Annotated in this window: 48 protein-coding genes and 2 pseudogenes; 23 read left to right on the top strand and 27 right to left on the bottom strand. The window is 68.8% G+C overall.

Annotation, left to right across the window (positions count from 1 at the left end):
• Nucleotides 1-45: 45 nt before the first annotated feature.
• Complete coding sequence (locus AADR41_RS20470) at nt 46-2,097, bottom strand: leucine-rich repeat domain-containing protein (protein ID WP_342282832.1); 2,052 nt, start codon at nt 2,095-2,097, stop codon at nt 46-48.
• Between the two features lie 434 nt (nt 2,098-2,531).
• Nucleotides 2,532-3,284, bottom strand: coding sequence for an ATP-dependent DNA ligase (locus tag AADR41_RS20475; protein ID WP_342282833.1), 753 nt, complete (start codon nt 3,282-3,284; stop codon nt 2,532-2,534).
• Between the two features lie 157 nt (nt 3,285-3,441).
• Here AADR41_RS20475 and AADR41_RS20480 point away from each other — a divergent pair, with 157 nt between their 5' ends.
• From AADR41_RS20480 to AADR41_RS20495, 4 genes and pseudogenes are all read left to right on the top strand, one after another.
• Complete coding sequence (locus AADR41_RS20480; RefSeq protein ID WP_342282834.1) at nt 3,442-4,770, top strand: MFS transporter; 1,329 nt, start codon at nt 3,442-3,444, stop codon at nt 4,768-4,770.
• 754 nt (nt 4,771-5,524) lie between these two features.
• Entirely contained in the window at nt 5,525-5,908 is a 384-nt protein-coding gene (gcvH, locus tag AADR41_RS20485; RefSeq protein WP_342282835.1) for a glycine cleavage system protein GcvH, read from the top strand.
• Between the two features lie 434 nt (nt 5,909-6,342).
• Nucleotides 6,343-6,597, top strand: a pseudogene (locus AADR41_RS20490) (helicase); the annotation flags it as partial.
• Between the two features lie 463 nt (nt 6,598-7,060).
• On the top strand, nt 7,061-7,990 hold the full coding sequence (locus tag AADR41_RS20495) for a helicase associated domain-containing protein (RefSeq protein WP_342282836.1): 930 nt from the start codon (nt 7,061-7,063) through the stop codon (nt 7,988-7,990).
• 196 nt (nt 7,991-8,186) lie between these two features.
• On the opposite strand, the gene AADR41_RS20500 is transcribed toward AADR41_RS20495, so the two are convergent.
• From AADR41_RS20500 to AADR41_RS20520, 5 genes are all read right to left on the bottom strand, one after another.
• Nucleotides 8,187-9,332, bottom strand: a complete 1,146-nt coding sequence (locus AADR41_RS20500) for a hypothetical protein (protein WP_342282837.1) — start codon at nt 9,330-9,332, stop codon at nt 8,187-8,189.
• A gap of 582 nt (nt 9,333-9,914) precedes the next feature.
• Entirely contained in the window at nt 9,915-10,838 is a 924-nt protein-coding gene (locus AADR41_RS20505; RefSeq protein ID WP_342282838.1) for an aminoglycoside phosphotransferase family protein, read from the bottom strand.
• Between the two features lie 968 nt (nt 10,839-11,806).
• Nucleotides 11,807-13,294, bottom strand: coding sequence for an ankyrin repeat domain-containing protein (locus AADR41_RS20510; RefSeq protein WP_342282839.1), 1,488 nt, complete (start codon nt 13,292-13,294; stop codon nt 11,807-11,809).
• Between the two features lie 632 nt (nt 13,295-13,926).
• A complete protein-coding gene (locus AADR41_RS20515; RefSeq protein ID WP_342282840.1) occupies nt 13,927-14,442 on the bottom strand; it encodes a hypothetical protein in 516 nt (171 codons plus the stop codon).
• Between the two features lie 19 nt (nt 14,443-14,461).
• Nucleotides 14,462-15,127 carry a NucA/NucB deoxyribonuclease domain-containing protein gene (locus AADR41_RS20520; RefSeq protein WP_342282841.1) on the bottom strand — a complete coding sequence of 222 codons (666 nt, stop codon included), beginning with the start codon at nt 15,125-15,127 and terminating at the stop codon, nt 14,462-14,464.
• A gap of 293 nt (nt 15,128-15,420) precedes the next feature.
• Here AADR41_RS20520 and AADR41_RS42930 point away from each other — a divergent pair, with 293 nt between their 5' ends.
• Entirely contained in the window at nt 15,421-15,780 is a 360-nt protein-coding gene (locus tag AADR41_RS42930; protein ID WP_446751077.1) for an IS3 family transposase, read from the top strand.
• Complete coding sequence (locus AADR41_RS42935) at nt 15,780-16,259, top strand: IS3 family transposase (protein WP_446751080.1); 480 nt, start codon at nt 15,780-15,782, stop codon at nt 16,257-16,259. The genes AADR41_RS42930 and AADR41_RS42935 overlap by 1 nt, the downstream gene beginning before the upstream one ends.
• 757 nt (nt 16,260-17,016) lie before the next feature.
• Here AADR41_RS42935 and AADR41_RS20530 read toward each other — a convergent pair.
• Together AADR41_RS20530 and AADR41_RS20535 are read right to left on the bottom strand one after the other, a co-directional pair.
• Entirely contained in the window at nt 17,017-17,694 is a 678-nt protein-coding gene (locus AADR41_RS20530; protein ID WP_342282842.1) for a DUF6461 domain-containing protein, read from the bottom strand.
• A 1,354-nt stretch (nt 17,695-19,048) separates the two neighbouring features.
• Nucleotides 19,049-19,321 carry a DUF6225 family protein gene (locus AADR41_RS20535; protein WP_342282843.1) on the bottom strand — a complete coding sequence of 91 codons (273 nt, stop codon included), beginning with the start codon at nt 19,319-19,321 and terminating at the stop codon, nt 19,049-19,051.
• Between the two features lie 595 nt (nt 19,322-19,916).
• On the opposite strand from AADR41_RS20535, the gene AADR41_RS20540 reads away from it, so the two are divergent.
• Nucleotides 19,917-20,297 (top strand): hypothetical protein, encoded by a 381-nt coding sequence (locus AADR41_RS20540; RefSeq protein ID WP_342282844.1) that lies wholly within the window; start codon nt 19,917-19,919, stop codon nt 20,295-20,297.
• Nucleotides 20,298-20,786: 489 nt separating this feature from the next.
• Here the strand turns inward: AADR41_RS20540 and AADR41_RS20545 are convergent, their stop codons facing one another.
• Together AADR41_RS20545 and AADR41_RS20550 are read right to left on the bottom strand one after the other, a co-directional pair.
• Complete coding sequence (locus AADR41_RS20545) at nt 20,787-21,053, bottom strand: DUF3761 domain-containing protein (RefSeq protein WP_342282845.1); 267 nt, start codon at nt 21,051-21,053, stop codon at nt 20,787-20,789.
• Between the two features lie 164 nt (nt 21,054-21,217).
• Nucleotides 21,218-21,361, bottom strand: coding sequence for a hypothetical protein (locus AADR41_RS20550; protein ID WP_342282846.1), 144 nt, complete (start codon nt 21,359-21,361; stop codon nt 21,218-21,220).
• A 267-nt stretch (nt 21,362-21,628) separates the two neighbouring features.
• Between AADR41_RS20550 and AADR41_RS20555 the strand changes: the two genes are divergently transcribed.
• The 4 genes from AADR41_RS20555 (at nt 21,629) to AADR41_RS20570 (ending at nt 25,675) form a co-directional block, all read left to right on the top strand.
• Entirely contained in the window at nt 21,629-22,033 is a 405-nt protein-coding gene (locus AADR41_RS20555; protein WP_342282847.1) for a hypothetical protein, read from the top strand.
• Nucleotides 22,034-22,200: 167 nt separating this feature from the next.
• Complete coding sequence (locus AADR41_RS20560) at nt 22,201-23,328, top strand: tyrosine-type recombinase/integrase (RefSeq protein ID WP_342282848.1); 1,128 nt, start codon at nt 22,201-22,203, stop codon at nt 23,326-23,328.
• The gene (locus AADR41_RS20565; RefSeq protein ID WP_342282849.1) at nt 23,325-23,663 is read left to right on the top strand and encodes a helix-turn-helix domain-containing protein; all 339 of its coding nucleotides are present in this window, start codon (nt 23,325-23,327) and stop codon (nt 23,661-23,663) included. Before AADR41_RS20560 ends, AADR41_RS20565 begins: the two co-directional genes overlap by 4 nt.
• 623 nt (nt 23,664-24,286) lie before the next feature.
• The gene (locus AADR41_RS20570) at nt 24,287-25,675 is read left to right on the top strand and encodes a hypothetical protein (RefSeq protein WP_342282850.1); all 1,389 of its coding nucleotides are present in this window, start codon (nt 24,287-24,289) and stop codon (nt 25,673-25,675) included.
• Nucleotides 25,676-25,826: 151 nt separating this feature from the next.
• Here AADR41_RS20570 and AADR41_RS20575 read toward each other — a convergent pair whose 3' ends face one another.
• From AADR41_RS20575 to AADR41_RS20590, 4 genes are all read right to left on the bottom strand, one after another.
• Entirely contained in the window at nt 25,827-26,246 is a 420-nt protein-coding gene (locus AADR41_RS20575) for a (R)-mandelonitrile lyase (protein ID WP_342282851.1), read from the bottom strand.
• A gap of 138 nt (nt 26,247-26,384) precedes the next feature.
• Nucleotides 26,385-27,551: a low temperature requirement protein A gene (locus AADR41_RS20580; RefSeq protein WP_342282852.1), complete on the bottom strand. Its 1,167-nt coding sequence runs from the start codon at nt 27,549-27,551 to the stop codon at nt 26,385-26,387.
• A gap of 120 nt (nt 27,552-27,671) precedes the next feature.
• The gene (locus AADR41_RS20585; protein ID WP_342282853.1) at nt 27,672-28,604 is read right to left on the bottom strand and encodes an alpha/beta hydrolase; all 933 of its coding nucleotides are present in this window, start codon (nt 28,602-28,604) and stop codon (nt 27,672-27,674) included.
• 41 nt (nt 28,605-28,645) lie between these two features.
• Nucleotides 28,646-29,416, bottom strand: coding sequence for an SDR family oxidoreductase (locus tag AADR41_RS20590; RefSeq protein ID WP_342282854.1), 771 nt, complete (start codon nt 29,414-29,416; stop codon nt 28,646-28,648).
• A gap of 249 nt (nt 29,417-29,665) precedes the next feature.
• Here AADR41_RS20590 and AADR41_RS20595 point away from each other — a divergent pair, with 249 nt between their 5' ends.
• The 4 genes from AADR41_RS20595 (at nt 29,666) to AADR41_RS20610 (ending at nt 32,978) form a co-directional block, all read left to right on the top strand.
• Complete coding sequence (locus AADR41_RS20595) at nt 29,666-30,556, top strand: helix-turn-helix domain-containing protein (protein ID WP_342282855.1); 891 nt, start codon at nt 29,666-29,668, stop codon at nt 30,554-30,556.
• A gap of 35 nt (nt 30,557-30,591) precedes the next feature.
• The gene (locus AADR41_RS20600; protein WP_342282856.1) at nt 30,592-31,452 is read left to right on the top strand and encodes a helix-turn-helix domain-containing protein; all 861 of its coding nucleotides are present in this window, start codon (nt 30,592-30,594) and stop codon (nt 31,450-31,452) included.
• Between the two features lie 660 nt (nt 31,453-32,112).
• Complete coding sequence (locus AADR41_RS20605; RefSeq protein WP_342282857.1) at nt 32,113-32,271, top strand: hypothetical protein; 159 nt, start codon at nt 32,113-32,115, stop codon at nt 32,269-32,271.
• Between the two features lie 506 nt (nt 32,272-32,777).
• A complete protein-coding gene (locus AADR41_RS20610; protein WP_342282858.1) occupies nt 32,778-32,978 on the top strand; it encodes a hypothetical protein in 201 nt (66 codons plus the stop codon).
• A 246-nt stretch (nt 32,979-33,224) separates the two neighbouring features.
• Here the strand turns inward: AADR41_RS20610 and AADR41_RS20615 are convergent, their stop codons facing one another.
• The 3 genes from AADR41_RS20615 to AADR41_RS20625 all read right to left on the bottom strand — a co-directional run bounded on the left by AADR41_RS20615 (nt 33,225) and on the right by AADR41_RS20625 (nt 35,280).
• A complete protein-coding gene (locus AADR41_RS20615; RefSeq protein WP_342282859.1) occupies nt 33,225-33,521 on the bottom strand; it encodes a hypothetical protein in 297 nt (98 codons plus the stop codon).
• Nucleotides 33,522-33,677: 156 nt separating this feature from the next.
• Entirely contained in the window at nt 33,678-33,965 is a 288-nt protein-coding gene (locus tag AADR41_RS20620) for a hypothetical protein (RefSeq protein WP_342282860.1), read from the bottom strand.
• Nucleotides 33,966-34,218: 253 nt separating this feature from the next.
• Nucleotides 34,219-35,280, bottom strand: coding sequence for a transposase (locus AADR41_RS20625; RefSeq protein WP_446751078.1), 1,062 nt, complete (start codon nt 35,278-35,280; stop codon nt 34,219-34,221).
• A gap of 137 nt (nt 35,281-35,417) precedes the next feature.
• Between AADR41_RS20625 and AADR41_RS20630 the strand changes: the two genes are divergently transcribed.
• Together AADR41_RS20630 and AADR41_RS20635 are read left to right on the top strand one after the other, a co-directional pair.
• Nucleotides 35,418-36,226, top strand: a protein-coding gene (locus tag AADR41_RS20630; protein ID WP_342282862.1) for an IS5 family transposase whose coding sequence is annotated in 2 segments (ribosomal slippage) — nt 35,418-35,757 and nt 35,757-36,226 — 810 coding nt in all. Because the reading frame shifts where the segments join, the coding sequence is not laid out codon by codon here.
• 52 nt (nt 36,227-36,278) lie between these two features.
• Nucleotides 36,279-37,081 (top strand): IS5 family transposase gene (locus AADR41_RS20635; RefSeq protein WP_446751079.1). Its coding sequence is split into 2 segments (ribosomal slippage): nt 36,279-36,636 and nt 36,636-37,081, totalling 804 coding nucleotides; the frame shifts between segments, so codons are not numbered across the junction.
• 13 nt (nt 37,082-37,094) lie between these two features.
• Here AADR41_RS20635 and AADR41_RS20640 read toward each other — a convergent pair.
• The 7 genes and pseudogenes from AADR41_RS20640 to AADR41_RS20670 all read right to left on the bottom strand — a co-directional run bounded on the left by AADR41_RS20640 (nt 37,095) and on the right by AADR41_RS20670 (nt 40,634).
• Entirely contained in the window at nt 37,095-37,505 is a 411-nt protein-coding gene (locus tag AADR41_RS20640; RefSeq protein WP_342280124.1) for an Imm10 family immunity protein, read from the bottom strand.
• Nucleotides 37,506-37,848: 343 nt separating this feature from the next.
• Nucleotides 37,849-38,049 (bottom strand): annotated as a pseudogene (locus AADR41_RS20645) (ISL3 family transposase); the annotation flags it as partial.
• Nucleotides 38,050-38,322: 273 nt separating this feature from the next.
• A complete protein-coding gene (locus tag AADR41_RS20650) occupies nt 38,323-38,709 on the bottom strand; it encodes a DUF6415 family natural product biosynthesis protein (RefSeq protein ID WP_342282864.1) in 387 nt (128 codons plus the stop codon).
• On the bottom strand, nt 38,706-38,894 hold the full coding sequence (locus AADR41_RS20655) for a hypothetical protein (protein WP_342282865.1): 189 nt from the start codon (nt 38,892-38,894) through the stop codon (nt 38,706-38,708). The genes AADR41_RS20650 and AADR41_RS20655 overlap by 4 nt, the downstream gene beginning before the upstream one ends.
• Before the next feature lie 94 nt (nt 38,895-38,988).
• The gene (locus AADR41_RS20660; RefSeq protein ID WP_342282866.1) at nt 38,989-39,837 is read right to left on the bottom strand and encodes a helix-turn-helix domain-containing protein; all 849 of its coding nucleotides are present in this window, start codon (nt 39,835-39,837) and stop codon (nt 38,989-38,991) included.
• A 7-nt stretch (nt 39,838-39,844) separates the two neighbouring features.
• Complete coding sequence (locus tag AADR41_RS20665; protein WP_342282867.1) at nt 39,845-40,399, bottom strand: DUF6879 family protein; 555 nt, start codon at nt 40,397-40,399, stop codon at nt 39,845-39,847.
• Nucleotides 40,356-40,634 (bottom strand): hypothetical protein, encoded by a 279-nt coding sequence (locus AADR41_RS20670; RefSeq protein ID WP_342282868.1) that lies wholly within the window; start codon nt 40,632-40,634, stop codon nt 40,356-40,358. Before AADR41_RS20670 ends, AADR41_RS20665 begins: the two co-directional genes overlap by 44 nt.
• Before the next feature lie 190 nt (nt 40,635-40,824).
• Between AADR41_RS20670 and AADR41_RS20675 the strand changes: the two genes are divergently transcribed.
• Nucleotides 40,825-41,391 (top strand): hypothetical protein, encoded by a 567-nt coding sequence (locus tag AADR41_RS20675; RefSeq protein WP_342282869.1) that lies wholly within the window; start codon nt 40,825-40,827, stop codon nt 41,389-41,391.
• Between the two features lie 95 nt (nt 41,392-41,486).
• Here the strand turns inward: AADR41_RS20675 and AADR41_RS20680 are convergent, their stop codons facing one another.
• Both AADR41_RS20680 and AADR41_RS20685 read right to left on the bottom strand, forming a co-directional pair.
• Entirely contained in the window at nt 41,487-42,014 is a 528-nt protein-coding gene (locus tag AADR41_RS20680; RefSeq protein WP_342282870.1) for a hypothetical protein, read from the bottom strand.
• Complete coding sequence (locus tag AADR41_RS20685; RefSeq protein WP_342282871.1) at nt 41,920-44,349, bottom strand: pRL2-11; 2,430 nt, start codon at nt 44,347-44,349, stop codon at nt 41,920-41,922. The genes AADR41_RS20680 and AADR41_RS20685 overlap by 95 nt, the downstream gene beginning before the upstream one ends.
• A 208-nt stretch (nt 44,350-44,557) precedes the next feature.
• Between AADR41_RS20685 and AADR41_RS20690 the strand changes: the two genes are divergently transcribed.
• The 5 genes from AADR41_RS20690 to AADR41_RS20710 all read left to right on the top strand — a co-directional run.
• Nucleotides 44,558-44,797 carry a hypothetical protein gene (locus tag AADR41_RS20690; protein ID WP_342282872.1) on the top strand — a complete coding sequence of 80 codons (240 nt, stop codon included), beginning with the start codon at nt 44,558-44,560 and terminating at the stop codon, nt 44,795-44,797.
• 39 nt (nt 44,798-44,836) lie between these two features.
• On the top strand, nt 44,837-45,019 hold the full coding sequence (locus AADR41_RS20695) for a hypothetical protein (protein ID WP_342282873.1): 183 nt from the start codon (nt 44,837-44,839) through the stop codon (nt 45,017-45,019).
• A 101-nt stretch (nt 45,020-45,120) separates the two neighbouring features.
• Nucleotides 45,121-46,284 carry a hypothetical protein gene (locus tag AADR41_RS20700; protein WP_342282874.1) on the top strand — a complete coding sequence of 388 codons (1,164 nt, stop codon included), beginning with the start codon at nt 45,121-45,123 and terminating at the stop codon, nt 46,282-46,284.
• Between the two features lie 665 nt (nt 46,285-46,949).
• Complete coding sequence (lysA, locus tag AADR41_RS20705) at nt 46,950-48,305, top strand: diaminopimelate decarboxylase (protein ID WP_342282875.1); 1,356 nt, start codon at nt 46,950-46,952, stop codon at nt 48,303-48,305.
• Nucleotides 48,306-48,314: 9 nt separating this feature from the next.
• On the top strand, nt 48,315-49,243 hold a 929-nt coding region (locus AADR41_RS20710; protein WP_342282876.1), incomplete at its 3' end, for a LysR family transcriptional regulator.

Genomic DNA, 49,243 nt, shown 5'->3' on the forward strand with positions numbered 1-49,243 from the left:
CCGGCCGGGTTGGGCGCCCGACCAACCGGCGCAACTTCGCTCTCGTCACTGTCCCGCTGCTCTGTCCCGCCACGTTCGGTAGTCGGCGGTGCCGACGATGCCGGCGAGGCCGCGGAAGCCGGGGCGCCGGGTGAGGATCCGCTCGGTGAGCCGGTACGCATCGTCGGGGCGGCCCGCCTTGAGGAGCAGCCGGGCCTGGAGGGCGCGGATCCAGTCCCGGGCGGGGTTGTCCGGTTCGCTGCGGGCGAGGGAGGCCAGGCGCTGCCGGGTCGGCGCGTCCAGGGCGCTGAAGTCGACCTGGACGTCCTCGAGTGCGGTGAGCGCGTAGAACGACTCGGGCAGCGTCGTCGGGCGACTGAACTCCAGGTTCAGTACGCGTAGGCGGGGCATACGGGCGAAGGCGTCGTTTGGCAGTGTCAGCGGCGGCCGGAGGGTGTCGTACCGTCCGGTCCGCGGGTCGCGGCAGGTCTCCTCGCCCCAGCAGTCGAGCGCCAGCTCTTCGAGCGTGGTGACCTCCCAGACGCGGTCGAGCAGGTGCGGGGCGGGGGCCCGGTCCGCGTTGCCTGCGTTCCCGTTCATGCGCAGGGTCCGCAGCCGGGGAAGCCGCGACAGCTCGGGCAGACTCTCTACCCGGCCCAGTGCGCCGCCGAGGTCCAGTTCCTCCAGGGCGGTGGCCCGCAGCAGGTCGTCGTGTACTGAATCCAGCACGGCCCCGTACAGGTTGAGGCTGCGCAGCGCAGGCAGCCGGGTCACGATGCGGGGGAACGGTACGAGGTACGGGTCGTTGTCGAGGCGGCCGGCAGGTGCGGGCTGCAGCCACGACAGGTCGAGTTCTTCCAGGGCAGGCAGCCGGGACAGCGTGTGGGGGAGCGGGCAACAGAGGTCGCGGGCGCGCAGTACCCGCAGTCCGGTGAAGCCGCCGAGCTGGTCGGGCAGGGCGCGGAAGGGGTTGCCGGAGATGTCGAGGACCTTCAGCCGGGGCAGACGCGCGATCGCCTCGGGCAGTTCCTCCAGCGCCATGCCGGAGATGTCCAGCTCTTCGAGGTACGCAAGCTCCGCCAGCCGCGGCAGCAGCCGGTCCGGACTGCTCCGGCCCGCGAGCCGGAGCCTGCGCAGGGCGGTGAAGTCCAGTACACCCTCAGGGCTCTGCCACAAAGCACGATGGGCGGCCAGGTCAAGTTCGGTAACCTGCGCGGCCTCCTCCCGCAGTCGCTCCACCTCCCGCGCCGAGGCGGCCAGGAGCGGGCCCGGGGTGTCACGCAGCAGGGGCAGCCCGGCCGCCCACGCCGCCTCTATCCGGTCCGCGAGGTCCCAGGTGTCCTCGGCGTCGCCGAGCAGTTCGGGCCGGATCTCCTCTCGCAGTTCCGTCAGGTCCCGCAGGTCTTCCAGATGTACCTCCGCGCTGCGGGCGACCTCCCGCGGCCCTGTCAGTGTCACGGTGAACCAGTCGGCCGTGACCAGTTCCCCGGCCCTGGTGCGCCCAGCCACGGACAGCGATCCACGGTCGTCCACGCCACGGCACAGGATGGAGCCGTCCACCCCCAGATCCCCGCGCACCGCCATGTCGACGTGCCCGTGCAGCGACACGTACCGGGCGTACACGTTCCGGGCCGTCAGCGTCGTATCGCCGTCCATCGGATCTTCGCCGACGCTCCGGGCGTGGACTCCGCCGGTCACCTCCATATCCCCGCGCACGACGAGGTCGACGCGTTCGCCGAGGTGGACCGAGTGTGCCTTCAGATCCCCGGTCACCAGCAGAAACTTGTGCGGTCCATCCGGATCCTCCCCCTCCCACCATTTGAGGGCACCGTCGATGACCAGGTCGCCGTCCACGACGATGTTGTCCGCGCACTTCCCGTCCCCATCCGGGGCGACCAGGTCGCCCCGGATGTGCAGGCCGGTGCCGTACAGACGGACCGTCGGCGCGTGACCGGGGTCCGGGTCGTCCACGTCGGCGGACAGACCGAAGCGTTCCTCCGCCTCGCGCGCGCCGACGGTCTCGTAACCACGAGGCAGTACGACCCGCCTCACCGCGCCGGTGGCACCCCGCACCCGATCTGGTTCCCGCGGTGCGGTGATGTCTCCAAGCCGGTCCATAACCCGCCCCTCTACGCCGTTCGTTCCACAAGGCACCCACAATCACAGAGACCGGGCCACGGAGACATCCGGGAAACTACGCAATCGGCTACGGGAGTTCACCGGCCGGACCGAGGACGGCACGGCGGTTCCAGGAACGCCTGCAACGCTGTGACCAGTCATGTTCCCGCCGATCTGAGGCAGGCGCCCATCGACGGGCAGGCACTGGGGTGTACATGGCTGTCGGAGGCGGCCTCTAACATCCGGCGGCATGACCACAGTGAGGCATTGTCAGGTTGAGCGAGAGGCTTCCGGCCCTTGGCATGCCGAGGCCGTTCCGGGCCGCTCTGCCCGGTCCGGGGTGTGGTTCAGGCCATCGGGGCGGGGTGTCCGGTGGTGGCAGTGATCTCGTTCCAGATGGTGAAGCGGTCTTTCATGAGATCATCCCAGGCCGGTCAGCCAACGTGACAACGCCCACCAGCGCCCTGATCGCCACCCAGAGGGACAACCCCGGCATCCTCAGCGACGCAGAGCTGACCGGCACCCTCTGGGGGCTCGACGTCCGCGGGTGTCAGGTCGGTACGGACGCGGTGCATCCTGACGGGGTGACGCCACCGTCCCGAGCGGTCGGTCGAGGTATCCACCGCCACCTCCACCACGACGTCCGGCCGCACCAGGACGACATCGAGCAGATCTGTACTGCCCCACCTCCGCGCGAAGGTCCACCCCTCCCACGGATGCGGACCGGCGGCCGGCACCAGCCTGTCCGCCACGCTCCTGGCCACCCGGTCGTTCAGGACGGTGCTCCGCCCGACGTACCGCAGCTGCCCGGCGGTGTCGTACCGGGCCAGCAACAGCGTCTCCGGGGAGAACAACGACTCTGACACCGCGCCCACAATCGCCTCCGTGGTCTCCCGGACCCGGTATTTGCGCCAGGCCCGGCGGCCGGGACGGTACCGCTCGTCCCGCCGCTTGCAGACCAGCCCCTCCACCCCGACCGCGGCCCAGCCCAGCCACTCCCGCACCGCCGCCGGGTCGGTGGTCGACGGGCCCAGCGTGAGCGGATCCGTCAGCCGGTGCTCGGCGAACAACTCCTCCAGAGCGTTCCGGCGGCGCTCGTACGGCCACCCGGTCAGGTCCGTGCCGCCCCTGTGCAGCAGGTCGAAGGCCAGCCCGCCGACCCTGCACCAGGAGCGCCGTGGACGCACTCGCGCATAGGGGCAGAAAAACGGCTTTTGACTGTCCGGCAGGCGCCGTAGCGTGACGGTGTCGGGCCTCTGTCCGTCGCCACAGCCTTTCGTGTACCGATGTGTGGTTCGTCGTCCGACAGGCGGGTCGGGTCCGCGACTGCCAGGTCCAGGTCCATTGCAGTTCACCACCACGAAGGATCTATTCGTGCCCTTCGGTACTTTCTCCCGCACCAGGCCAGTGCAGCACGGCCCGCGTACAGTTCAGCCGTCCGCTGCTCGGGTCGTCGCCATCTGTGCCATCGCTTTCTCTCTCACCGCACCCGGGCAGACCACGGCAGTCTCAGCCTTCGTCGACCCGCTCATCGACGATCTCGGGGTGACCCGTTCAGCCGTCTCCACCGCCTATCTCATCGGCTCCCTCTCGGGCGGCCTGGTCATGCCGTTTCTCGGCAGGCTCATCGACCGCTTCAGCCCACGCGTCCTCATGAGCACCATCGCTCTGTGCTTCGGCGCAGTCCTGACCGCCTCGAGTCTGATCGCGGACGTCCCCAGCCTCACGGCAGCCTTCATCGGCATGCGCGTCGGTGGTCAAGGCGCGCTCAGCCTCGTCGCCACCACGACCGTGGCGGTCTATGTGGAGCGACGCCGGGGACTTGCCATGGGCATCACCTCGGCCATCGGTACAGCAGTCATCTCGCTCGCCCCGTTAGCCCTGGAACGCATCATCCATGACCAGGGGTGGCGCACGGCCCTGCTCCTGGAGGGACTCGCCGTCCTGGTGCTGGTCGTTCCGGCCGCCCTGTTCCTCCCGCCCGGCCCCCGAACCGGCACGAACCCGCTGGCGGACGGCACTGCCCACTCGGAAATGAAAAACGAAGCCGGCAACGCCGGAACCCAGGAGAACGAGCCAGCGGTCGCTGACCTGTCCTTGCGGCAGGCGCTGCGGACAGGCATTTTCTGGGTGGTCACGCTGGGGGTGGGAGTCTGCAGCCTCATCGGCACCGGACTCAACTTTCACCAGCTGTCCCTGCTCGGTGAGCGTGGCCTCAGCACCACCCAGGCCGCGGCCACCTTCCTGCCTCAGATGGTTGCCGGCCTCGCCGCTACCCTGCTACTCGGCTGGCTTGCCGACCAGATCTCCGACCTCATCCTGATCATCTCGGTCATGCTGCTGCTCGCTGCCTTGACCGCGGCTGCGGGGTGGGTGCAACCGGGAATCTCCGTGGTGGGCTACAGCCTCGCGCTCGGGGCCGTCGGCCACGGCGTCCGGACGCTTGAGGCCGTCGTTTTCCCTCGATGCTTCGGCCTGGAACATCTCGGAGCAATTCGCGGAGTCGTCCACGCCGTGATGGTCGGTGCTTCGGCATTCGGTCCCCTGGTACTCGCCTTCGGCAGAGAACATTCCGGTTCCTACCGCCCGGTCCTGCTGGTACTCACCGTCCTTCCCTTCACAGTGGCGCTCGCCGCGGTCTTCGTCCGCACGCCCTGCATGAAGAAGCCCTGACGCCGCTGGCCGGACCAAAGAGGGTTCAGAGAGCATCACTGAAAACCGCGCCCTGGTCGCGAGCGACGAACACTTCCCAGGACGGGTTCTCGATAGTGCGCGGGGCACGGCGGTCGGTTCGCCATCGACAGCCCGGTCGGCCTGGCCGCCCTCGAAGACGATGACCACGGACCGCGGACGCGGGCCCTCGCATCCTAATGGCCGGAGCGCCCGCTGCCTCCTGCTTGCCGGACCGTCAGCCGTGCGGGCAAGCACGGTGGCCACACCTCGGAATCTCAACGCGAGCAAGCGGGTCCAACCGCACTCAGTCTTCGATGCCGTCCCCGTACACGACGGCCCTGCCCCTGCCACCGCACCGCCCAGGAAAGCCACTGACCTGCAAGAAAAACACAAACGGTGCCATTAGAGGCAGAAGCCGCATGCGACAAGCCTCCTCACTCACAACGAAGTTGACACAACCCCAGGCCAGACCCCCACCCAGACCAAAATCACCACAACCCGATCTCACCCGATCCGCGACACCCCAGGCCACTCCACACCACAACTAACCACCCCCAGCGTTACGCGGCCTCACCGACGCGCGCGAGGGACTGGTCGACAGGTGCCCGATCGCGCATCCGGTGACGCGGACCCGTTCGGGTGAACGCAGCGCATTAGTGACGTGGGGTTAAGTCTTTTGCTGATCATGGCAATGGGCTGTCACCACTGTGGTGAACGACCCATGCCGCCAAGCCACTGCAGAGCGAGGGAAGACATGTCAGACGTTCCGGGATTCCTGCGATTCGCGGAGTCCCACGAATGGGCCCGCCTGGAGGCCGACGGCCTCGTGACCGTTGGGCTCAGCGATTACGCCCAGGAGACGCTGGGGGATGTTGTGTTCGTGGAGCCCCCGGAGGTCGGAAGGGTGTGCGGTGCCGGCGACGCGGTGGGTGTGGTCGAGTCGGTCAAGGCCGCATCGGACACTTACACCCCTGTTGCCGGCGAGGTCATCGCGGTCAACGATGAGCTCGCCGCCAGCCCCGAACTGATCAACTCAGAGCCGTACGACGCGTGGATTTACCAACTGCGCCCTTCCGACCGCAGTCAACTCGACAGGCTCCTGGACGCCGATGGCTACAAGGCATTGATCGGCGAATGATGCCTGCTTCGCTGGGCGCGGCCGGCACCAGGCCCGGCCCGCGCGCGGCCCCGCCGACGCGACCCACTGCTTCCTGGGAGCTCTCGCTTCCCTGACCCGGTAATCCTCGCCCAATGACCAGGAAATCCTCACTGCTTGTCCAGCACCAGCGCCGGGCCATCACTGCTCATCACCCCATAGAACACCCCCGATCGGCCCGGCCCACGGCACCCAAGGCCGGACACCAGACTGAGAACAATCCCGGACACGGAAGCGAGAACTCCCACATCCGTGATCCGGAGCTCCACGCCGCGCTCCTGGACGAGGGGCTCGGGTCAAAGGCGGTGCGCGGGGCGCGGATGGCGGCGATCCAGGCCGGGTTGATGCGGGCCGCGGCCGAGGAACGGATCCGGCGCGTGCTGTCGTTCCACTCGCGGGTCGGGGAGGCGGAGGCGATGGCGGCCGGGGTGCCGGCGGTCGCCGCCGCCCTGTCCGAGGACGACCCGGAGGTGTACCCGCCGACGGGCCGGGTGTGGGCGGACTGGCTCTACGGCGAGCACTCCCCCGCCCACCGCCGAAGGGTCCTGGACGAATTCGCGTCCGATTTTCTGGGCGGCGATTCTGATATCCGGGCCGCGCTGCGTGTTCTCAGCTCGGTGAAGGTGCTCGGGGAAGGGGTGGACACGGCGGAGTGCGATGCGGTGCTTTTCGCGGACGCGCGTGGGTCGATGGTTGACATCGTGCAAATGGTCGGACGTGCGCTGCGGACCCGTCCCGGGCGCGGGAAACTCGCCACTTTGATCGTGCCGGTATTCCTCGGGCCGGGCGAAAGCGGCGATGAAATGGTGACATCGGACGCCTACAAGACCCTCTCGAAGGTCCTCGGGGCCCTGCGGGCACACGACACGGACACCATCGAGGCACTCGCCGATCCCCGCGTGCGCAGCGGGCGGGAGGACATCGACGACCAGGACCAGGAGCACGACGGTGAGGACGCCGGCGACGGGGACGTCCTGGAGAACGGGGCCGGGCCGGCGGCGCTCAGCGCGGCAGCGGCCGGGGTGGTGCGGTTCAGCGAGGACCGCGACCCCGCCACCCTGGCCCGGTTCGTGCGGCTGCGGGTCATCGACCCGGAAGGGGCGTACTGGCGGCGTGGGATCGAGGCGGCCGGCGGTGGCTGCGCGAGACCGGGAACACCGTGCTGCGGGTGCCATACACGGCCGTCACGCCGGAGGACTGGGGCGGGGGGGCGGATATCCGCTCGGACAGTGGATCAACGAGCAGCGACGCGCGTATGCGGCCGGGACGCTGGAGGCCGGGCGGGTCGCCGAGCTGGAGAAGCTCGGGATGGTCTGGTCCGAGCAGGACGCGGCCTGGTCGGACGGGATCGCCGTCGCCAAGGAATACGCCGCAGTGCACGGCCACTTCCTCCCACCAACCACCGCAGTCTGGGACGGGCATCCGATCGGGGTGTGGGCGAAGAACGCCCGCGCTGCGGCCCGCCGGGCGCGGGAGAACGAGGAACTACGCGCGGCGGGCCTCCCCGTCCCTTCGGCGGCCGGTGCGATGCCCGAGGCGCGGCGGGACGAGCTGGACGCGATCGACCCGGGGTGGTGCCCGGTCTGGGACACCGGGTGGCAGCGCTGCTACCGCCTCGTCCAGAACCACGTCCAGGCCGGCGGCACCCTCCCGGAGGCCGCGGGCGACGTCGTCGTCCAGGGCGAAGACCTCGGACGGTGGGTCACCGCGCAGCGGCTCGGGTGGGAGCAGCTTCTTCCTGTGCAGCAGTGGATCCTGGAGAACACCCTCGGGCTCCAGCCGGCCGAGGAACATGAGCGGCCGGTGAAACAGACGCAGAACGCGAAATGGGCGGCCAACCTGGCAGCAGCGCGGCAGTTCCACGCCCGTGAAGGACACCTGCGAGTCCCCCGGAAGCACGTCGAGGAGCTGGAGGCGCAGGACGCACTGTCGGTCCGTCAGGGCGACGCTGGCGGGGCCGTGGTGGTCAAGCTCGGCACCTGGCTCGACAACGTCCGCAAACGCGCCGCCAAACTCCCCGAACAACGCCGGACCGATCTCGATCAGCTCGGGATGCGCTGGTAGTCAATGAGTGGGAACGAGCGGCGGGACCGGGCAGGGTGATCCTGTCCCGCCCCGCTGCCGTCGGGTCGGCCGAAGTCGAGCATCTCCTGGGCGAAGTCGGCCGGGGCCGGCCGGTGCTGGGGCGGCGGTGCGCCATCCTGGCGGGCGGCTTTCCATCGCTCGGCCAACTCGTCCTTCCATCCCGGGCACTTTCCTCTCAAATGGTGTACGTGTTGCTGTTCTTCGCCATGAGCCACATGTAATACCACTGGTCGTCGCGTAGCGTCCTCGGACTGTTCTCTGCGGTATTCCGGATGATTTCCCAAACCCCACCGGCCCCGGCCGCGCCGATGAGAGGAAGCGCCGCTGTCATGGCTGGCCCATAGACTGCGACAAGCACGGCTCCTACAGTTCCAATAACTGCGCCAGTAACCGATATTGCGCGCTTTCTGCGGGCAATATTCATTTGTGACTGAACGCGCCTGATCTCGTCTTCCAGCTGATTCCCGATCTTGCGCAGTTCGTGCTCCATGTGGTCACTTTGAACGGCTCCATCGAGATCTGCGATGCTTTGCTGCAAGAATCTTTTGGCCGCACGGTAGGAGCCGAATTGCTCGACCGTGATGCGACTAGCGGTAGCCATCGATACGCCGTCGATGAATGGAAGGTCCATCTGGAGAATAGGGCGCACCACGCGGCTCTGTACCGGTCCATTGCCGGAGCCTTCCACCTCCTCGATGACTCTTCCGTCTCGTACTAAGAAGTCGAGTGCCGTCCGAACGGGGCTGGCTTGACTGTCGGTGCGACTTACATCTCCTGGGCTGGCGTGAATAACGCTACGCTCGCTTTGGATCGAGTATTTGGGTAGATACCAAACGAGTCCAGATCTGAGCAGGGGCTCGGAATTGGTGAGCCACTGCCCTAAAGTGAAAATATTGTCGCACACCAGAGCGAGTCTATCTGGCCATTCGGTTACAGTAATTCCAGTCTGAGGGTCAAAGGAAGTGCTTCTCCTGGGCGCAAAGATGCGTTCGATGGGGTCAATTCTCGGGGGAATTTGAACGAGCTCGTGCACACTCCCTGGTCCATGATGCGCTAACAATAGGGTGTCGGATACGAGCAGGCTTCGTTTGGTGAGGCGTTCAAATCCGCCTTCACTCACTCCCAGGCCAACATAAAATGGGGAGTGAGATAGTTTCTTGTCATCGACCAGTTCCCGGCGCCGCTCATGGAACAAGTGCCGCGCGTATGCCTTCGCCATCAGGCTGGGATCTTTCCTCTCGTGCACCGTCACCCCCTTGAAGAATCTGTTCATGTGCTTCGCGACGATCGGATTTTGAATTGCTTTCCGGTGACTGCGCATAATGGCATGCTACCCGCTGAGGATTTACGGCGTCGCGTGATCTCGTTCTCCTTCCCAGGGCCATTGAGCGTTCTCAGAGCGGCCACCGATCGGGTGACGGCGGGAAGGCCGCAACGCACGAGGCACCCATGCCGTTGAGGGAGATGTTCGACGTCTCAACTCATCAGCGCGACGTCTGCCGCCGTCGCAGACGGTGCTTCCCACCGGGCAAGGGAATCAAGCAGGCCCCGGAGTGTCAGCCCGCTCGGGCGGTCCGTCAGCGCTCGACGGCAAGCAGCCACCAACCGAGTCTGCTTGCCGGAGTCCCCGGGATGTGCACGGGGTTTCGGTGCGGGGGCCGGGATCGTGGTCCAGAGCAGCATGTTGGCCCTGGCCTGCGGTGGTCGGGGCTGGCCCGGCGACGCCGAGGCGCAAGGGACTGGCCGGCTTGTTCCGGGCCAGCGGGATCGCGCCCCTGTGCGGGCTACCTGGTGGGCGGGAGGGGTTCTGTGAGGCGGTCCAGCCGTGTGTAGAGCGCCTGTACGAGCCGGGCGCGGTTCTGGGCGCAGCGGGCGGTTCAGCAGCGCTCGTGAACGCCCCGATTCAGGCTTGCTGCGCGATGTCCTCGGCCAGCTCGGTGAGGGTTCGCTCCGACAGCGACCGCGCCTCGGGCGTGCTGTCGGCCCCGGCGAGGGTGATTGCCGCCTTCCACACCGCCCAACCCTGGGCACGGTGCCAGGTGTCCTGGTCCAGACCGGCCGCGCGGACGAACAGCGGACGCGTCTCGCGGTCGAACATCGTCCACGCGGCCACCAGGTCGCAGGCGGGGTCCCCGACGGCGGAGCAACCGAAGTCGATGACCGACGAGAGCCGCCCCTCGCTCAGCAGCAGGTTTCCGGGCGCGATGTCGCCGTGCAGCCACACCGGTGCCCCGTTCCACGAAGACTCCGTGGCACGGCGGACGCACCGCTCGCCCATCTCCCGCACCTCGGGCGCGAGCCCGGCGAGAGCCAGGACGGCCTCGTCGGCGTAGACGGTGAATTCGGCGCCACGCAAGCAGTTGTGCGCCCCTGGCAGCGGGGCGTCCTGCGTCGGTACGGCACGCAGGGCCATCAGGAACTCACCCAAGCCCACCGCGACAGCGGCCAGATCGGCTTCCCCGGCACCGGCGCGATTCAGCGTCCGCCCGGGGTACCAGGCATACACCGACCACGGACCGTCGAACAGCGGGCTTGGCACGCCCTTGGCGACAGGCTTCGGGATCGGCAGTGGCAGCACCCCGGCGAGCACCGGCAGCCAGCGGTGCTCCTTCTCGACCTGGGCGTCGTAACCCCGCGCGCTGGGAATCCTGACCGCAAGGTCGGAGCCAAGGCGGAACGTCCGGTTGTCCCAGCCCTGCGGCTCGACCGGGCAAAGCGGCAGCTCGGCCCACCGGGGGAACTGCTCGCGCACGAGCCGGCGCGCGAGGTCCAGGTCGGGAACCGGCCGCTCGACGGTGGGCACGGAACTGTCCTGACTGACGCTCATGGCGGAATCTCCTGCGGGGGTGTCGGTCACAGTCGATCACTGATCACGGTCGGTCAGCGGCCTGGGACGGCTCTGGCCGGCCGGGCATAGCGGGCTTCGGCGGACGGGCCCCCGCCTCACCGTAGCGGCTGAAGCCAGGGACGAGCAGCGTAAGGGATCCGGCGAGCAGGAACACCACAGCGCCCAGCCCGGCCACGGCCCCTACCCCGACCTGGCGTCAACTCACCCCGGCCCTCCAACGCCAGCAACCGCCGCACCGCCACCGGCCGCAAAACGCCAGCATCCGTCCCAGCCCCGACCGACCCCACCCAGCGCCCCCGCCATTACCAACGGGGCAGCACCGCCCCAACAGAAAACGATCAAGAAAGACCCTACCCTCTTGGATCTCCCACTCCGCTGACCAGGTATTCCTCACTCAGTGACCAGCCAATCCTCATTGCTTGTCCAGCACCAGCGCCCGGCCACCACTTCTCAACACCCCATAGAAACACCCCGATCGGCCCGCTCCACAGCACCCAAGACCGGACACCGAACTGAGAACCATCCCGGACACGGAAGCGAGAACTCCCACGCGCCCGGAGACGCGGGCGATCGCACAGGCCCTGCTCAGGGGTTCACCTGGGCGGCGGCGCGGGATGCTGCCGTCGGAGGGACGGCCGGGCAAGAGCGGCGCAGGTGGTATGCCTGCCGGGGAGGGATGGGGCGAGTGGCCGTCGAGGACGGCCTCTGTCACCGGGAGAGATCCATGCGCATGCGTACTGCTGTCACCACTGCGGCCTTCGCCGCGGAACCAACCCCGGACGCCCGCCCCGCCACGGAGCGGAGTTCCGCCTCGCCGGCCCCGCCACCCATCCCGCCCCGGTCCAGGAGTCGACCGGCACCCACGACCGCTTCGGCGAGGTCCTCGCCCGCTGCTGGGGCCGGATGCACCCCAAGCCGGACCGCCGCCATTCCTGGGCCAACCTCGCTCAGTGGCCCTCGGGAGCCGCGTCCACGCGGAAGACGGGCAGCCCTTCACTCAGCCGGGTCATGAGCAGCGCCTGGTCGAGCATTTCCTCGTCCTCGTCGGCGGCGAAGACGTCGTCCACGAGGAGTTCGCGCAGCTGCTCCTGTACGCCGTCGCCGTATCCCTGCTGGTAGTCGAACGTGTCGAAGTAGAGGTCCGCTTCCACGGTCGCGATCGTCTCGTGTTCGTCCTCGATAACCAGGCGGGCGCGGATCGTGCCTGCCTGGAGCGTGTGGTCGTTGTAGGAGCCGTAGACGACCTCGGCGTGGATGTCACGGCATTCCATGTCGCCGTCGGTGAACACCCCGCGGGCGGTGACATCGCCGCGGACGGCCATGACCGAATCGGGGCCGCAGTCCGCCAGCACGCCCTCGACGGTCAGTGAGCCGGTCAGCACGAAGGGCGCCACCACCTGGAGATGTCCCTTCACGACCAGGTCACCGTGGTGGAAGAACGGCGTGTCCACGAGCTGGTCACCGAGCAGGGTGCGGGAGGCCCCGGTGTCGCCGAGGGCCTTGGCACACATCTCCGGGACGAAGCCGATCAGGCCGGGGTCGATGCCGCCCCCCAACTGGGCGGCGAACTCCTGGTAGCTGTCGAGGTCCGGCTCCACAACCTGGGCAAGCCAGCCATAGTCGTCGGGGACCCCGGCGGCCTCGCACACTGCGGCCTGCTCGGCACGTATCACCCCGGCCACCTGGCGGACCGCATCCATGTCGATGGGCAGCGGCCCGCCCTCCACCACGGGATACCGCACATGCGCCGGAGCACCCGCAGCCTCCAGCAGAGCCACGATCTCCGACCGTGCCTGCCGCTGATCCATGCTGTACTCCGGCAGCCGCAACGCGAACCCGAGGGGAGTCCGACCCAGGCCATCGACCGCGGCAGTGTCGGCGCCGCGCTCCAGCAGCAGTTTCACCAGCTCCGGCCTCCGCGCACGGACGGCCGCGTGCAGCGGGGTGTCTCCCCGGTCGTCGGCCGCGTCGATCGATACACCGTGGTCGAGCAGGAAGGCGTAAACGGGCTGGGCCACGCCGCTGTGGTGGGCGAGCGATCCGCCGGAGCCGAGCCCGTTGGGGCCGTCCAGCCGGGCACCGTGCTCCACGAGCAGTGCCAGCACCTCCACCGTACGCCGCACCCGTCGTGCCTCCGCCTCCGAACCGCTGCGTGCGACGACCCATCCGGCGGGCGTGACACCCTCGCTGTCCGTGGCGTGCACATCGGCGCCGCACTCCAGCAGCGCCCGTATGACCTCCAGGCACGGCAGCGGGCCGTCGTCGCCTGTCGCCTCCATGGCCTGGTGCAGCGGAGTGGCTCCCCGCTCGTCCCGTGCCGAGACATCCGCCCCGTCGGCGATCAGCGAACGGACCCGTGCGGCACGCTCGGCGGGGTCCGCGCCGGCGACAAGTATGACGGCAGCAAAAAGGGATTCACTCATGGCTTCGCTCATGATGAGGACTCTAGGACGACCCACTGACAACGGGCCCCGGCAGGCCGGACGTCGACCCTCCGCAACGTAAACCAATGACCGGATCATTGGTTCTGAGCAGGCGAGTCGCGGGGGTTTCCGTAGCCGGTTCCGTATTGATGCCCCGCCGACATGTTGTGCCGGCGTGCGCCTCGCAAGAACAGCCGAATCGCAGGAGCCGGTCGACCCGCTCCCGGTATCGAAGTACACCGGGCCCGGCTCCGTGCCATCGGCCGGCAGAACCCCGGGCCGGCCCTCATGCTCGCCGCCGAACTCCTCGGTCTCCCACATACTCCGCCCCTCCCCCACCGGCCAGAACGCCGATGACACGTCAAAGGCAGGCCGGGGCGGCGCCGCAGCGCCGCCCCGTTCATGGATCCGGCCGACTCACCTACGACCTTGCCCCAGCCCGGCCAGACCCGGTGGGCGAATACCCGAACCGGTGAATCACGGTGAATCACAGTTCCCCAGCATCGACGTCAGCCCGGCGGGGATGGGAGCTCAGCCGTGGCCTCCTGCTGCGTCTCCCGGCATAGCGTGGAACCCGCGGTATTTCTGGGCTTGGCCTTTCAGCGACGGGTCCGCCGCTTTGCGGCGGCGGACCCGTTGTTCTTCTAGAGCTGGCGCCATTCGGCGCCGACCTGGTCGGTCTGGCGGATGGTCCGTTCTCCGGCCGCGGGAGCGGGCCACACCTGAAGCAGGTATACCTCGACCGGGTCGTCGTCCGGGCCGAGACTGTCTTTGGCACGTCCCTCGTCACGGCCGCGGGCATGGACACGCACGCGGTAGGTTCCCGGTCCGTTGGGGGCGAGGTCGGGCAGGTCCTCGGCTTCGCCGTCCTCCCAGGAGGTGACGAGAGCCGAGCCGGTGGTGGAGATGAACGACGTCTCCACCGACTCGTCCCAGTCGCCCTCGTGGAGCGGTGGCTCGGATGCGTGTGTGGTGACGGTGACCTCGACCGGTCCGACGGTCAGTCCGGTCAGGATGCCGGCCCCGTCCTCCTCGACGGCGATCAGCCCGTTGCCGGCGTCCGCGATGTCCGGTGCCTGGTCGGTACCGAGGTCGGGGTCGACGATGTAGAACTGACGGGCATACACCCACACATGGGTGGTCCCGCGTTCTTCCGGCATACCGGGTGCCTCCTCGGCGTCAGGAGATGGCGACCCAGAAGGCGTCGCCGTTCAGGATCCTATTGTCCTTGTACGCCTTGAGCAGGTACTTGGATCCGCCGGCGGTACTGTTGTGCTTCTCGTTGATCATCCTGCGGCTGAAGACACCGGTCGCTCCGCCTTCCTTGGTCGACGCGAAGGGGTACTCGTCGCAGCTCTTGCCCGTCGGGCGGGGCAGACTGCTCGGGCAGGCCTTGCCGCGGTTCTTCTTAATCAGTTCCTTGTCAGTGGTGCGGTGCAGGGGCTTGCCCGCGCCGGGCAGCCCCGGATGGCCCTTCAGCTTGCGCTGCGCGTCCCAGACATGCTGCGCCGCTTCCTTGACGTTCTTGTCGGTGCGGGACATCGCGAAGGCAGGAACATACGCCGGGTGAACGCATCCGCCTGCCTTGGTCGTGATCCCCTTGACGGAGTCACAGCGCACGGTGGCGGCCTGCGCAAGACTGCCGGTCGCAGGTGACCCGACGGCCGCCTTCAGGGTGACGACGGGTGTTTCCTTGTGCTTGAGCGTCTTCGACCCAGGTGATTTCAGGGCGAACGGGAAGCTGGTTTCCTTCTTGACCGACAGGCCCTTGGCGCCGGGAGCGGAGGTCACCGTGCACTTGGTCTTCGCGGACTTGCCGCAGTTCAGCTTCAGGCTTGCGATCACGCCCCGGGCCGCCCCGCTGGCGCTGGTCGGGTAGAGACCGACGGTGTGCTTCCAGGTCCGTGAGTCCCTGGCCGCGAGCGAGGTGCGCTGAGTGACCCGGATGTTCATCGTGCCCAGCAGCTTCCCGCTGGGCACCTCAATGATGTCGAACCGCAGGCTGCTGACCGAGCACGCCTTGTGCCGGTCATAGGTGAGGTAGCCGGCCCTGCAGCACGCAAGAGGATCCGCGAACTCGAGGAAGAACGCGACATCCTCCGTAAGGCGGCCCGGTATTTCGCGACGGGGACGCGCTGGTGAACCGCTACCAGTTCGTTGAAGATCACCAGCGCCGTCACGGCGTGAAGCGGCTCTGCGTCATCCTCGGCCTGGCCCGCTCGAGCTTCTGCTACCGGCGCCGCTCCGCGGCCGCAGGAGCGGCCCGGCAGGCCGTCGAGGCCGCGCTCGCGGCCCGAATACGCAAGGTCCACCAGGACTCCAACGGGACCTGCGGAGTTCCGAGGATCACCGCCGAGCTCCGTGACGAGGGCGGCCCGGCTATCAACCACAAACGCGTCGCGAGGATCATGCGGACCATCGGGCTCGAGGGAGTCCGGTTGCGCCGCCGGCACCGCACCACCGTCGCGGACCAGGCCGCGGCGAGGCGCCGGATCTGATCGGACGTGACTTCACCGCGGCTGCGGTGAACACGAAGTACGTCGGGGACATCACATACCTTCCGGTCAGCGGCGCGAAGCCGCTCTACCTCGCGACCGTCATCGACCTCGCCTCGCGCCGGCTGGCCGGGTGGGCGATCGCCGACCACATGCGGACCGAGCTCGTCACCGACGCCCTGGCGGCCGCCGAGCGGACCCGAGGGAGCCTGGCCGGAGCGATCATGCACACCGACCACGGCTCGCAATATACGAGTAGGGCCTTCGGCGAGATCTGCAGGTCAGCAGGGGTCCAGCAGAGCATGGGCGCGATCGGGTCCAGCGCGGACAACGCCGCCGCGGAAAGCTTCAACGCGGCCTTCAAGAGAGAGACACTCAAGGGCCGAAAGGCCTGGCCGAGCGAGCGCGAGGCCAGGCTCGACGCCTTCCGCTGGCTGACCCGGTACAACACCCGACGCAGGCACTGCCGCCTCGGCCAATGATCCCCGATCGCCTACGAGAACGGCCTCCAACCCGCAGCAACTACCCTGGCCCAAGCCGCATAGACGTGTTCACAATCCGAGGTCAAGGCCCGCGGCTGGGTTTGCCCCGTACCGTTCCACAGCACAGGGGTCTGCCCGGGATTCAGCCACGAGGCATTTGCTTCCGGGTTCGGTGGTCAGGGGGTTGCGGGCAGCCCTGCATGTCCTCCCCCTGCGGTCCAGGGCCACTGGTGGTGTGCGCTGCTGACGGGCCAGATCGTAGGTGCCAGCTGCTGTTTTCCGCGTTGCTTCCTACGCGGAGGCGGGGGCTGGGGCAGGCGGAGCTTGAGGTGCTCAGCGAAGTCCCTCAGCCGGGCGGACGCACAGAGGCCAGCGCGGTCATCGTGATCGCAGGCTGCTACGCCGAGCCTGGACGGCCTACCGGTGGGATGCCCGCCCTGCCCGAAGGCCACGACCGTCCACGCCGCAGGATCCGTCTGGAACTGTCGGGAACAGCCGGGCCCGCTGAATCCGTATCAGGAATGCGTCGAGACAGGCGACACCGGCCGGTGGGTCACCCTGACATCCTGATCAAGACGCCCGCCGACGTCACGGCCCTGCTGCTGCCCAACCCGAGAACAGCATCGAGACGATCGCCGCTCTCCTCAGGGTCAGTGTCGGGACCTTTACGACCACGTGCCCGACATCGTGCCGGGCGTCGACGGCTTCGGCGCCCGTGGCGGTGCTTGCGGGGTGACGGTGTGGATGAACGGCAATGTCATGCGGCCGGTGGTGGTTCGGTTTGAGTGAGGCGCAGTCCGTAGCCGAGAGATTTCATGGTCCGGGGAGGCGGCGGGCCATACCCCTGACTGTTTTCCGGTAGCAGTACGGTCAGCAGCCGACTGTTGACCATCTCGTTGCTGAGTGTCGCCTCTGTGTGCTCGGACACTGCCCGCAGCACGGGATCCCATCCGGGGAAATCCTCCGCGGCTTCGCTTCGCCGGAGTTCGACGGCGTCCCACCATGGGCGTGGTGGTTCGGGCCGGGTGCTAAGCATGCCCGGCTCGAATCGCTCTGCCAGGTGCCCGTCACGCCAAAACCGGAACCTCTGCTGGCCGCGCGCGTCCTGCTGAAGGCTGAGTGTTTCAGTGCCCTGGGAAAGCCGGGTCAGCAGAGCGGTAGTGGAGCCGAGCCAGCCCCACTGCTCAAGGCAGAATGACCAGTCGCCGATCGCGCCGACGCGCAGGACCGTTGCCGCGAGGCCTTCGTCGCCGATTCGGTGGCCGAGTCCGTAGGCTTCTTGTGGGTCTAGCAGTCGTGCCTCCTCGGGCCGGGCACCGTACCGCGTGAGCAGCTCTGACGGGTCCAGGTTGTGGGTGAACGTCAGGCACCACATGATTTCGTGGTCGGCCCAGGACGTCGACGGCCGGGGTTCCGTGTGATCGCTTTGCACCATGGTGCCTCCTAGCCAGGTGTCGCACCGGGGCCGGGCAGCTGCCCGGCCGCGGTGCGATGACGCTGTTGTGGTCAGGGGGTAAATATGCGCCAGAAATCCTGAGGGCGCGGTGCCGGGTCCGAGGATCCGCCGTGGGGGCGGGGGTGCTGCGGGGCGCGTGCCGAGGACGCCAACCTCGCAGCGGCACGGCAGTTCCACACCCGTGAGGGACACCTGAGAGTGCCCCGGAAGCACGCTGAGCACCTGGAAGACGGCAGAGGCGGTGCCGGGCCGTCAGAACGGCGCTGACGCCGTTGTGGTGGTCAGGCTCGGCACGTGGCTCGACAACGTCCGCAAATGCGCCGCGAAACTCCCCGAACAACGGCGTGCGGACCTCGACCAGCTTGGTATGCGCTGGTAGCGGGGCGCCGGTCGGCACGACGTGCAGGGGTCCGGTGGGTCGACAGAACTGTGCCGCGGGCGGGTCTGGGCGGGCTCGATCCACGCCCCGAAGTCGAGGCCCCCGCTCTCCAGATGAAGCCCGGTGTCTTCACGGGGCTCTCGGAGTGCGGCTGCATGGCTGACCAGGCAGTGAGACGTCAGAAGCTCCGCCATCAGGTCTCGGACACCTTCACAGCTCGGCCCCGTCGTCGGCGTGATCCCCAGGTCTGCCGCGTCCATCCCGGCCCCCGCCGGCGACCGCGTGCCGCGCGGCACGGTCCGCGCCAGGGCACCCGTCACGGCGTCGGCCGACGCGAGCACCACGGCCGCCTGCTGCGGGTCGTCGACCGCCTCCCGCCCAGCGCAGTACGCGAGCACCGGCAGCACGCGCTGAAGCACCGCCCGCAGCTCGGCAACGCGGTCGGCGTCGGACGGCTCCCGACCGTCGTCGGCGTGCCGGCGAGGCGGGCGAGCACCGGTCACAGGAAGTCCCGGCGCCCCGTACTCTGGGGCCGGCGCAGAAGAAGTCGTCATGCCTCCAGCGCAGCACACCCCACACCCGCGACGTACGAGCGCACATCACCGATACGGGCGGCCGCCCATGAGCAGAAGATCCTTGCCCGTGGCGCAGAACTTTCCGCCCGCCACGACCAGGAGCAACAGGCCGGGCCGGAAGGGTAGGGATACGCCTCCCGAGCGAGCGATTCGGCAGCGCGGCCCGGCCTCCAGACAGCGTCCCGTGAACAGGAAAAAGGCCGGTTTCAAAAATCGGCCCCCCCGAGGTCTGCCAGCGGACCTGGTCGTCCACTCCCAGCAATCCACACTGGTCAGCCTCCGAACAGCCCTGGACGAGAACCGGTCCTCACAGCCGCTGCCAGCTGCGGGGCCGGGCGTTTTGCCGTCCCACGCCAGCCCGCCAGCAATTGCTGCTGGTTCAGTCGAGACGGTCGTACCTGTCCGGCTTCCAGTCGGCGAACAGGGTGAGGGCTGCCTCTGTCTCGGTGCGCTCCGGTGCGGTGGCGGTGGCCGGCCACCAGTTCTCGACATGGTGGGCGTCCACGAGGACGCAGTCCCGGTACCCGTCGAAGTCGCCGGGTTCGTCGGCCACGCCGATATGGATGGGCGCGTCATCGGGCAGGTCCTTGAGCGCATCACGGAGCTGCGCGGCGTTCCAGACCTGCGGGGCGTGCTCGAAGACATCGGTCATGGGCACAGAGTGCCGGACCGGACCGGGCCGCTGATGGAGACACGGCTGTACCCCGGGCCAGAGTGCGCTGATCCGGGGTACAGGGGGCCGGGGTGAAAAGCCGATCACCGGTGGTGAAGCAGGCCCGGCCGGTGGACACCGTAGCGTCAGCTCGCGTCCGGTAGGTCACGCGGGTCGGGAAGGTTGAACAGGCGCTGCGCCTGGCGGTCGTTCTCCTGGCGCAGTGCGGTTCCCCACGGCCAGGGCCACCGTTCGTGTAGCCAAGGTTCTGAGACACCACAACTGGCTGTCGACCAGTTCGCCGGCCAAGACAGGGACGTCGGCGACGACAGGGACGGCGGTGCCGGGGCCCGATCTGCCCAAACCGGCCACCACTGCGTGCAGCGCGCCTACGCTGAACCGGACGGCTCCATCCCCGCCCCGCACCCTGGGAGGCCCCGTGTCACTGCCCGTGGAAGCCGGCCCGACGCCGCCGTCGTACCCGCCGAAGACTCCGCCGCCTCCGAAGAAGCCGCCGAACCCGCCCCGGCCGAACCCGCAGGACCCGAAGCCCCCGCCCAGCCAGGTAGTGCCTACGGCCCGGCGCGGGGTGGGCATGGCCAACCGGCGCGGGGCGAACTGGGTTCTGGAGTCGGCGCCGTGGGCGGCGGGGAAGGCCCGGGCTGCGGTGGTGGAGCAGCTGGGGAAGTGGAAGCTCCGGGCGGCGCCCGCAGCGGTGGAGGCGGTGGAGGCGGTGACGACGCTCCTCGTGCAGGCCGCGGTCGCCGACGGGGGCACGACAGTGTCCGTACACCTGTCGGACCAGGACGGGCAGGCATGCATCCTCGCCCTTTCTCACCACACCGGGCTCGCCACTGGACTCGACGACGCCGGTGGGGATGTCCTCCACCAGATCACCGCCCACCAACCCGTCACCGGGTGCGGTACCGACACCGGGCCCGACGGTCGCCGCATCTGGGCCATCGTCGAACTCTGATCCGCCCTGGACATGGCAGCGCGCCCGGCCGCTGGTCGGGGACGGAGCTGTGCGGTGATGCCGTACGTCGTCGGGCAGGTGGAGACGGAAGCGGGCTTGGCGAGCCGTCAGGCAGATGCTGACAGGGGCGTGGTGCCAATTCCGACCCCGCGGGTCTGCCCAGGTCCTTGGGGTCGTCCGCGTGGTCGGTCGCCGTGGCCTGCCGGTCAGGTACGGAAGCGGGAAAGCCAACTACTGGCCTTCTGCGCGGCGGCCTGGTCCTCCGCCTCCTGGCGCGCGTGTTCCTCGGCGCGTGCTTCGGTCTGCTGCTTGGCTGTGACGGTCCGGGCCTGGCAGTGCTCGCACAGGTGCGGGTGCGGCTGGCGTCTGCTCCAGTCCCGGGTGTATTCGACCGCTTTCCAGCGGTCGTCGGTGAACTTCTGTCCGCAGTCCTTGCATACCGGCCGCCGCGCGTGGCGGGTACCCCCGCCGTGCCGTCGGCCGGTGAACCTACTTGAACCAGTAGCGGACGCCGCCGTGGCCGCTGCAGGTGCCGCGGAAGGTCTTCGAGTAGCTGAGGGTGCCGTCCTTGCATTGCGCGGTCGCGCCTGCCGGGTGCGGGCTGCCGGCCCGGCACACACCGGTGGTGTGCGATGCGCACCCGGCGGCCGACTGGGCCTGGGCGGCCGGGACGAGGAACGCGGCGGCAACGGCGAACACGGTGACCGCAACGCGGGCGATGCCGCCGCGGTCGGGTGCTGTGAGGGTGAGGGACACGGTGTGATGCCTTTCGGGGTCGATTCCCGTGCCCGCTGTCACATGGTCCGGGCACGGGGACGGGTGGGCGCCGCGGGGGAAGCGGGTCGGGGAAGGGGTTCCTGTGTCGCCTCCCCCGCGGCGGCCGTAGGCCACCCTGGACCCGCACCAACTCATCAGAGGCCTCACTCTTCATCGGCCCGCTCCAGAGCACTGATCGCCCGGCGACGCCAACGCGTGATGGCCGCAACGGCGATCACCCCGCCCACCAAGCCCGCCAGCGGAACACCCCAGGCTGCGGCCATAAACAGGGTTCCGAGTGATTCCATGACACCCCCCTTTTCGAGGGGAGCGTACTCGGCCGTGGATCTGCTGGAGACTCGCGCAGGAGAAGCCTGGTGCACAGATCTCCGTACGCAGTGGAGCACTCTCACGAGTACGCCGACAACAGCCGCCGTCGGGCGCACGCAGAGCCGACGGAGCATCACGCGCGGCCGCACATCCCCCACAACCGTCCCGGTCCGGCCGGGGCGCACGTTCGGATGAACCGCAAGGTCAGACCGTCACCCGGACCGTCCCTGACCCGTAGATCCGGCATGAAGCTCCTGCGCACAGTGCTCGCTGCTGTTACTTCGCTCGCCGCCGCGCCCGCTCTCCTGCTCCTGCCCTCCGGCACGGCCGAGGCCGTGCCGGGCGACGTGGTGACCGCTCCCCTGTCGGAACTGGTTGCCTCCCTCCCCGTCGAGGACGAAGGGCCCCGCGCCAGGTACTCCCGCGAGCAGTTCAAGCACTGGATCGACGCCGACCGGGACGGCTGCAACACCCGCAACGAGGTGCTGCTCCGGGACGCGGTGACAGCGCCGCAGATCACCGGCCGCTGCACCATCACCGTCGGCACGGGCGAATGGCGGTCCTGGTACGACGAGACCACCCAGACCACCAAGGACGACGTCGACATCGATCACATGGTCCCCCTCGGCGAAGCCTGGGACTCCAAGTAGGCGGAGTTGCGGTGGATGCATCGATGTCGCACCAGGCGGGCACGGCGATGACCTGGTCGAAGGGGGCGGTCGAGGTCCTTCGTTCGAGTGATCGCGAGGTATCTGAGCTGGCCTGAAGCAGATTCGACGCCACGATGTTGCATCAGGTGCAACTGTGGGGGTGAGTCGTGCGGGCAGTCGATGTGCCGGGTGCGTTCCGGCTGGTGGTCCCGGGGAACGTGCGGGCGCTGGATCCCGCGCCGGCGATGTTCGAGGCGATGCTGGCGGGGTGGCAGCAACAGCAACGGAGCCGATTGCTGGCGAGGAAGACGATCGAGGACCGACTGAGTCTGGTGCGGCGATTCGCGCTCTTCACGGGGACCTATCCGTGGGAATGGTCGCCGGAGGACGTCGAGGCGTACTTCTCCCATCGACTGTCGGGTGAGACTCCGCTGGCGCATTCGACGGTGCGCGGGCAGCAGGGTGACCTGCAGATGTTCTGTGCGTTCGTCACTGACGGACGCTACGGGTGGGCTTCGGCCTGCCAGGAGGCGTTTGGGCAGTTCCCGGTCCAGGTGTGCCACGACTGGAACACGGCCGATCACGTTGCGGAGTTCGAGGGCCGGCCCGGGCGCAGGGCGCTGACCTACGACGAGTTGCAGGCGTTGTTCGACGCGGCGGACGACCGGGTGGAGCAGGCGAGGAAGCGTCGCCGGAAGGGTGTGCTGGCCTCGTGGCGGGACGCGGTGCTGGTCAAGCAGATCTACGCGTACGGGACGAGGCGGCGGGAGACGTCGATGTTGGACCTGCCCGATCTGCGGCACAACGCCAGAGCGAAGGCGTACGGGCGGTTCGGTGCGCTGGAGGTGCGGTTCGGGAAAGCCTCCCGGGGCAGTCCGCCCAAGCGGCGCACGGTGCTGACGGTGCCGGAGGTCGACTGGATCGTCCCTGTGCTGGAGGAGTGGGTGAGTGCGGTCCGCGGCTCCTTCTCGCCAGGCGCGCATCCCGCGCTGTGGATGTCGGAGCGGTGCGGGCGGCTCGGCGTGCGGCGCATCGACGAGGTGTTCACCGAGATCCGAAACCACGCGGGGCTGCCGGAGGAGTTGGAGCTGCACTGCCTGCGGCACACCTACATCACGCACCTGATCGAGTTCGGCTATCCGGAGCGCTTCGTGCAGGAGCAGGTCGGCCATGCCTATGCATCGACGACGGCGTTGTACACGTGGGTGTCGGACGAATACCGCAACCGGCTGCTGGAGGCGTCGTTGGCACGGCGACTGGAGCGCACGGGCGGGACGGGAAGGGGGCCGCGGTGATGAAGCGGATGGGGGTTGAGTGGAACCTGCGGCTGCTGATGGCCGAGCGGGACATGTTCCAGACCACGGACCTGGTGCCGCGTCTGGCGGAGTACGGGGTGCACCTGTCGCGTGAGCAGGTGTTCCGACTGGTCACTCAGCCTCCGCAACGGTTGTCGATGGACACCCTCGCCGCGTTGTGCGGGATCCTCGACTGCTCGCCGGCCGACCTGATCACTGTGAAGGAGGTCCGGCGCCAGGTTGCCAAGCCGACCGCGTCGGATGAAACCGTCACCTCGACCGGTGCCGTCCCGCCTGTGAGGAGGGTGCGGGTCCGGCGCCCGGACGGCCTGTGAGCGGTCGGCGTGCGGGCCCGCCGCCGGAGTGGGTGGAACTCGCCGACAGGATGACCGCCTTCCTTCCGGAGCTGCCAACCGACGACGCGGCGCGGATCGTGGCCGCCATGACGCCGCCCGCACGCACGCGCATTCGCAATCACCTGCGTCGGCACCCCGATGCTCTGGTCAGCGGCGCATCCGATGCACCGCGCTCAGTTCAGGCACTGATCGCGACGCTCGCCGACGCCGGTGTTGCCGGTGTCAGGCCCGCGGCCTGCCTGCGGTGCGGGCGGGTGCGCCCGCTGCGGCGGGCAGTACCGGGCGGCCGGGTCTGCCTCGGCTGCGAAGGCACGCTCGCCAGGCGCGGCAACGTGGGGCCCTGTGCGGCCTGCGGCGAGACCCGGGCAAGGCCCTCGAACCAGACATGCGCGCCATGCCGACGTCGCCAAGTCGCCGCGACCCGGTCCTGCTCGGCGTGCGCCAGACCATCCGACCGGGACCCGTGCACCACATGCAGGCCCCGGCCGTCAGCTCCCTGTGCGCTGTGCACCGCCAGTGCACAGGTCTGCGCCCGCTGGCCGCTCGGCCCGGTCTGCAAGCCCTGCTACCGGCGTGCCCGAAGCACCCCCGGCATCTGCCCGGTGTGCGAGCGCACCAGGGTGCTGATCGCCCGGCGGGACAGCCGCCGCGTCTGCGGCCCGTGCGCGGGACACGCCGACCCGTACGCCTGCCCGCACTGCGGAAACCCGCGCTCCTACATGGTGCGAGGGCTGTGTGACCGCTGCACTCTCCGCGACCAGCTCGACGCCCTCTTCGATGCCGTGCCCGCCACAACGCGCAGCCGGTTCGAGCCCATGCGGGCCGCGCTGTTGGAGTGTGACCAGCCGAGGACCGTACTGAACTGGGTCCGCAACTCCCACTCCGCCCGGCTCTTGACCGACCTAGCCGCCGAACGAACACCGACCCACGAGGACCTGGACTGCCTTGCCCGCGACGTGGGCCGCGGCGACGCCCAGACCATCGACTACCTGCGCGGCATCCTGGTCACCTACCAAGTACTGCCAGAGCGAGACGAACTCGTGGCCCGCATCGAGCGCCACCTCGCCCGAACCGTGCGGAGCCACCCCGAACACGCCCTGCTCCTGTCTCCCTACGTCCGCTGGTCGCTGCTGCCCCGCGCGCGGAGGGCGAGCCCGCGCCCCGCCGGCTCGAAGCACCGCATTCGCTGGGCCTACACCCGGATCAACACTGCCGTGGCCTTCCTCACCGCCATACGCGAACAAGGACTCGATCTTGCGGACGTCACCCAGCACCAGGTCGACGCCTGGCTCGCCGGTGCCCCGAGCACGCGCTACGAGGTCCGTGACTTCGTGGTCTGGGCCGCACGCCGCGGCCACAGCCACCCGCTCCTGGTGCCCCACCGCCCCAAGAAGGCCCCGGTCGGACTCGACGAGGACTCCCACTGGGAACTTCTTCACCAAAGCCTGACCGACACCGCCCTCTCACTCGATGTCCGGGCCGCCAGTGCAGTACTCCTGCTGTTCGGCCAGCACCTCGCCCGCATCGCGGCCCTACCCGTCACTGCCCTGAGCGAAGTCGACTCCCACCCGGTGCTCGTACTCGCCGAAACCCCCATCCGCTTGCCCGAGCCCGTCGCGCTCCTCCTGGCCGAACTCGCCGCCCAGCCACCTCCCTCCGGCTGGGCGGTGAACTCACCGCACCGCTGGCTCTTCCCCGGCACCCGCCCCGGCCAGCACATCTCCTCCATCGCCCTCGCCCGGCGCCTGGCCACCCACCACATCCCCATCCGGCTGGCCCGCACCACCGCACTGGTCCAGCTCGCCAACGACCTCCCACCAGCCGTCCTCGCACCCCTCCTCGGACTCCACCCCGTCACCGCCGAACACTGGCGGCGCCGCGCGGCCACCGACTGGACCGCCTACCTCGAAGCCCGTCGTTCCACTCGGGAAGGTGGCACGCCGGTGCCGGCTGCCATCGACCGTAAGGACGCTCCACCAACCATCGGCTGACGGGCCGTCATCACCTCCACTCGGTCAGGGCTTCAGAATGGTGGCTCGTCGGACCACAGGCGTGTCATCGGCACGAGTGTGGTGGCGGGTGCTTGTGTGCAGTAAACAGACTTCCGGACAGTCTCTTGGCGGATCGTGCCTGCGGGGCATGTCAGTGGCTGCGGGTGCGCGGAGCGGCGTACTGCTCGTCGGTGATGTGCTCCAACCAGGTCGTCTCGGGCCGCTCGTCCCCAGGGGCAGTGCCGTCCCACATGGCGATGTGCTGCATGAAGCGGTCGGGGGTGGCGCCGTGCCAGTGCTGCTCGCCGGGCGGGCAGATGACCGTCTCGCCCGGGTGTGCCTCGAAGACGATGTCGTCGCGGGTGCCGATCAGGGCGATACCGGCGACGACATGCAGGGTCTGGCCGACGGCGTGGTGGTGCCAGGCGGTGCGGGCGCCCGGGGCGAAACGCACCATGTTGGCGCGCAGGCGGGAAGGCTCTTGACCGGCGTGGATGACGTCGAACCAGACGTCGCCGTTGAACCAGTCTCCAGGGCCCTTGCCGGTGGGTCGGGGCTCTACGAATTCCATGCTGTTTTCCTCGGAGTCAGTGCGGTGGGGAAGGGGCTGGGCCGGCGGGTGTCGGCCTGGGCGGGTGGGTTTTCGGCCTTGGTCTCTGCAGCGGCGCGGCAGTTGTCGTCATCGACGGGCCGAAGCGGCGACTGCGTTTCAGGCTGTGGTCGTCGTTTGAAGGGAGTTGGTCAGCCGTCGGTGCGCCCGGGTGAGGACGGTGGCGGTGACGACGAGGATGAGGTCTAGGAGGGCGAGGGAGGCCAGGGGAGGGAGCCAGATGGCGGCAACGCCGGTTGCGGCGAGGACGGTGGCGGCGAGGAGGCGTTCCTTCCAGGCGCCGCCGGCGGTGGTGCCGAAGAACCAGGCGGTGGTGGCGAGGTAGAGGGCGGGGCCGCCGAAGAGGAGGAGGGCGAGGCTGGTGGAGCCGTGGCCGGTGGGATGGGCGATGGCGAGTTCGCTGCCGACGGCGAGGGCAACCAGAGCGGCCAGGACCAGGTAGGCGCTGTTGACTCCGTGGCGGACCGACCGGACGGGATCGGGGCTGTTGGCGACGGAGTCGGTGATGACGTCCTCGCCGCCGCCGAAGTAGGCGGCCCACAGGCACACCAGGGCGGTGAAAACCGTGGCGGTCGCGAGCACGTTGGAAACGTCGACGGGGGCCTCGGACATGGTGCGGCCGGCGGTGAGGACGGTCTCGCCGAGCAGGATGATGAAGAACAGACGGAGGCGTTCGAGCATGTGGTCGGCATCGAAGGCGAGTTCGCGGCTGCTGAGGGTCTGGCCGGGCAGCGGGTGGGCGAGCCAGGTGCCGGTGAGGTCGATCAGGGCTGCGGCCGCCCACCACCACAGCCGGGGTCCGGAGCCGACCGCGGCACCGTTGATCCACAGCGGGGCGGACGCCGCCATCCAGACCAGGGTGCGGCGGAAGTGTTCGCGCAGCGCGTCGGTGCGGGCGGCCAGGGCGGTCACGGCGCCTGCGAAGAACAGGATCGCGAGGAGCGGGATCACGAACGCCCAGGCCCGGTCGTCGAAGGCGCCGGGGATCGCGGCGTTCGTGAACAGCCCGAGGCCCATGACGATGACGATCATCCACCGGGTGACGTCGCGGTGGACGTCGAGGAGCGTGGCCTCGTAGCTGGTGTAGGCCCACGTGCCGAACACCGCCACCAGCAGGACACCCGTCTCGGCGGCGCCGCGCCAGGTGAGGTGTTCCAGGAGGTGGTGGGAGAGCTGGGAGACCGCGAAGACGAAGACGAGGTCGTAGAACAGCTCCAGCGGAGACACTTCCCGCCGCAGTCTCAATGACTCGGGCACGCTGCTCATGGTCGGATTCTCCTCAACCAAGGTGGCGGGCTGGGTGCCCGCCGAATCGGGCTGGTCAGGTGTCGCGCGGCGGCGGCCGGACATGGATGCCCGGCCGCCGCCGTCGTCTAACGGGTGTTGTCAGCCCTGGTCGGCCGGCTTGGCTGCGAGGTGCTCGTTGTAGAACGGGACGGCCTCGGCGATGGCCTGGTCGACGTACTTGGGGATGTCGTAGAAGTCCATGTGCGTGCCGCCCTCGACGATGCGGAGCTTCTTGGTGGTCCGGGCGCGGCCGTGGAGTTCGGTGGACATCCACAGCGATCCGGCCTCGCTGCCGGCGACGACGAGGAGGGGCTGGGTGAGGAGGTCCTCGACCATGTGGAAGGCGTCGAAGGTGAAGATCCGCGAGACGCTCTTGGTGAAGAGGAACTTGTTCTTGGCGTTGGGGTGCTGGGCGCGCGGGGTGAGGTAGTAGTCGCCGGCCTCGACCAGGTCGCGCGGGGTGTTCTCGTCCGGCTCCGCCGGGACGTAGGGCAGGTAGGTGGGCTCGGCGCCCTGGGCGGCTTCGGCGGTGCGCTGCTGGGCGACGGCCTTGAGGGTGGGGACGGCAGCGGCGTCGGAGTCGGTGCCGTACCAGCCGCGGCGGAAGTTGGTGCCGATGTTGACGGCGCTGACGGTGGTCAGGGCCTTGATGCGGTAGTCGGTCATGGCGGCGTTGACGCTGTAGCCGGCGCCGGCGCAGACCCCGAGGGTGCCGATCCGCTCGGGGTCGACGAAGTCGAGGGTCTGCATGTAGTCGACGGCGGCGCGGACGTCGTCGACGCGGGCGTAGGGGTCCTCCAGGTGATGCGGCTCGCCGCCGCTGTCGCCCTGGAAGGAGGCGTCGAAGGCGAGGGCAATGAAGCCCTGCTCGGCGAGCTTGCTCGCGTACAGGCCGGCGGCCTGTTCCTTGACGCCGCCGCCGGGGTGGACGACGACGATCGCGGCGTGGCGGCTGGTGCGGTCGAGGCCCTCTGGCAGGTAGAGGTTGCCCGCCATGGTGATCTGGCCGTTGGGGAAGGTGATGGCTTCCATCGTGGTGCTCCTGCTGTGTCGTGTGGTGCGGTGGGGTGGTCTCAAGAGGTGCGCAGGTGCGCGAAGTCGTCGCGGACGCGGGCCGGTTCGGCGTCCAGCGGCATGTTGGGGCTGTCCTCGACCGCGTCGAGCGCGCCGGGCGCGTCCGGCTCGGCCCCGGTGAACAGGGCGGTGAAGTCGGTGGTGGCGGGGCCGGGTCCGGAGAAGACCTCGAAGGTCTTGTCGAGCGCCGTGTCGTCGAGGAGTGCCTCGACCAGGAGGGCGCCCAGGGCGTCGCGGCCGATGCCGGCCTCACCGGTGTCTCCCTGCTCGATCCTCAGGTGGGCCCCGCCCTCGCCGGCATCCAGCCAGCCCGGACGGACGATCGTGTACGGGGCTCCGCTGAGCCGGACGAGCCGCTCGGAGCGGCGCTTCCAGTCCAGGGCGTGCCCGCTGTCGTTGAAGTGGTGGTCCCGGCGGGTGACGAAGATCGTTGTCTGCAGGACGATCCGCGGCCGGCGGTCCCCGAGTGCGCCCAGGACGTGTGCGACTCCGCCGTAGTCGATGCGCTCGAAGGACTCGGGGCGGGAGTCGTCGTCCGAGCCGTGGACGAAGATCACCGCGTCGATGTCGCGGACGGCCTGGCCGAGGGTGTCCGGGGCGGTGAGGTCGCCGACCACGATCTCGGTGCCGCCCGGAAGGACCTTTCGGGCACGGGACTCGTCGCGGGCAAGCGCCACGGGGGTCAGCCCCTGGGTGGCTGCCGCGGCGACGACGTGACGTCCGGTGCGGCCGGTGGCGCCTACGACGAGGACGCGTTCGATGGCGGGCATCGGCATCCAGCTCCTTCATTACGCACGGGCGCCGTGGACGCCCCCGTCGGATACAGAGAAATTCGTGACGTGGAAATCCTGGAACCGGAAATTCATATCGGTCCGCAAGCGATTTCCTCCCGGCCACATAAAATACGTTCACACGTGCCACGTTCCTCTACCAGAGGACACTTTCATCCCCGGAGCAATCCATCCAGGGATAAAAATATCCCTGCTACCGAAGTTGCGTTCGGGTACACACTGGCGACCATGACCACCAGTGCGCGCCCTGACGAACTCGGAGCCTTCCTCAAAGCCCGCCGGGCCGAGCTGAGCCCCGGCGCAGTCGGACTGCCCGAAACCGGCGGCCGCCGCCGTGTCCACGGGCTGCGCCGCGAGGAGGTCGCCGTACTCGCCGCCATCAGCACCGACTACTACACCCGCCTGGAGCAGGGCCGTATGCAGGCGTCCGCGCCCGTACTCGACACTCTCGGCCGCGTCCTGAACCTGAACGATGACCAGCGCGCCTACATGCTCGAACTCGCCGGCCGCCCCGCTGCCCGCCCGCCGCGCCGCGCGGCACAGAAAGTGCAGCCCCGCCTGAGAAGGCTTCTCGCCGACCTGGGCACGACCCCGGGAATCATCTTGGGTCGCCGCATGGACATTCTTGCCTGGAATCCCCTCGCGGCTGCTCTGATCGCCGATTTTTCCAAGGTTCCAGAAAAGCATCGGAACTACATACGTCTGCTTTTCACCGAACCCGCCATGCGAGAGCTGTACGCCGACTGGGAGAACGTCGCCCACACCTGCGTTGCCCAGCTGCGTATGGAAGCAGCGCGAGACTCCGACAGCCAGCGTCTGGCCGGGCTCGTCGGCGAGCTGTCGGTCCGGGACGCCGACTTCCGCAGCTGGTGGGCCGCTCACCACGTCGCGGTACGCGGCGTCGGCACCAAGGTCCTGCGGCACCCGATCGTCGGCGAGCTCACCCTCGACTGGGACACCCTCGCCCCTACCGTCGACGCCGACCAGCACCTCGTCGTCTGGACCGCCGAACCCGGCTCCCCCTCCCACGACGCACTGCGCATCCTCTCCTCCTGGACAGACGGCACCGCCCCGGCCCCCGCGGACAGCGGCAGGGGCAGCGGCACTGCGTCCGGCTGACCACACTCGCCACCGACGGCGGTCACACTGGAACCATGAACAGAGGCAACGGTGACCCGAAAGAACTGGGCGTCTTCCTCAAGGCCCGCCGGGCCGACCTGGACCCCCTCCAGGTCGGCCTGCCCGACACCGGAACCCAACGCAGGGTGAAGGGCCTGCGCCGCGAGGAAGTCGCACAGCTCGCGGCGATCAGCACCGACTACTACACCCGCGTCGAGCAGGGCCGCATGCAGGCATCCGTTCCTGTCCTAGAAGCCATCGCCCGCGCCCTGCGCCTCACCGGTGACCAGCGCACCTATCTCTTCGAGCTCGCCGGCAGATCTCGAAGCGAACCGCCCGCCCGCTCCAGCCGGGACATCACCGAGCACGGCCGCAGGCTCCTCGACCAGCTCACCGAGTCACCAGCTCTGATCCTGTCCGACACCATGGACGTCCTGGCCTGGAACCAGCTCGCGGCCGCCCTCCTCGCCGACTTCGCACAGGTCCCTGAAGCCGACCGCAACTATGTCTGGCTTCTGTTCAACGACCCCACCCTGCGAGCCCTCTACGAAGACTGGTCCGCAGGCGCCCGCGCCTGCGTGGCCTACCTGCGCATGCACACTGCGCACCACCCCGACGACCCCCGCCTCCAGCACCTCCTGGAACGCATGGCCCCGCACGCCGACTTCCAGCGCTGGTGGCAGAACCGCGAAGTCGCTGTCCAGGGCACCGGCAACAAGGTCTTCCACCACCCCGTCGCCGGCACCCTCACCTTGGACTGGGACACCCTGACCAGCTCCACCACGCCTGACCAGCACATCGTCATCTGGACTGCCCCGCCGGACAGCCCCTCGGCAAAGGGGCTCCGACTCCTGGCAGCAGCACAACCCAGGCACCAGGCCGCCTCCTCTCCCTGAGCGGCCAGCTGGTCTCCTCCGGTTCCGTCCGCTCTGCACGAAGGGCCCGTAGCTGACGACCGCCACCGGGCAGTCCTCAGCAAGCCCAAGGAACGCCTGCCGCCGCCTTGCCTCGTCACCAGCCAGGCGTCGGTGCCGCGGTGACGTGTATGCCATCCCGTGCGCCCCAACCAGCAGGAAGGTCGGTGCATCGTGCCTCGTCCAGGAGGATTGACCAGGTGGCGAAATCGTTGGCTAAGGGGCGAGTGCCTCCAACGCGTCGGCCTCTCGATCCTGAGAACACATCACCCGAGCCCACGCCAAGGCGGCGAACCACCCCACCGTCTCCGGCCTGTGGCTCCACCTCGTCGGCATGGCCTCGTTCGAGCAACCGCGAGACCCGCTCCAGAGGGATGCAGCCGGACCGCGTCCAGGCCCGGTATTCAAGATCAGTACTGTCCCCGGCCAAGCACCAAAGCGCTCGCCCCTGACACAAGGCCCACGCCACTAACGGTTCTGAATACAGCACAACTGGAATGACGCTCCCCGCCACTCGGCGCCGCGGCCTGGACCCCCGCCGAACGCCAGGCCTATGCCAACGACCTCGACGACGACCGCTCCCTCCTCGCGGTCCACGACAGTGCCAATCAGTCCAAGGCCGACCGTGACCCGGCCCAATGGATGCCCCCGGCCAAATCCGCGACCTGCCGCTACCTGAAGGACTGGGTCACCGTCAAAACCCGCTGGACCCTGACCACGGACCCGGCCGAACACGCCGCGATCGAGCAGATCGCGGCCGGCTGCGACGACACTGAAATCACCATCACCCTCGCCCGCTGAATCCTCCTGGACGAGATCAGCGGCTGTTCTTGAGTTGGCTCGGGAGTAGTTGACGAGATCCCGTCCGATCCTTTGACCGGGCGGGATCCTTGTCGCTTCTCGGGTCCGTTCGAAGTGGTGCCCGAATGAGGCCGGTGCCAGAGGCGGTTGCCTGGTGGTTGTCAGCCTGAAGTTTCGGGGTGGTTCGGGTGTTGGGGGCTCTGGGCTGTCGGCGGGCGTGCGTGATCCGGCCCAGGTCTGAACGACTACGGTATGGGGTTTGAAGTCCTTCTGGGAGGGCGAACCGGTGGACAGTCGCAACGGCCCGCAGACGCTCGGGACTTCGTCGTGGGTGACTCCCATAGGGTGACGGAGTGTCTCAGAGTCCTGATCAGCCGCTTCTGCCATCTCGTCGTCAAGTTGGCAGCCTTCGTGACTTCCTCCATGGAAGAACGTACTCGGCTGCCTCAGTCACCATCCGGCTCAACGGTGCACCATCTCATGCTGCGGGCTCGCCTCTCGATGACGTGAGCAAGGTCTCGAATGCCTTGTATGAGGTTGTCGACGGTCTTGCCAGGCGGGTACTGGATGCGGTTTTCTCCGGTCAATCGAACGCTGAGGCGCGTGACGCATGGGTCGCGCTCTTGCTGATCGCCCAGAACTGGAGGGACTCACCTGATCTGCCGGCAGACCTGAAGGCCATGGTTGATGAGGCCCTCCCCCTCTGATAAGCGGTAAAAGGTGGATCATCACGGGCCGTGCTGTGTCGGCATCAGGCGACGGCCGGGCGCTGGGCAGCAAGCCGGGCAAGGTGAGTCTCGTGCGGTTCCTCCCCCACGGCGTGCAGTCCTCCACCGCAGGCAGTTGGTGGCGGGCTCCAACCGCTGCCGGGCTGAAGAACCCGCCATGGCCGTCTGAAGCCTCTCCTTCAGCCCGCCACCCTCGCGGGTGGCGGGCCACCGACCAGCCTGTCATCACTGGCCGAGGGCGCCGTCCTGCTCCAAGCCGTCCATGAACTGCTCATGCACCCTCAGCTCACGCCCTCTGCCTGGGCTCGTCAGAACGATGGTCTTCGCCTCCGCGAGCGACGTGGGACCCGCCCCCAGCAGTTCGCGCGTGATCACCACCGCATCAAGCACCTCGACCCGGCGCTCACTCAGCAGCCGTTGCACAGCGGCCATCCCGTCGTCCCCTGCCAATAGCGGCCAGCACTCATCGACGAGCGCCTCAAGGCGGGCCGTCCTCTCTGGGCTCAGCCCTCTGATCGCCATCGCGCTGTTCCTTCCCTCGCGGATCTGGACTCCTCCCGATCATCCCGGACATCAGACTGCCTTCATTTCTCGGTTCTGGCACAGATCTTGGGGAGCCGTCGCGGAGGGTGACGGTGGCTTTCGATTGCAGGGGAGGGTCACGAGCGCCGGGGCCCGTCAGCGCTCACGCATTCTGGTCCACCACCAGCCCATCATTGCCCACTCAATGTTGTTGGGCTCCGGCAAGGTACGGCGCTCGAATTCCTCATCGATGCGCGTGATCAGCCGGCCCAAGTCCCTTTTGGCTCCGGGAGGAAGGTGCAGCATCGCCCGCTCCAGGTCATCACGGGCATCTTCCACCTCTATTCCGGGTGAATAGGACTCGGAGGCGTTCAGGTAGCGTCCAGGCTGCTTAAAAGCCCACTCGAAACGAGAGAGCGCATGAGCGACCGCGTTGGGCCACATCTCCTGGTCTTCGACCCGTCGGATCGCTGCACGAGTCCGCGCGGAGACGCCGCGAACCCTCAGGACCGGATACTGCCATTGTGGCCGCCACCGCTCTGCACGGACGGCCTTGGGACGCCTACGCGGCATCGCCCTTTCGGATCAACATGTGGCCATCCTGCCACGGCTGGGCACCTGCATGGACCCCTGTTTACACGCCCGCCGTTCCTACTTCTCGGTTCTCGTGCAGATCTTGGGGGGGAGTCTCGGAGTGTTACTGGAGCAGGATCATTTTGCGGAGTAGTTCGAATCCGGCTCGGCCGTAGAGTTGTCGCTTGATCTTCTTGATGCGGTTGATGGCGCCCTCGATGCTGCCCGAGCTCCAGTCGAGTGTGAGCCCGGCTGTCACGGCGTCGAGGTCTCGGAGCAGGTGGAGTGCGAAGCCTGTGAGGCCGGGGAGCTGGCTGGCGTCGACTGCGTCGATCCAGGTGGGGAGCGTGGAGCCGAGGCGGTCGGTGAGTATCTCGCCGAAGTCGCGGACGTGTCCGGCCGCCTTGTCCAGTTCGGGGCAGCGGGCCAGGACCTCCTTCAGGCCGGCCCGGTCTTCCTCGGTCAGGGTCGCGGGGTGACGGGTGAGCCAGCCGGTCACCTGCCGCACCGTCGGCGGCCGGGGCGGTGCGGCAGACGGAGCCCCGCGCAAGGTGGCGATGTGGGCGCGGACCATGGCGTAGCTGACGGGAGCGTGCTCGGCAACCAGCTCGCCGTGGAGCCGGGTGACACTTGTGCATCCCTCGGCGAATCGCCGCTCCAGGTAAGGCTTGTAGGGGTCCAGTCTGCTGGGCCGGGGCCGGTTCTCGCGGATGGTGTCCTGCCAGCGTGCGGCGGCCGCGTACCGGAGCACGGTGTTGAGGCCCCAGCCCAGGTGCCGGGCGATCGCCCGGCGTGAGTGACCCTGGGCAAGCAACTCGTGGACCAGAGTATGTGCTGCCTTCTTCCGCTCGGCCCGTCGGCCGACGGGCTCCGAGTCGTCCTGCGGCCGACCGGAAGCCTCTCCGGTGGCCTCCGGCAACATGCCGCTGGGCGAAGGATTGCGCAGGCAGTCGCGGTGGGCGGCGACGCAGGTCTCCACGGCTCGGCCGAGGCCCTGCCACAGATGGAACCGGTCGGCGACCTGCAGAGCGTCGGGGGCACCGCGCCGAGCACCCTCGGCGTAGGCGCCCGCCCGGTCCCGGCAGATGATCTCCACGCCGGGGTGGCGGATCAGCCAGGCGGCCAAGGACCCGGCTTCACGGGTCGGGAGCACATCGACTACGCGATGGTCTTCAACGCCGGTCAAGACCGTGGAGTAGGTCTGACCGCGACGGATCGCAAAGTCGTCCACACCCAGCACCCGCGGCGTACTAACTGATCGTTTCAGAATGAAGTTCGTTGTGGGTCTTGGCGGTTGGGTGATGTGTCGGCAGGATCTGTTGGGTGTCTGCTGATCTTGTGCCTGATGACCTGTGGGAGCGTGTGGCCCCGCTGTTGCCTGCTCGTCCGCCGCGGCGGCATCGGTATCCCGGGCGGTTGCCGGCGGATGACCGGGCTGCGTTGCGGGGCATCGTTTACGTGCTGTGCAAGAGCGTGAGCTGGCGGGACGTTCCGGCCGAACAGGTCGGCTGCAGCGGTGTGACGGCCTGGCGTCGGCTGCGGGACTGGACCGAGGCCGGTGTCTGGCCGCAGCTGCACGAGGTACTGCTGGCCGAGCTGCGGGCCGCGGGCCTGCTGGACATGGACGACGCGGCAGTCGACGGCTCTCATGTCCGGGCCCTCAAAGGGGGGCTCACACCGGACCTTCGCCGGTCGACCGCGCCCGTCCGGGCAGCAAGCACCACCTGATCGTCGACCGGCACGGCACCCCGCTCGCCGTCTCGCTGACCAGCGGAAATCGTCACGACGTCACTCAGCTGATACCGCTGCTGGACGCGATACCCCGCATCCGCGGGGCCCGCGGGCGGCCGAGGCACCGGCCGGGCCGGCTGTTCGCCGACCGTGGCTACGACTACGACAAGTACCGCCGCCTTCTCCGGGCCCGCGGCATCACACCGAAGATCGCCCGGAAAGGAACAGCCCACGGCTCCGGCCTGGGAAAGACCCGCTGGGTCGTCGAGCGCACATTCGCCTGGCTCCACCAGTTCAAGCGGCTCCGGATCCGCTACGAGATACGCGCCGACCTCCACCTTGGCCTACTCCAACTCGCCTGCAGCATCATCTGCTTGAGACGACTCCGAACTTCATTATGAAACGATCAGTAAGACGACGTTTCTTATGGCTTGATCGTTCGTTGAGCTGTGCATGGCGGATCTGGTTGAGCGGTTGGTGCCGGACGAGTTGTGGGCGCTGTTCCGGCGGGTAGTGCCGCCCATGGAGGCGAAGCGTCCGCAGGGCGGGGGTCGGCGGCGGGCGGGTGACCGGGAGGCACTGGCCGCGATCATCTTTGTCGCCACCTCGGGCTGCACATGGCGGCAGCTCCCGCCGGTGTTCGGCTCGGCCTGGCCCACGGTCTACCGGCGCTTTGCACAGTGGAGCCAGGCTCGGGTGTGGGCGAAGCTCCACCGCGTCGTCCTCGACGAACTCGGTGCCCGTGGCGAGCTGGACTGGTCGAGGTGCGTGATCGACTCCGTCAGCGTGCGGGCGGCAAAAGGGGGCCGTGGACGGGACCGAATCCGACCGATCGTGGCAAGTTGGGGTCGAAGATCCATCTGATCACCGACCGGAATGGACTGCCTCTGTCGCTGGGCATCTCCGGCGCCAACATGCACGACAGCCAGGGCCTGGAGCCGCTCGTGCGCGGCATCCCGCCCATCCGCTCCCGCCGCGGCCCGCGCCGCCGACCGCCCGGCAAGCTCCACGCCGACAAGGGCTACGACTACGACCACCTGCGCCGATGGCTCCGTGAGCGCGGTATCCGCCACCGCATTGCACGCAAGGGCATCGAGTCCTCACAGCGGCTCGGCCGGCACCGATGGGTGGTCGAAAGGACCGTGTCCTGGCTGGCCGGCTGCCGCCGACTCCACCGCCGCTACGAGCGGAAGTCGGAACACTTCCTTGCCTTCGTCGGCATAGCCGCAGTCCTCATCTGCCACCGCCGACTATGACGCAGAGGTGCGCCTACAGGTCGACACGCCAGGGCCGAGCTTCCTCCCTCCCATACGCCAGCACTTGGGCGAGCACCTCCCGCATCCGCTCGATGTCTTCGTCGGGCGCGTCGAGTTCCGCCTCGATCTCAGCCTCATCCAGTCCCAGATCATCCAAGGAAGCAGGGTCCAGCGACACCGTGAGCAGCCCGTCCGACAGAGCTACTCCACGGACGCAGCCATAGGCCGTTCCCTGGTCTGGTGTTACCAGGCAATGGCTGTCGAAACCGAGGGACACATTCTGCCGGGACGGTTCGCCGATGTTGCTCATGAACAGCAGGAAGAAGCCCTCGCCGTCTTCGTCTTCGGAGACACCGGCCTGCACTACGTCGTTGTCCAAATCGATCTCTGCCGCCACCACACGAGCGGTGAATCTGTATGCCATGACTGGGTTCTAGCAGGACGTCGAACCCTGCCGCCGCGCAGGGCAACCACCAACAGAAACAACGTCTAAACCGCGGATCGGGCAACGCCATGACCCTGCGTAACAAGGTCATCCGTCCCGCACCGAAGCCCAGCTGGGCGGCCAGCCGAGCGCCGGCTCGCCCGGCCAGCGCGAGCCCCACTCGCTCCAGGGCGTGGTTGAGCCGAGTGGTGAATCGTGCGTGCGGGGCGGCCAGCCGGGAGAACGGCTCGGCGAACGTCCGGCGCTGGCAGTCCGCCGACCCGCAGATGAAGCGCCGGACCGTCAGCCGGATCACAAAGCCCTGATCAACGAGCGGAAGGTCCTTCAGCCTGCGCTGGTATCGGTCGTGGACTCGGTCCGAAAATCGGCTGCAGTCCGGGCAGGCAGCCCCGGCCGCGCGGCCTCTCGCCACCACCTCGACCGTGCCGAACGCGGCCGTAACCGCCTCGACATCCACCTCGTCGATCCCGTCGAACACCAGCGAGTCCCAGAACGGTCCATCGGTCTGCATGACCAGCACCATCACCGTCCACAGCCGACCACGGCATCGACCGACAAGTACCTGAGGGAGCGTCAATTCCGGCTGTAAGGCGACAAGGCGTACGCCGTCTCACACGAGCCAGTCCCTCGCAATCGAACATCAAGGTAACGCTCCGCGACGGCTCCCCAAGATCTGTGCCAGAGCCCATTTCTCCTGAACATCGGCGAGCCAGTGGATCACCAACTGCCTCCCAGACTGCTGGACAAACGCTGCCGCTTGAAGTGAACGAAGCCAGGGATCGCACCCCTGTGCGGGCTACCTGGTGGCCGGGAGGGGTTCTGTGAGGCGGTCCAGCCGGGTGTAGAGGGCCCGTACAAGGCGGGCGCGGTTCTGGGCACAGCGGGCGGTGCCTTCCAGCGGTACGGACAGTCGTCCGTCGGCTTCGCGCAGGACGACTTCGGCGAGGGCGCCACGGCCATCGCTCTTGGGCAGGGCGGCGGCGTGGCGGCGGACGTCGGCGGCGATGGCGCGGGCGTGTCCGGTCAGTTGGAGGGCGATCTGCGCGTAATCGCGGGGTTCGAGGTCAGGGTCCTTCCACGCGAGGACGGCGGTGACTAGCGCTTCGTGCGGGGCGCGGTCCGGAGAGAGTTCGGCTTCGATCAGGCCTTGGGGGTCGTGGAGCACGGTGTAGGTGTCGCTCATCGGGCGCCCGCTACGTCGTCGTCCTGGTCGTGGTCGCCGGTGTCGGCGGCCGGGGCCTGGACGGCGAGGAAGCGGGCGTAGCCGCGGTCGGCGCGGGCGATCAGCGCCGGGGAGGGCCGGCCGAAGGCGGGCGGCTGGAGGCCGCGGTCTTCCGGCTGGGGGCCGGCGGGTGTGGGTGCGCTCATGGGGCACCGCCTCCGTTGCTGGTGCGTCGGTGTCGTTCGACGCTACGGAGCCTGCCGCTCGGTTCTCAACGAGATTGCGGGTAATTGCGGAGGTTCACTCCAGGGCGTCGATCGCAGCCCGGATGAGGTCGCGGGCGGCGTCGCCGTGCACGGCCATCTCAGCGAGTCCGGTGAATGCCTTGGCGTAGTCGGCGAGTTCGCGCGGCTGCTTGACCTTGATCTCCGCCGTCAGCGTCTCCACCACGGCCGTGGTGTCGTCGTGGAGGTAGAACGCCTCCAGTGGCCACACGGTGCGCTGCGAGGTGAACGGAATGATCCCCAGTGAGACCGAGGCGAGCGGCATCACGGTCAGGAGGTGGCGCAGCTGGCCGCGCATCGTCTCGGGGTCGGCGGTGCGGTAGCGCAGGACGGATTCCTCCATGAGGACGATGTAGCGGTGGCCGCCCTCGTAGAGGAAGCGGGAGCGGGCGATGCGGGCGGCGACGGCTTCGGCGACGTCGTTGGGGGTGCCCTGGAAGCGGGTGATCTGCTCCATGAGGGCGGTGGCGAAGCCGGGGGTCTGGAAGAAGCCGGGCGGGACGTTGGAGACGTAGACCCGGCAGATGCGGGTCTGCTCGTGCAGGGTGTTCCAGTTCTGCTGGACCTTGCGCATTCCGTCTTTGTGCAGGCGGCGCCACTCCAGATACATGGAGTCGACGGCGCGGGCGGTGGCGATGAGGTCGTCGGCCTGGTCGTCCACGTCGCACGCCGCGCACCAGGCGCGGATGTCCGCGTCGGAGGGCGGGGCGTCGCCCTTCTGGATGCGTGTGGTCTTCGCGGGATGCCAGCCGCACCGGGCGGAGAGTTCCTTCCCGGTGAGGCCAGCGTCCTTGCGCAGGTGCTGCAAGCGCACGGCCAGCGCCTCACGGGCGGCCTGTGCACTGGACGATGGGGATGCGCTCATGGGCTGCTCAGGGTGCCTGGACGGTGTACTTCTCGTGCGGGATGCCGCGCTCCCACACCGTCTCGAAGGCGGCGTGGCACAGTTCGACGGCAGCCGGGTCGGTGGTGCGTTCCTTGCCGTCGGTCGCCCAGTCGCCGGTGCCGGTGAAGTGGTGGAACTGCACGAGCCGGTCGTCCAGGAGCCAGAAGTCGTTGCCGGGCAGCGCGATGTCGGAGGCGCGGCGGCGGGGCAGCCAGCGCACGTCCTCCCCGGCCTGGAGGTTGAGCGGGGTGATGGCGTGCTCGTAGCGGATGTAGTCGGTGACCGGCTCGGAGACGATCCGGGCGCGGCGCATCACCACGCCGCGGGCGACCGCCCCCTGCACGAGCGGCATCCACTGCGGCCAGAACGAGCGGGCCGGATCGAGGTTCGGGACGCCGGTACGCAGGAAGGCGGCGTAGTCGTCCGTCTCGTCACCGACGGCGTACAGGTCGCGCATCTCCAGGTGGACCGCCGTGTGGTGGGTGTCGGCGAGCAGCTCAGCGAACGTCGCGGTGTTCAGCTGCTGCGCGTTCAGCGGCATCGCACGCCTCCTTGAGAATCTGCACCATGCGGAACGGAATCCGGATCACCCGTTCGTGCGCGGGGATCCCCGTCTTGTGGCCGGCCACCCACTCGGTGGAGCCGACCAGGGCCTTGAGGAGGGCGTCGGCTTCCTCGCCCTGGAGGACCAGGTCCGCGCTCTCCTCTTCCACCCACACCGTCGGTGATCCCTCGCCGCCGGTGTTGGGGTCGATCCCGACGAACCGTAGCGTCATCACGTACTCCCCTGTGACTCGGTTGCGCGTAGTTGCGCAGACCGTCCCGCAGGCCGGTGCCGACGTCAAGGGCGCCTCCCTACCGGGCATCCGGCTCCGGCCGGCGGGCCGGGACGGCTTCTGGTCCGTCCGGGTGAGCACGGGGCCGCGACGGCGGACTCCGGGCGCGTGGCTCCTCTACCGTGCGGCCATGGAACACACCCCGATGCCCGAGCCGCTGCGCCGGGCGGTCAACCAGATGGTGTACGAGGCGGTTGAGCGCTGCCCGGAGGTCATGAGCTACGTGGCCTCGGACGTCGCCCGGGACTGGAAGCGGATGACGCTGTACCGGGCCACCGACGCGGCCGACACCATGGACAGCGCGGCCATGCTCATCGCCGCGTACTGCCAGCAGGACGGCGTGGACCCGGAGACTCTGAACGGCTACCTCCAGCTCAGCCAGCAGCAGAGCCGGGCCGACGGACCGCAGGAGGACGACCGGGCACACCTGGCGGGCCTGCTCGGTCAGACGGCGCCCGCCGACGCCAGCGAGCTCGGGTCGGTGCGGATGCTGTACGGGCGCGGGCAGCGCGAGGCGGAGGCCGCGCAGCAGCCCGTGAATAGCCCGGAGGTGCTGTTCACGATGGCGTGCCTGCACGGGCTGCGGGCCAAACTGTGCGACGACCTCGGGTCGCTGGACCGGTTCCCGCCGGAGGTGGCCGCGATGGCCCGCCGGGTCGCGGAGTGCCTCGAAGTGCCGGAGCCGGCCACCGCGTAACAGCTTCGCGTGGTCGTTCGGGCAGCGTGAACCCATTCCGGGCCCCGGGAACGTCATGGCTGATCCCCCGGGGCCCGCGGTGTGTCCGAGCGGGGTCAGCTCGCGGGGTCGTCCGGGTCGGTGAGCCAGTTGACGACGTCGGCGTCGGTCATCCAGATCGCCTGCGTTTCGTGGGTTTCGCCGTGCTGGACGACGTGGACGCGGCCACGCTGCATGTGGAGCTGCTTCGGGGCGGGGCCGGCGAGCGGGGCGAGGCGCTGCCAGGTGTCAGCCGTGACTCGCGCCAGGACCACCGTGGCGAACAGTTCGTGGGCCGCCGCCCCGAGGACGCTGGTCCGGGGCGTGCTGTCGAAGATGACGTGGACGCGGGCCGCCCGTCCCGACCACAGCGCTTCCTCGAGCGCGGTGATGGCCGGGGACGTCTTCGGATCGTCCTGGCTCCGGAACATCTCCCAGTAGCGGGCGAGCCGACTCAACGTGGCGTTGGTGCTGTCCATCGCGACGATCAGCCGCGGCACGTCGGCGAGGTCATGGGCGTCGGCGAGGGCGTTTCGGCGCTTGAGTTCTTCGGCGAGGCCAAGGAGCGCGTCGTGGATGCCGGCGACGTTCCCGCGGTGGGTCACGGTCGGCAGGGCCTTCGCCCACAGGTGGGAGATCCGCGTGGGGTCGAGGACCAGGGCGTGGGCGCCCTGGTGCAGGAACTGGGCGGTGAGGGAGCGCAGCACGGTGGTGCTGCCGCCGCCGCTGGCGGTGCAGACGAGGACGTGCGGGGATTCGGAGTCCAGGTCGACGGCGATGGCTTGGCCGGTGATACTGATGCCGATGAGCGCGGTCCCCTCGGGCATCGCCTCTATCTGCTCGCGCAGGTCGGGGGCGTAGAAGCTCAGCATGGTGAGGGGCGTGTTCTTCTGCTTCATGGTGCGGGTTCCTCTCTGTGCTGTGCCTGGTGAACCGGGTGTTCTCCAGGGCCGGGGGATCGTGTCGGTGAAAGCGGACAGGTCCGGATTGGCGGGTGGCGGGTCGGATTTCCGACCCGCCGATCGCCAGGGGGCAGTCGAGGTCGGTGGTGCCGGTGGCGGCGCTGGGCCGGTTGCGGGCCCACTTCTTGAGGTTGCCGACGCGGTAGAGGAGTTCGGCGCCGCGTTTGTCGACCGAGGCGGGGAAGGCCGGATCGTTGGCGCGGGCGAAGCGCAGCGCGGCCAGGGTGATGTCGGGCAGGTGGTGTTCGGCGGCCTCGCGGAGCCCCACCGCCTGGTCGTCGTCGACCGGGGCCGGGGTCGCCGGCGGCGTCGCCGGGGCGGCGGCCGGGGCCGGGGCGAGGTTGTGGGCGTCGGCGGGCCGGTCCTCGTTCGCGGACGGCTCGGGGGCCGGCGGGAGTTCTCCGGTGCCGGTGGGCCGGGTGTCGGAGAGGGGGTCGGCGGGCGGTTTGTGCAGCTGCACCGGGGCGGGCCCGTCGGCGGCCGCGGCCTTCTTGCCGGTGGTGGCCCACTCGCGGGCTTCGGCCTCGGTGAAGAACAGGATCTGCGTCTCCCGCGCGGACCCGCCGCTGACGACCTGGGCGCGGCCGTGGTGCTTGGTGGACTTCGGCGCCGGGTGGACTTCCGGGGCGAGCATCCTCCAGGCGCTGACGCTGTAGCGGGCCAGGATGCGGGTGGAGAACTGCTCGCGAACCTTCGGACCCCTGAGGGCGCGGGCGGTGGCGAACTGCGCGACCAGGAGGACGTGCATGCGCAGCTGGCGGCTTATGTAGAGGATCTCGTTGAGCGCGTCGAGGGCCGGGGAGACCTTCGGGTCGCCGGACTCGCGGATCTTCTCCCAGTAGCGAGCCAGTTGCTTCATCGTCGCGTTGACCTCTTCGAGGAGGATCAACAGACGCGGGCCGATGGCCTTGGGGTCGGCGTCGATGCCCAGTTCGTCGGCGACGCGGGTACGGCGCCGGCCTTCTATGCCGAGGGCGACGAGCTGGTCGTGGATGTCAGCGATGTCGCGGCAGTACGTGACCCCGGGCAGACTGGACGCCCACAGGTGGGAGATCCGCTTGGTGTCGAGGACGAATACGAGCGAGCCGTGGTGGAGCATCTGGCAGGCGATGCACCGCAGGGTCACCGACTTGCCGCCGCCTGGGGCGGCGTTGACCAGGATGTGCGGAGACTCCGCGTCCAGGTCGACGGCGATGATCCGCCTGGCAGAGCCGATCCCGATGACGGGCGCGGACTCCTTGACGGCAGCCATGATCTCGCGCACCTTGGGGTCCTTGAAGGCCGTCTTCGCCGGGGGCTTGCGGGTCTTCTTCACCGTCACGTACGTCTCGCGGCCCGCCAGGTGCCAGGAGAAGGTGACGCCTTCCAGGGCGAGCTTGGTGGCGATGATGTCGGCGACCAGGTCCTTGGAGAAGTCCAGGCGGCCCGGGACGTCCACGCGGATCACCGCGTCGTCCTCGGAGAAGTTGCGCGGGATGTGGAGGTAGCGGCGCGGGTCGGTCTGTTCCGGCAGGCGCAGCGGCAGCGCGAGGGCTTCGTGCAGCGGGAGCACCCACTCCCGCATCAGCTCCCGGCGCTTGCAGATCAGCGCGAGGTAGGCGGCGGTCCCGACGGCCGCGGTCGACGCCGCGGCGATCCCGGTCTGCTCCAGCGCGGCGAGCGCGGGATCCGGGTTGGCCCATATCTCCTGGGCGGTGGCGACGGTGGCGTCCTGGTGAACGTACCCGGCCTGGTAGCCGCCCGCCCCAGTGACGGCGAGCATGCTGACGCGGAACGTCAGCCGCTTCCACCCGGCCCGGTACGACGACCTGGACACCCGGCCCTCCGCCTTCGGCAGGACCCGGGTGCCTGAGCGCCAGAACGTCGCGTCGGTCTTGCGCCCGCCGTCCATCGGCCGCCCGGCCAGGTACCTGCCGATGCCGAACGCCACCGACTCGGCGGTCTCTTCCACTTGCTTGTCGAACTTGGTTTGTGCCATGGCCGTGCCCTTTCGGTCTGCGTCCCGGCACCTCACACCCGGAAGCGGACACCGAACTTATGAGCGCTGGCCTGTGCATAGAGTTCGGCGAAATGCGGGCCCCGGGCTGCGATCTGTGGACATCTTCGCGGCCAAAAATCCGCAGGCGCCCCGCCTGTGCGGCGCGGTCGGTACAACGGCGGGAGGGATCAATCCGGGGAGGGACTGCATGACCGCACACGAAGAAGTGACAGAACGCGCAAAGCAGCACGAAAAGCTCGCCAGGATCTACGCCAAGAAGGCCCAGGAGGGCGACGCGGGCGCAGCCCAGCTGGCGCAGTCGTTCGCGTCGCTGGCGGTCGCGGCCCGGATGGAGCTCATGGACTGGCGCATGCGGGTGCTCGGTGACCAGCTCGGAGACGTGAAGAAGTCGATGGACGGCCTTCGCCGCAAGCTGCCCGAGCGGTGACATCCTTCAGCCGGCAGTGGCGGTGCTTACCGTGGGGTCGTGACCACTTCCTCCGATGACGCGGCCAACCCGGTGCCGGTGCGCGTCGTGCTGCCCGCCGACCCGGTACTCGGGCACCCGGAGCAGGAGGTCGTGGCGCGGTTGTGGAAGCGGCGGCAGGCCGAGACGGGCTGGCTGTACCTCGTGGGGCTGCCGTCGTACCGGGGTCTTGAAAACAGGTAATTCGGCCGATTTGACTGCAACCTCTTCGTTGTCAGTGGGACTGCGTATGCTCCCGCCCTGTCCACATGGCGTGAGGCATCTTTCAACTCAACAGAGGCAACGTGGCAAAGATCGATCCCATCGCCCGCGCGGCGGAGATGTCCGCGCGCGGCCTAATCCTCAAAGTCCCTTACCCTGGCGCGGACAAGCCCTGGCCAGCCATCTGCGTGACGTGCAAAAGCCCCACGAGGTCCAGCTACAGCAGCGTCATCACCAAGGGGCAAGGCCCCTGCTTCACATGCGGACAACGCAAGAGCTCTGCTGCGGCGGCCCTCAAACGCGCCGTGCCAGCCGACGTCGCGGAGGCACAGATCCGTGAGGCAAGTGTCGAACCGCTGGAGGACTTTCCCGGCACGCAGGGCACTTGGCGTTGCCTGTGCCTTACCTGCTTACACGAGATTGACGTGTGGTACTCCAGCGTCGTCTACGCCGGCAACGGAGCCTGCGACTACTGCTCCGGAAGCCGGGAGATTCCCGACGCCGACGCCCGCACGGAACTCCTCGACCTCGGCCTCGAAGCCCTTGTCCCCTACCGGGGATCGAACGTGAAGTGGCGCAGCCGCTGCACCGCGTGCAAAAAAATCGTCGACCCAATGCTGTGTAACGCCCGCAAGACGAAGTACCCCTGCCGATACTGCGCTCAGCGCGCTACAGATCCTGATGTCGCCGTTGAGATCATGAAGGAGGCTGGCCTGAAACCGCTCGCCCCCTTTCCTGGGAGCGTCAAAGCCGTCTGGAGGGCAAAGCACGTCGCCTGCGGCAAGCAGGTCGACGCCGTACTCGACAAGGTCATTCAACGTCGCCGGGCATCCTGCATCCACTGTGTCCGGTATGGCTTCAAGCCAGGTCTGCCCTCCTTCCTGTACTTGATGGTCCACATCGCGTTGGGTGCCGCGAAGGTCGGCATCTGCAACGACGGCAGCGGACGGATTCGAGATCACGAGCGCAACGGCTGGAGGCAGGTGCTGATCAGACCGTTGCCCGGGCATCTTGCCATGCGAGCCGAGCAGCATGTCTTGGACCGATGGTTCCTGCTTGACCTTCCCCAGGGGGTCTCCCGCCTCGACATGCCTCAGGGCGGCTGGACAGAGACCGTCGCCCTCTGCGATCGCACCCTGCCGGCGCTTCGCAAGGACTTCCATGCGGCGATCGCAGCCACCTTCGAGGTTGGCGGCGAGTTGGCCGAGGGCTGCGGCAGCGATGCAGATTCGGACTACCTGTTCTGACCGGACCCGGCTACGTTGCCGTCTGAGGGAGGAATAGCGCGCTCATCGAGTGGACTGCGCGCGCCGGCTGAGCTGCCATTCAGCAGCCCGGCACGCACTTCTGCACCGGCAGCGCCGAGACCTACGCCCTGCTGCACCAGACGGTCGTCGGCCTTGAGGCCCAAGAACGACTCGCCGACCTCGGCGAATCGCCCGACGTGATCGTCGCCTCGCTCGGCGCGGGCAGCGGATTCGGCGGCATCGCACTGCCGTTCATCGGCGGGATGGCCCGCGGTGAGCGGCCGGTTCGCTGCGTGTCCGTGGAGCCGTCCGCCTGCCCCAAACTCACCAGGGGCCGCTACGCATACGACTACTCGGACACCTCCGGGCTGCTGCCGATGCAGAAGATGTACACCCTCGGCCAAGAGACGGTCCCTGCTGGCCGCTCCCCACCCCGCGTCAATGACGAGTGCCGACTCAGTGGACCTAGCGTCTCCTGTCAGGGTCAGCGCAGTACCGAGGCCGTCGTCCAGCGGGACGTCCACAACGGCTACGGCTGCTGCGTGCCCGCCGCCAGCATCGCGCGAGCATCGAAAACCTTGAGGCTCAGCCATAGAAGAATGCGCTTTTATGACCCCCCGCTCAGGCCGCAGGATGGCTGCGAGCCGGCTTCCGGGGAGGAACGCATGACATCAGCGATCGAAACGGGCCTGCTGCCCGGCACATCCGAAATCCGTCCCGAAGGGCTGGCCGTCGGTGGCGTCCTGCTCACCGAACTGGGGCGACGTTTCGGCACACCCCTCTTCGTGTACGACGAGGAGCATCTGCGCCGGCGCTGCCGGGAGGCGGTCGCCGCGTTCGGCCGGGACAACGTCGCCTACGCCTCCAAGGCGTTCCTGTGCACGGCCATGGCCCGGCTGGCCCATGAAGAGGGGCTGTTGCTCGATGTCGCCTCCGGCGGCGAGCTGCGTGTCGCGCTGCACGCCGGGGTACCGGCCGGGCGGATCGTCCTGCACGGCAATAACAAGGACGAGGTGGAACTGCGCACGGCTATGTCCGCCCAGGTGCGGCACGTGGTGGTCGACAGCTTCGACGAGATGGACCGCATCGAGCGGCTGCACTCCGAGGAACGCCTGCCTCCCGCCCGGGTCCAGCTACGGGTGGCGCCCGGAGTGGCCGCCGGAGCGCACGCGGCGATCCGGACCGGTGGCAACGACTCCAAGTTCGGCTTCGGCCTCGCGGACGGAACCGCTGCGGCCGCCGTGCGCCGGGCCGCCGGCTCCCCTGCGATGATCCTGGAAGGCGTCCACGCGCACGTGGGCTCGCAGGTGCTCGACACGGCACAGCTCGCGGCCGGCGCCGCGGCCGTCGCCCGGTTCGCCGCCGACACCCGGTTGCACCGGCTGACGGTCGGCGGCGGCCTCGGCGTCGCGTACGAGGCGGGACAGAGTGCACCGTCGTTCGCCGAGTGGGCGGCCCGGGTGCGCACCGCGGTACGCGACGCGGGCTGGGCCTCCTCGGTGACCGTGGAACCCGGCCGGTCCATCGCCGCCAGTGCCGGACTGACCCTCTACCGGGTGGGCACGATCAAGCGCATCGAGGGCGTGCGGACGTACATCGGTGTGGACGGCGGGATGAGCGACAACCTGCGCCCCGCCCTGTACGGCAGCCGTTACGAGGTCTTCCTGCCACGCAGCCCGCGCGCCTCCCGGCCCCTGCGGGCACGGCTGGTCGGCAAGCACTGCGAGAGCGGCGACGTGATCGTCGACGAGGCCGCGCTGCCCGCCGACGTCGCGGTGGACGATCTCCTGGCCACGCCGGTCACCGGAGCCTACGGATACGCCATGGCCTCCAACTACAACAAGCTGCCGCGCCCCGCCGTGATCTTCGTGCGGGACGGCCGCGCCCGCACCGTGGTGCGCCGGGAGACCGAGGAGGACCTGCTGCGCCTGGACGTGGACGAGCCCGCCGGGCTCCCGGCGGGGGCGGCCCAGGCGGTACGGTCCGGTGCCGGAGCGGCGCAGTGCGTCGGCACGGCCTAACCTGACCCGATGCTGAACAGTGCCCGACTGCTCGTCCTGCTGGAGATTTCCCGTACCGGCACCATCGTGGCCGCGGCCCAGGCGCTGCATCTGAGCCCGTCCGCGATCTCGCATCAACTCGCCCGGCTGGAGCAGGAGCTCGGCGTGGCGTTGGTGGAGCGTCAGCCGCAGAGCCTGCGGCTGACCGCGGCCGGGGTGCGGCTGGCCGAGCACGCACAGGCGGTCGCCGATCTGATGGCCGTCGCACAGGACGAGCTGCGGGCGCACTCCGAGGGCGAGGCCGGTGTCCTGCGACTGGGCTTCTTCGCGTCCTCGGGCCTGGAGCTGCTGCCCCGGGCTCTGTCGGGGTTCGCGGCGGTCCGGCCCCAGGTCGAGCTGGAACTGATCCTCGGCCAGCCGCACGAGTTGGTGCCCGACCTGGAGGCGGGCCGGCTGGACGTCGCGGTCGTCTTCGAGCATCCGCTGGACCCCTGGTGCCGGCAGGCGGCCGTGGACGTGGAGATGTTCTTCGACGAGCCGCAGCTGGTGGTCCTCCCCCTGCGACACCGCCTCGGGCGGCACGAAACGGTCCGGCTCGCCGCTCTGGAGGGGGAGAGCTGGATCGGTACGCACGGCGGACACACCGGCGAACCGGTCCTGGAACGCGCGTGCGCGGCCGAGGGCTTCCAGCCCCGGGTCCGCTGCCGCAGCGATCACTACCAGGTCACGATCAACCTGGCTCGCGCGGGCATGGGCATCGCACTCGTCCCGGCCCTCGGACTCGGCGACACCGCCGGCGTGCACGTCTGCCGACTGGACCACCCCCGGCTGCACCGCCGCATCGGAGTCGCCACCCGGTCCACCAACCGCAACCCGCTGCTGCGGATCTTCCTCGCCGAGCTGCGGTCGGCCGCCGAGGAGATCCGGTCGCTGCTGGAGGTGCAGTGGGGGGGTGCGCG

The organism is Streptomyces sp. CLV115 (genome assembly GCF_038448545.1).
GTDB lineage: Bacteria > Actinomycetota > Actinomycetes > Streptomycetales > Streptomycetaceae > Streptomyces > Streptomyces sanglieri.

Coding starts and splice junctions, on each gene's coding strand:
- AADR41_RS20505 (WP_342282838.1), bottom strand. CDS start 10,838: ATGAGCGTCAGTCAGGACAGTTCCGTGCCCACCGTCGAGCGGCCGGTT.
- AADR41_RS20600 (WP_342282856.1), top strand. CDS start 30,592: ATGAACAGAGGCAACGGTGACCCGAAAGAACTGGGCGTCTTCCTCAAG.
- AADR41_RS20655 (WP_342282865.1), bottom strand. CDS start 38,894: ATGAGCGCACCCACACCCGCCGGCCCCCAGCCGGAAGACCGCGGCCTC.
- AADR41_RS20530 (WP_342282842.1), bottom strand. CDS start 17,694: ATGGTGCAAAGCGATCACACGGAACCCCGGCCGTCGACGTCCTGGGCC.
- AADR41_RS20575 (WP_342282851.1), bottom strand. CDS start 26,246: ATGGAATTCGTAGAGCCCCGACCCACCGGCAAGGGCCCTGGAGACTGG.
- AADR41_RS20690 (WP_342282872.1), top strand. CDS start 44,558: ATGACCGCACACGAAGAAGTGACAGAACGCGCAAAGCAGCACGAAAAG.
- gcvH (WP_342282835.1), top strand. CDS start 5,525: ATGTCAGACGTTCCGGGATTCCTGCGATTCGCGGAGTCCCACGAATGG.
- AADR41_RS20555 (WP_342282847.1), top strand. CDS start 21,629: ATGAAGCTCCTGCGCACAGTGCTCGCTGCTGTTACTTCGCTCGCCGCC.
- AADR41_RS20620 (WP_342282860.1), bottom strand. CDS start 33,965: ATGTGGCCCAACGCGGTCGCTCATGCGCTCTCTCGTTTCGAGTGGGCT.
- lysA (WP_342282875.1), top strand. CDS start 46,950: ATGACATCAGCGATCGAAACGGGCCTGCTGCCCGGCACATCCGAAATC.
- AADR41_RS20670 (WP_342282868.1), bottom strand. CDS start 40,634: ATGACGCTACGGTTCGTCGGGATCGACCCCAACACCGGCGGCGAGGGA.
- AADR41_RS20675 (WP_342282869.1), top strand. CDS start 40,825: ATGGAACACACCCCGATGCCCGAGCCGCTGCGCCGGGCGGTCAACCAG.
- AADR41_RS20500 (WP_342282837.1), bottom strand. CDS start 9,332: ATGCGCAGTCACCGGAAAGCAATTCAAAATCCGATCGTCGCGAAGCAC.
- AADR41_RS20660 (WP_342282866.1), bottom strand. CDS start 39,837: ATGAGCGCATCCCCATCGTCCAGTGCACAGGCCGCCCGTGAGGCGCTG.
- AADR41_RS20685 (WP_342282871.1), bottom strand. CDS start 44,349: ATGGCACAAACCAAGTTCGACAAGCAAGTGGAAGAGACCGCCGAGTCG.
- AADR41_RS20470 (WP_342282832.1), bottom strand. CDS start 2,097: ATGGACCGGCTTGGAGACATCACCGCACCGCGGGAACCAGATCGGGTG.
- AADR41_RS20650 (WP_342282864.1), bottom strand. CDS start 38,709: ATGAGCGACACCTACACCGTGCTCCACGACCCCCAAGGCCTGATCGAA.
- AADR41_RS20535 (WP_342282843.1), bottom strand. CDS start 19,321: ATGACCGATGTCTTCGAGCACGCCCCGCAGGTCTGGAACGCCGCGCAG.
- AADR41_RS20510 (WP_342282839.1), bottom strand. CDS start 13,294: ATGAGCGAAGCCATGAGTGAATCCCTTTTTGCTGCCGTCATACTTGTC.
- AADR41_RS20550 (WP_342282846.1), bottom strand. CDS start 21,361: ATGGAATCACTCGGAACCCTGTTTATGGCCGCAGCCTGGGGTGTTCCG.
- AADR41_RS20590 (WP_342282854.1), bottom strand. CDS start 29,416: ATGCCCGCCATCGAACGCGTCCTCGTCGTAGGCGCCACCGGCCGCACC.
- AADR41_RS20615 (WP_342282859.1), bottom strand. CDS start 33,521: ATGGCGATCAGAGGGCTGAGCCCAGAGAGGACGGCCCGCCTTGAGGCG.
- AADR41_RS20515 (WP_342282840.1), bottom strand. CDS start 14,442: ATGCCGGAAGAACGCGGGACCACCCATGTGTGGGTGTATGCCCGTCAG.
- AADR41_RS20640 (WP_342280124.1), bottom strand. CDS start 37,505: ATGGCATACAGATTCACCGCTCGTGTGGTGGCGGCAGAGATCGATTTG.
- AADR41_RS20665 (WP_342282867.1), bottom strand. CDS start 40,399: ATGCCGCTGAACGCGCAGCAGCTGAACACCGCGACGTTCGCTGAGCTG.
- AADR41_RS20585 (WP_342282853.1), bottom strand. CDS start 28,604: ATGGAAGCCATCACCTTCCCCAACGGCCAGATCACCATGGCGGGCAAC.
- AADR41_RS20595 (WP_342282855.1), top strand. CDS start 29,666: ATGACCACCAGTGCGCGCCCTGACGAACTCGGAGCCTTCCTCAAAGCC.
- AADR41_RS20580 (WP_342282852.1), bottom strand. CDS start 27,551: ATGAGCAGCGTGCCCGAGTCATTGAGACTGCGGCGGGAAGTGTCTCCG.
- AADR41_RS20605 (WP_342282857.1), top strand. CDS start 32,113: ATGCCCCCGGCCAAATCCGCGACCTGCCGCTACCTGAAGGACTGGGTC.
- AADR41_RS20540 (WP_342282844.1), top strand. CDS start 19,917: ATGGCCAACCGGCGCGGGGCGAACTGGGTTCTGGAGTCGGCGCCGTGG.